Raw genomic sequence first — 57,344 nt, 5'->3', positions numbered from 1 at the left:
TCCAGCAGCTGCTGGCGCGGCAGTCCGGCGACGACCGACCGCTGGCCCGGCTGACGCCCCGGGAGCGGGAGGTGCTGGAGCTGATGGCGCAGGGCCGGTCCAACGCGGCGATCGCGGGCAGGCTGGTCGTGACGGAACGGGCGATCGCCAAGCACACCGCGAACATCTTCGCCAAACTGGGACTGGAGGTCTCGGACGACGACAACCGGCGCGTGCTGGCGGTTCTCGCGTATCTCGACCACGGCCGGTGATATCGGACCGGCTTTTCACCCACGGTCGGGGATCAACAACTCCCGGTGTGACAGGGGCTGTTGAGAACACAGCTCCCTCACGAATCTCGCATCAATTTCCGAGACATCTGAACACCCCTGGGACGGCCTCCGTATGGAAGGGAGCCGCTTCACTCCTGTCGGGCGCCTCGATGCCCCCGAAAAAGGAAGTCAGAGGAGTTCCATGGGACGCAACACAAGAAAACGCCGGACGCCGCTGGCCACCAAGGCCATAGCCGCATCGGCGGCCCTAGCGCTCGGTGGGGGCGGGCTGATCTGGGCAAACTTCTATGCCTCGGCGCATGAGGAGAACTCGGCGAACCAGACGAAGTCCGCGGGCGCGCAGATCGCCACGATCCAGTGCCCGGACGTCGGACAGCAACTGACCGATGTGCCGGACGGTGCCCGCCAGGGGGTGGACAAGGAGCTGGCGAACCTCGACAAGCAGATCAGCGAGGCCTACACCCGGCTCGCCTCCACGCGCCAGGCTCAGGCCGGTGACCCGGGCTTCGTCAACAACGCCATCCTCGGCCCGCTGAAGTCGAAGCGGACCGCGGCCATCGACCGGATCGGCATCAACATCCGGCGGGTGGGCGGACAGGCCCCGGACAACCTCGCCCAGATGGCCGAGTGCAAGGGCATGGCCGCCGACGCGAACACCAACGACGGCAACGCCGGGGGCGGCCAGAACAACGACGGCCAGAACAACGACGGTCAGGACCAGGGCCAGAACAACGGCGGTCAGGACCAGGGCGGTGACAACGGCCAGGACCAGGGTCAGGGCGGCAACGGCGGTCAGGCCGGCAACGGCCCGGTGGCCGACGACTTCATCAACATCGAGGATGTCCAGCCGAACTCCCGCAACCTGCCGAACGGCCTCGCCGCGAACGGCGACGGTGGTTCCACGGGCTCGTTCACCACGAACTGCGGCACCAACGAGAACGAGAACCGCAACTCGGACAACGTGATCGTGGCGCCCGGCGTCTCCAACGGCGCGCAGCACCAGCACGACTACGTCGGCAACCAGAGCAACAACGCCTTCGCGAGCGACGAGGACCTGGCGAACGCCGAGACGTCCTGCCAGAACCAGGGCGACAAGTCGTCGTACTTCTGGCCGGTCATCCGTATCCAGGACGGTACTCAGGACATCGACCAGGGCCAGCCCGGTGGCGGTCAGGACGGCAACGTCGGCAAGATCGTCGAGCCCGCCGAGGCCCAGCTGAAGTTCGTCGGCAACCGGACGAGCGACGTCGTCGCGATGCCGAAGGCCCTGCGCATCATCACCGGTGACGCCAAGTCCTTCACCAACGGCCTGAACAACGCCAACACCTCCTGGAGCTGCACCGGCTTCGAGGACCGGCAGGTGACGGACAAGTACCCGATCTGCCCCGAGGGCAGCTCCGTGGTGCGGACGTCCAACTTCCAGAGCTGCTGGGACGGCCAGAACATCGACAGCGCCAACCACCGCACCCACGTGGACTTCGTGGAGGCGGACGGCAGCTGCTCGAACGGCTTCAAGGCGATCCCCCAGCTCCAGGTCCGCCTGGTCTACGACGTCCCGGCGCCGCAGATCAACAACGGGCAGATCCAGAACGCGTTCGCGGTGGACTCCTTCCCGGAGCAGCTGCACAAGGCGATCACCGACCACAACGACTTCATCAACTTCTTCGACGAGAACGTGATGAACGAGATGGTCCAGTGCATCAACAACGGCGAGGACTGCCAGTAGTCCTCACTCGGTAAAGCAGCGGAAAGCCGGCGGTGGGATTTCCCACCGCCGGCTTTCGCTCGCCCCGGCCCGCGCGGTCAGCCGTGATGGCTGCCGCCGTCGTGACCGCCCTTGTTGTGGCTGCCGCCGGGGTTCATGTGCTCGGAGCCCTCCTCCATGGTTCCGCCGAGGGTGCCCTGGAGCGCCGTGACCGTCTTCTCCTGGCCGATGGCGACCCACTTGCGGCCGACGAGGTAGTAGCCGCCGTAGTCCTTGGCGCTGTTCAGCCATTCGCGCTGACCGCGGTCGGTGGCGAAGGTCGCGAGGACGTATTTCTCCTTGCCCTTCTTGCAGAGGGCCTGGCGGATCTCGTCCGCGTCGGTCTGCATGTCGGGCTTGCACTTGGCCTCTGCCGCGATGTGCTCCAGGCTGCCGGTCACCGCCTCCGGCACGGCCGCCTCGTCCTTGCCGCCGGATCCGCAGCCGGCCAGCGCCAGTATCGCCACCGCGCCGCTCAGCGCGAGCATCGGTCGGGTCACCCTCATCTGTTCCTCCGGTCCTTGTCACGGCACAATCCGGACGCATGCCGCACGGAGCCCCGGCTAAGGCTCTCTCGCCTTCGATACGGCTGCGGAGCCCGTGGTGCTCAAAACCCGGTGTCCGGCGTGGGCACTCCTGTGCGAGTGTGTCCCGGTGAACCAGGACTGGGAAGATCGCACGGCCGCCCTGTGGGACCGGTTCGACGGCTACGCCGAGACCGAGGAGGACGAGGCCCGCTTCCGTGCCGACGTCGACGCCCTCGTCGCCGAACTGCCGGAGGGCAGCCCGCTCGGGCCGTTCGAGCAGGCCTGCGCCTGGGACTCCACGGGCCACTCGGACAAGGCGGTCCCGCTCTACCGGGAGGCGCTGGCCCGCGGTCTCGCCGAGGTCAGCCCCTACAGGACCCGCCGGACGAAGATCCAGCTGGCCAGCTCGCTGCGGAACATCGGGCAGGCGGAGGAGGGTGTCGCGCTGCTGACACCCGAGCTGGACGCTCCCTCCGACGAGCTGGACGACCCCGTACGCGCGACGCTCGCGCTGTGCCTGTCCAGCCTGGGCCGCGATCGCGAGGCGTTGTCCCTGGCCCTCGGCGCCCTGGCCCCGCATCTGCCGCGCTACCAACGCTCGATGGCGAACTACGCCCGGCTGCTCGTGGAGCCCGGGGAGTCGCCTGGGGCATGACGCTCCGCTGTCAGGTGACCATCCACCGATTCGCTCGTTCTGCTGAACGTGCAGTCACAGGATGTCGCCCAGCGCCCCGCGCCCCCTTCCCCCGCCGGCCAGGTCGTCGATGTCGAGCAGGCCGAGGCCGCGCTCGTCGAGCACTACCCGAGGCTCGTGCGGCTCGCCTATCTGGTGCTGCCAGCCGGGCTGGGCCGCAGCCGCCGCGTCCTCACCGCGCACGCCCTCACCCAGCGGGCCCTCCCCCGCAACCGCACCCCGGCCCCGGTGATCCCGGCGCAGTCCACCGGCCGGGACGGCGACCCGGGCTACGCCCTGGTCCGTCTCCAGGTGCTGCGTACGGCTCTGGAGGCGGGGCTGCCCTTGAAGCGCAAGGCATGGCCCAAGAGGTCCCAGCTGCCGCCGCTGCTGCCGCAGGTGTGGGGCTTGAAGCTGTTCCCGCGCTCCGGCGGCGCCGACGAACTCGCCCTGGACCAGCGGCTGTCCACCCTGTCCGGCCCGGCCCGGGCCGCCTACGCCCTGCGCGGCCTGGAGCGGCTGACGGACGACGGCGTACGCAAGGTGCTCACGGCTGCGAGCGTCGCCGACGCGGACGGTGCGCTGCTGGAGGCCGACGGGATCCCCGCGCAGTACGGGCTGCTCGACTCCCCCGAGTTCGACCCCTGCTCGCTGCAGGCCCGCCCCACCGACCTGATGCGGCGCCGCCAGCACCTGAAGGCCGCGCTGGCCGCCGGGGCGGCCCTGCTGGTGTGCGGGGCGCTGCTGGGTCTGCCCGGCGAGGGCTGGGGCCCCGACGGCGCCGCCGCGCCGCCGTACGCGCGCAATCCGGCCGCCCAGGCCGCCCTGGACCCCGCGAAGCTGACCCGGGTCTCCCCCACCGCGTGGCGCGGCTCGGCGCGCACCGACTTCTCGGTGTGGCCGGCCCGCGGCGACCTCACCGGCGACTCGGCCCTGCTGCGCCGCGCCCTGGCCGTCTGGGCCCGCCCCGGCGAGACGGTCCGGGTCTCCGCGACGCCCGGCACCGCGTCCGGCGGCCCGGCCGGACCGCCCCAGCTGCTGTACGCGGGGACGGTCGACGCGGCGCGCGTGGTGATCCTCTACGACGGTCTGCGCATCGCCCGGTACGCCGAGCCGAAGGAGGGCACGCAGGGCGCCGCCCTCGACTTCGCCCGGGTCGACGGCGCGGGCCGGGCCGAGGCGGGCGCGGTGGTCCTGGGCCGGGCCGACGGCAACGTCCGTTATCTGACCGCCCCTTGGGTGGAGAAGGCGGGCGAGCGGGACCTGATGAAGCCGGGCTCCGGCGCGATGGACCTGTCCCTCACCGACGGTGTGACCGCGCCGCTGGCCAGCCCGGTCCTGCGGTCGGACGCGTGCACGTCGTGGAACGTGCTGCAGCTGACCGACGGCACGCGGACGCGGTTGCTGACCGACCTCGGCGAACTGGTTCCGGCCCGGCTCACGGCCGGCCGGCCCGGGTCCCCGCGCGAGGCGGCCGGCGCCGCGGCGCTGCGCACCTGGGCGCCGTTCGCCTGCTCGCTGGGCACGGTGCGCTCCGCGGGCGTGCGGAGCGTCAACGCCTGGGCGTTCAACGAGCAGCCGCTGCCGGACGCGAGCGGTTCGGCGGCGTGGGTGTGCACCCGGGCCGAGACCTGGCGGGGCGGCGGGGCGCGGGTGCTCGCCCAGTTCCACACGCCGGGCGGGCGGTACGGGGCGGTGGCGGCGAAGGCCGAGAACGTTCCGGCGTGCGGGGCGCGCGACCCGCACGTACTGGCCGGAGTGCTGTGGAAGTCGAAGGCGGGCGACTGGTATCTGCTGGCCGCCGGCAGCCGGGAGACCGCGTCGATCCGGGCGACGGGCGGGGTCGGCGGGTCGTCGCGGACCAGTCTGCTGACCGTGCCGGCCGAGCAGGGGGCGCGGGCCGAGCTGAAGGGCACGCTGCGGGACGGGCGTTCGCTCGGCGGCCTGCGCTGACCGACGGCCCCGGGCGCCCGCCCCGGCCCATCCGGGTGAACATCCCTGATCGATCCGATCCGTTCAAGGCCGGAATCGATCGGTAAGGTGTTCGCATGACTACCGGGGTTCGCCGCAGAATGGGAGTCGAGGAGCGGCGGCAGCAGTTGATCGGCGTCGCCCTCGAACTGTTCAGCCGCCGCTCGCCCGACGAGGTCTCCATCGACGAGATAGCGTCGGCCGCGGGCATTTCACGCCCGTTGGTCTACCACTACTTCCCCGGCAAACTCAGCCTGTACGAGGCCGCGTTGAAGCGGGCCTCGGACGATCTCGCGGCCCGTTTCGTGGAACCGCACGAGGGGCCGCTGGGGGCGCGGCTGCTGCGGGTGATGCGCCGCTTCTTCGACTTCGTGGACGAGCACGGCCCGGGTTTCTCCGCCCTCATGCGCGGCGGCCCGGCGGTCGGCTCCTCGACGACCAACGCGCTCATCGACTCCGTACGGCAGGCCGCGTATGTCCAGATCCTTTCGCATCTGGGCGTGACCGATCCGCCCGCGCGGCTGGAGCTGGTCGTGCGTTCCTGGATCTCGCTCGCCGAGTCGACGGCGCTGATCTGGCTGGACGGCCGGCGCATCCCGCGGGCCGAGCTGGAGGTCCAGCTCGTCCACGACTTCGCCGCGCTCACCGCAGTCAGCGCCGCCCAGGACGCCGAGATGGGCGCCCTGATGCGCCGCATCGCCCAGGAGGAGCCGGCCGACGGACCGTTCGCCCGGCTGGCCGGCCGTCTGCCGGCGCTGGCGACCTGAGACCGCTCAGCATTCGAACTTCCGGTACGACGCGTCCAGTTCCCGCACCTCGGCGGAGGCGTGCAGCACGCGTCCCTCGGCGGCCTTCACATGGGTGCGCAGCAACTCCAGGGTGGCCTCGGTGAGCCGGGCCTTCGTCTCCTCGGTGCGGCCGGGGAGCAGCGCGATGTGGACGTGCACATGGGCGTGTCCCCCGGTCTCGGGGCCGACCACGACGTCCTCGGTCCGGCGGAACCGGGTCTTGCACGCCGGCGGCTTGGCGGCCGCGATCTCGACGGTCGCCTCGTGCAGCGCCCTCGCGAACCCGGGCCGGTCGAAGCCGTCGGCGAGGTCGGCGGAATAGTCGACGGTGATCTGCGGCATGAGCACTCCAGTTCTGGGCGGTCAACGGGCTCACCTTAGACAGACCCCAACCGCAGGGCCAGCATCGCGATGTCGTCCTCCCGGTCCCGGCCGAAGCAGCCGAGCAGCACGTCGCAGAGGGTGTCGAGGCCGGCCGGGGCGTCGGCGGCGGCCGTGCGGAGCTGTTCCAGGGAGGTCTCCAGGGGGGTGCCCCGGGTTTCGATGAGGCCGTCGGTGACCATCAGGAGGCGGTCGGTGGGCTCCAGGTGCCGCTCGGTGGGCGCGGGCCGTTCCAGGCCCAGCCCGAGCAGCGGACCGCAAGCGTCGACGTACTCGGCGCCGCCTCCCTCACGCAGGATCAGCGGCGGGATGTGCCCGGCGTTGGAGATCCGCACCCGCCCGCTGCCCGGGTCGACCAGGGCCAGGCACACGGTGGCCGTGATGTCGGGGTGGTACTGCTGGAGCATCCGGTCGAGCTGCTCGGCCAGGACCACCGGGTCGCTCTCGGTCACGCAGTAGGCGCGCAGCGCGTGCCGGATCTCGACCATGACGGTGGCCGCGTCCAGCGAGTGACCGACGACGTCCCCGACGGCGATGAGCACGCCCTCGCCGGTGCGCAGGGCGGCGTAGAAGTCGCCGCCGATCTCGGTCTGCCGGGAGGCGGGCACGTAGCGGACGACGATGTCGACGCCGGGCAGGTGCGGCAGCTTGTGCGGCTGGGGCAGGAAGCTGTGCTGGAGGGTGAGCGCGACGTGCCGCTCCACCCGGTACAGCAGCAGCGGCTCGGCGGCCAGCGCGCAGGCCTGGGCGAGGCGGGCGAGCAGCCCGTCGGCCGCGGGGTCGGTGATCGCGGTCCGTCGTACGGGGGTGGCGAGACAGACCGCCGTCCGGCCGTCCTGGGCGGTCGCCACGGTCAGGCGGGCGTCCTCCTCGACGCCCGGACGGAACATCCCGGCCGGCCACAGCGGCGCGGGGACGACGGTGCCGTGGACGCCCGTGCGGCCCTCCGCGAGCCGGGTGACCAGCCGTGCCGCCGCCTGGTGGGTGCCGCTGTCCGCGGGCGCGGGACGGCAGCGGGCCGTGCCCCGGTACGGCTCGCCGTCCGGGCCGATCACGAACACCACGGCGGGCGAGGCGGTGAGGCGGGCGGCGCCGTCGGCGGCCGCGGCGGCGAGTTCCCGCGGACAGCGGGCGGTCTGCACGGTGACGATGGCCTCGGACAGCAGCGTCAGACGGTGGACGGCGGTCTCGGCCCCCGTGCTGCGGCGGGCCCCGCGCACGGCGGCCCGAACGACGGCCTGGATCTCCTGCGGCTCGGCGGGCACGGTCAGATAGGCGTCGCCGCCCGCGTCCAGTCCCCGGCACCGGTCGCCGGGCGCGGTCGCGGCGGCGGAGAAGTGCACGACGGGCAGGGCGCCCATGGGCGGCCGGGCCCGGACCCGGCGGCACAGTTCGAAGCCGCTCATGTCCGGCAGGCCCACGTCGACGAGGGCCACGTCGGGCAGGGTGCCGTCCCGCAGCCGGACGTCGAGTTCGACGAGCGCCTCGCCGCCGCTGGCGACCGGCACGACCTGGTGGCCGGCCCGGGTCAGCACCGCGCCCATGGCGTACCGGCTGGCCGCGACGTCGTCGACGACCAGCACGGTGGTGCCGGGGGTGTGCTGTGTGCCGTTGCCGTCCATCTCGACTGCCCCTCGGGGCGTACGTGGGTGGGGCAGACCGTCGGTCGCGGTCTGCCCCACCCAACGTAGTGCGGTTATCCGGCGGCCCGGGTGAAGACGGCGACCGTGCGCCCCGGAACGGCGAACGTGCCCGATTCCGCCGCGTAGGAGGACGACTTGACGGTAGAGTCCGCCCCCGCCGCCTGCACGGGGTGCAGCCGGTAGCCGGTCCCGGCGAGTGCGGGGACGCGCTGTTCCTGCCGCTCGGGCGTGGCGTTGAAGACCACGACGAGGTCACCGAGCCGCATGGTGATCACGCCGGGTGTCTCGTCCTGGCCGGACAGCGGGAAGGAGAGCCGGGACTGCACCCGCTCGGCCGTGCCGAGGGAGAAGTCCTGCTCGGTGGTGCGGATCCGCAGCAGGTCGCGGTAGGCCGCCGAGGCGCTGTCGATCTGCTCGCAGCCCACCCTGACCTTGCTCAACAGGGGCTTGGCGTACGGCCACTTGGCGGCGTTGTCGGCCGCCATGGGCAGTCCGCGGCCGAAGCCGTTGCCGTCGGCGCAGTTCCAGTGGACGGCGTTGAACCAGTCGCCGCTGTCGTAGGAGTTGCGGTCCAGGGACTTGGAACGGAGCAGGTCGGTGCCGGCCTGGGAGAGGGCCGGGCCCTGGGACAGGGTGGCCGTCGCCATGGCGAGGACCTGCATCCGGGCCCGGTCGGACGCACTCGTCGTGGCGGGCAGCTTGAAGGCGAGCGCGTCGAAGAGGGACTCGTTGTCGTGCGCGTCGGCGTAGGCGAGGGCGTCGCCGGGGGCGTCCGCGTAGCCGGCGGGTGAGCCGTTGTAGTCGACCTCGGCGCCCTTGACCTCCTTGCCGCCGGTGTCGGTGAACCGGTAGGAGGCGAGGTTGCCGGACAGCCCGACCTTGATCAGGTCCTGGTAGTGCAGCAGGCGGGCCTTCTGCTCGGCCGGAGTGCCGTTGTGCTCCGAGGAGTTGGGGTCGGTGTAGAGGCCGGACGCGAAGCCCTGCACGCCGGGGTCCTCGTCGAAGGGGCCACCGCCGCGCACGGCGTCACGGGCCCGGTCGGAGAAGGTGGCGATGCCGGTTCCGGCCATGTTCTTCTGCGTGGCCTGGACGAACCGGGCGTCGTCGGCGACCTCACCGAAGTTCCAGCCCTCCCCGTACAGGATGATCTTCTTGCCGTCGACGCCGTCCTTCTCCGGGGTGAGCGCGTCGAGGGCCTCGCGGACCGCGAGGATGTTGGCCTTCGGGTGGTGGCCCATGAGGTCGAAGCGGAAGCCGTCGACCTTGTACTCCTTGGCCCAGGTGACGATCGAGTCGACGACCAGCTTGCCCATCATGGCGTTCTCGGGGGCTGTGTTGGCGCAGCAGGTGCTGTTCGCCACCGAGCCGTCGGCGAGGAGCCGCTGGTAGTAGCCGGGCACGATCCGGTCGAGGACGCTGGTCCGCTCCTGGCCGGCGGCCGCGGTGTGGTTGTAGACGATGTCCATCACGACCCGCAGGCCGTCGTCGTTCAGCGCCTTGACCATCCTGCGGAACTCGACCGTGCGGGCCGTGCCGTCCGGGTCGGTGGCGTAGGAGCCCTCGGGGACCGTGTAGTGGTACGGGTCGTAGCCCCAGTTGTAGGCGTCCTTCGCGGCGATCTTCCCGACGCACTCCTGCTGCTTGTCCGAGTCGGCCGGGTAGGAGGCCAGGTCACAGTCGACGCCCGCCTGGTCGGCCTTGCGCTCCGGGATCGTGGCGATGTCGAAGGCGGGCAGGAGGTGGACGTACGAGGTGCCCGCCTTCGCCAGCTCGCGCAGGTGCTTGGAGCCGTCGCTCGCCTTGTCGGTGAAGGCGAGGTAGGTGCCCGGGTGCTTCGCCGTCCGGTCCTCGACGGAGAAGTCCCGGACGTGCAGCTCCTGGATCTGGGCGTCCCTCAGCGGTACGGCCCTGGGCTTGGTGTACGTCGACCAGCCGCTCGGCGCCAGGGACTTGTCGCCGAGGTCGACGACCAGGCTGCGCTCGGAGTCCGCGGTGAGGGCGACCGAGTAGGGGTCGGTGACCTTGTTGGTGACGACCTTGCCGGCGCTGGGCGCCCAGACCTTCACGGCGTACCGGTACGGCTTGCCCTTCCAGGACTTCGGGCCGGTGACGGACCAGACGCCGGTGGCGCTGTCGCGGCGCATGGCGACGGTCCTGCCGTCGAGTTCCAGGGCGACGGACTGCGCGGTCGGCGCCCACACCGACAGGGTGGGGCGGCCCTTGGCGAACGTCGGTCCGAGGTCCGCCCTTGTGGCGCCGGAGTACAGGTCGTCGAGGACACCGGCGGTCTGGACGCCGGTGGCCGCGAGCACGGCTCCGTTCGCCGCGTGCCGGGTGGCGACGACCTGGCCGCGCAGGGCCTCGCGGACCCGGTCCCGGTCGCGCGGGTCGACGGTCCAGGCGGCGTGGTCCTTCAGGTGCGGGAACCTGGCCTTCTGGGCGTCGGTGAGCTCGCTCTTCGACAGGCGCAGCCACTTGGCGTCCCCGGTCAGCGTGCCGTCCTTCACCGCGATCGAGCCGTCCAGGCTGTACAGCAGCTGCGTGGAGGCGGCGGCCTCGGAGCTGTTCCAGGCGAGGGTGTTCCGGTCGATCCAGACCGCCTTGGAGGTGGTCAGGTCGAGGGCGGCGGAACTGCCCGCGGGCTGCGGGAGCAGGTACTTCTCCTGGCCGTTCACCAGCCACACCTCGTGGCCGTCGGCCTTGAGGTCGAGCGACTGGTCGGTGGGCAGGTCCTTCTCGTCGCCCTTGTGGATGATGTAGCTGAGACTGGTGGCACCCTCGGTGAGCGGCACCTCGAAGACAGCGCCATAGGAGTCAGTCTTCACCGGCTTCAGGGGGTTCGACCAGTCGGTGGGGTTCGCGGCGCCGGTCCAGACGTGCAGTCCCCAGCCGTCGTAGTTCCCGTCGGCCCGGTGGTAGTGCAGGACGGCCTTGCCCTGGTCGGGCGCCGGGTACTCGGGCCGCTCGGTGGTGACGGTGTCCTTGCCCTGCTCGATCCAGACTTCACCGGTCTTGGTGACGTCGATCGTGCGGTCGGTGGAGACGTCCTTGTCGCCGTCCTTGTCGATGACGAGGAAGCCGACGTTCGAGGCGCCGGGCTTGAGCTTGACCCAGGCGAAGGCGCCGTAGGCGTCCCGGCCGGTGAAGGGGTGGCTCTCGGGCCACTCGGTGGCCTCGCCCTCGGCGAGGTCGCCCCAGGCGTACAGGCCCCAGTCGGCGTAGTCGCCGTCCGCACGCTTGTAGTGGACGATCGCGTAGTCGCGGGCGGAGGCGGTGGGCGGCTGAGGGGCGGGCGGGGTGCCGGTGGTGGAGCCGGCCAGGGCGCTCGCGGTGCGGCCGGCCGAGTCGACCACGACGGCCTTGTAGCGCAGGGCCGTACCCGGTGCCACGTCCTTGCCGATGGTGTGGGTGACCTTGTAGGGGGCGTGGTCGGCGGAGCCGAGGACCTGCCACTTTCCGTTGCCGGTCTGCGCGGCGAAGACGACCCGGTTGAGCTGCCCGCCTCCCCCGCTCTCGGCTTCGCTCGAGCGGGAGGTGCCCCCATCGTCCGCGGTGACCTCGACCGTGCCGGTGGCGCCGGCCGCCGGGGCCTGCAGGCTGATCGTCGGCCCGGTGGCGGGCGCGGCGAGCCTGCCGGCCGCCTTGAGGACGATCGCCGAGCCGGGCGGGACGGTGACGGTGAGCTTCCTGTCGCCGTCGCTCTTCGGGGCGGCGTCGGTGCCGTGGATGCCCTTGAAGACCATGCCGGCCGAACCGGTCGCGAAGGTCGCCGTCCTCGCCTCGTCCGCGTTGTTGAAGGCGACGACGTACTCGATGCCGCTCTTGGCGTCCGTGCGGGAGAAGGCGTACACACCAGGGCCGTCGGCCGCGTACCGCTGCTGCTGGACGCCGTCGGCCAGGGCGGGGTGGGCCTTGCGGAGCGCCGCGAGAGCACTGATCTGGCGGTAGAGCGGTGCTCTCGTGTCGTAGGCGTCGTCGGCGTGGGTGCGGTCGGTGCCGATCCGGTCGTCGTCGAGGTAGTCGGCGGTGCGGGAGGCGAACATGCTCTGCCGGGCGTCCTTGTCGCCGCCCGCGCCGGTGAAGCCCTGCTCGTCGCCGTAGTAGACGACGGGGTTGCCGCGGCTGAGGAACATCAGCTCGTTGGCGAGCTTGTCCTTCTTGAGCAGCTCGGCGTCGGTGGCCTTCGGGTCGTCCTGCTTCAGGAAGTGGCCGATCCGGCCCATGTCGTGGTTGCCGAGGAAGGTGACCTGCTCGTACGCGTTGGCCTTGTCGGTCGTGTACTTGTAGTCGTCGCCGAAGACGCTCGCGAGCTTCTGCGCGCTGCCGCCCTGGGAGGCGTACTGGCGGGCCGCCTCCTGGAAGGGGAAGTCGAGCGTGGCGTCGAGGCGGCCCCGGGTGACGTACGGGGAGGTGACGTCCGTGTCGGCCGAGTACACCTCGCCGAACATGAAGAAGTCGTCCCGGCCCTTCTTGGCCGCGTAGGCGTCGAGGGCCGTGGCCCACTGCGTCCAGAACTCCATGTTGACGTGCTTCACGGTGTCGATCCGGAAGCCGTCGACGCCGAAGTCCCGCACCCAGCGCTGGTAGATCCGCTCCATGCCCCGCACGACCTCGGGCCGCTCGGTCCACAGGTCGTCGAGGCCGCTGAAGTCGCCGTGGGTGGAGCTCTCACCGGCGAAGGTGGAGTCGCCGCGGTTGTGGTACATCGTCGGGTCGTTGAGCCAGGACGGGACCTTGACGTTCTTCTTCGCCGCAGGGACGGTCGGAGTGCGCGGGAAGGAGCCGCTGTCGACCTCCGGGAAGTCCCGTCGCCCGTCCGCGTAGTCCGCGTCGTCGAAGGGCTTGCCGTCCTTCGTCAGGTACGGGAACGCCCCCTTGGACAGGTAGTCGTAGGACTTCTCCTCGTAGTCGACGACGTCCGCCGTGTGGTTGGTGATGACGTCGAAGAAGACCTTCATGCCCTTGGCGTGGGCCTTGTCGATGAGGGTTTCGAGGTCCTCGTTGGTGCCGAAGTGCGGGTCGACCTGAGTGAAGTCGGTGATCCAGTAGCCGTGGTAGCCGGCGGACGCGTTGGCCCCGGTGCCCTGCACGGGCTGGTTCTTGAAGATCGGGGCCATCCAGAGGGCGGTGGTGCCGAGGCCCTTGATGTAGTCGAGCTTCTTGGTCAGGCCCTTGAGGTCGCCGCCCTGGTAGAAGCCCTTGTCGGTGGGGTCGTAGCCGGTGGCGAGGCGGGAGCCGGTCAGGCCGCCCTTGTCGTTGCGCGGGTCGCCGTTGGCGTAGCGGTCCGGCAGGACGAAGTAGAACTGCTCGCGGGTGGCGTCGTGGCGGGCGGGCTCGGCGGCGAGCTTCGCGTCGGACGGGGGCGCCGGTGGGGTGGCCGCCCCGGCGGCGAGCGGCTGGACGAGTGCTGCGGCCAGCGCGGTGGCAGTGACCGCGGCGATCCGTCCGGCACGGGAGGTTCGGCGCCTTGAGGGCGCACGCCATCTCGGTATCACTGACGTGGACTCCTTGCGATTGCGGCTCTCTCGGGTCCGACCCCGCGCGACCGTATCGCCGCCGAAACACTTACAGCAAGAGTCTTGAAACCGCTGGAAAGAAATTTCAACCACCTCGTCAGCCCCCGGGGAACGCAGGCCGGCACTCGATGAGCGTCGGTCCCACGTTCCCCGCTGGTGCGCTTAGCAGCTGGACTTGCCGGCGTAGATCGCCAGGGCGGTGTCGGAGCCGAGGGTGGCGGTGAACTGACCGCTGGAGTTCACCGTCACGGTGGTGTTGTTCTGCACGTTGCAGTACGTCCCCGCGGGCAGCGACGTCTGGTACGTACGGCTCAGCGATCCCGACTCGTGGTTGATGGCCACGAAGCCCTTGCCGCCCCGCCCGAACGCGATGGCGTCGTTGCCGTTGTCCCACCAGTTGGTCACGGCCTCACCGCGCGTGGCGTTGCGGAAGGCGACCATCGACCTGATCTCCGGCCAGTTGTGCTGGCACTTCCAGCCGTCCTGCCAGCACGCGTTCACCTGACCGCCGTTCGGTGGGCCGGCGTCGTGGTCGGTGAACTCGTAGCCGGAGTTGATGTCGGGCGCGCCGTAGGGCCAGGCCAGCATGAAGACGTTGGCGAGGGTGTAGTTGGCGCCGTCCTTGTAGCTGAGGGTGGAGCCGTTGCGCTCGGTGTCGTGGTTGTCGACGAAGACACCGGAGACGCCGCTGCTCATATAGCCCCAGCCCTCGCCGTAGTTCTTCAGGTAGGCGAGGTTCTCGTTGTTGAAGACCCGCTTGAGGTCGTAGGCGTAGCGGAACTCCTGGACGTCGCCGTTTCCGGTGTACTCGGTGGGCTGGACGGCCTCGCCGGCGCCGTAGATGACCTCCTGCTTCCAGTACGCCGACGGATTGCTCAGCCGGGACTTGATGTTCGCCAGGTCGGCGGCGTCCATGTGCTTGGCCGCGTCGATGCGGAAGCCGTCCACGCCGAGGGAGAGCAGGTCGTTCATGTACCCGGCGACGGCCCCGCGGACGTAGTTCTCGCCGGTGTCGAGGTCGGCGAGGTTCACCAGTTCGCAGTGCTGGACGTTCCAGCGGTCCTGGTAGTTGCCGATCTGGCTCGTGCAGTCGTCGAAGTCGGGCGCGGAGTAGAGGCCGGGGTAGTTGTACTTGGTGTACGACGAGCCGCCGGTGCCGGTGCCGCTGCCCGCGGACATGTGGTTGACGACCGTGTCGACGACGACCTTCACACCGGCCGCGTGGCAGGTGTTCACCATGCTCTGGAAGGCCGCGCGGTCACCGAGCCGGCCGGCGATCTTGTAGCTGACCGGCTGGTACGACGTCCACCACTGCGGGCCCTGTATGTGCTCGGCGGGCGGGGAGACCTGGACGTAGCCGTATCCGGCGGGGCCGAGGGTGCCGGTGCACTCGCGGGCGACGGAAGCGTACTTCCACTCGAAGAGGACGGCGGTGACGTCCTTGGTGCCAGGTGGGGAGGCCTGTGCACTGGACGGGTTCATGACAACCGCAGCCGCGGCGAGCGCGACGGCGGCGGAGAGGTGTCTGCGTGCCATGTGGGGTTTCCTTCTTCGTTGAAGGTTCTTGCTGCAAGGTTCAGAAACCTTGCGGTGACGCAGATGTTAAAGGCCCGCCGCCCGAAAGGGCAGCGGGCCGTGCGAAATTCAACGGAAAATCAGGGAGCGATCAGGCGGTGGTCCACCACACCGTCGTGTCGGCCGGCAGCTTCGCCTCGTCGTCGACCTGGACGATCTCCCGACTCGCGACCAGCACCCGGCCGTACGCCGGCATCGCCACCGACTCGCCGGTGGTGTTCGCGACGCACACGAACTCCCCGCGCCGGAAGGCGAGCACCCCCTCGGGCGCCCGCAGCCACTCCACGCAGGAGCCGGCGCCGAGGTCGGGCTGCTCGCGGCGCACGGCGAGCGCGGCCCGGTACAGCTCCAGGGTGGAGCCGGGCTCGCCGGTCTGCGCCTCGACGCTCAGCTCGCCCCAGCCGTCCGGCTGAGGCAGCCAGCTGCCCCCGTCCCCGAAGCCGTACGACGACCCGGTCCGGGTCCACGGGATCGGCACCCGGCAGCCGTCACGGAAGCCGTCCTGGCCCGCGCCCCGGAAGTACGCCGGGTCCTGGCGCACCTCGTCCGGCAGGTCCACGACGTCCGGAAGACCCAGCTCCTCGCCCTGGTAGATGTAGGCGGAGCCGGGCAGCGCGAGCATCAGCAGGGTCGCGGCCCGGGCCCTGCGCAGGCCCAGTTCCCGGTCGCCGGCCAGGCGGATCTGGGTGCCGAGGCCGGGCGGGTTGGCGAAGCGGGTGGCGTGCCGGGTCACGTCGTGGTTGGACAGCACCCAGGTGGCGGGGGCGCCGACCGGACGCATGGCGTCCAGGGTGCGGTCGATGACCTCGCGCATCTGCGCCGCGTCCCAGTGGGTGCTGAGGTACTGGAAGTTGAAGGCCTGGTGCAGCTCGTCCGGGCGGACGTAGTTCGCGGTCCGCTCGATGGTCGGGGTCCACGCCTCTGCGACGAAGATCCGCTCCCCCGCGTACTCGTCGAGGATCAGGCGCCACTGCCGGTAGATCTCGTGCACCCCGTCCTGGTCGAAGAACGGCATGACATCGTTGCCCAGCAGCTTCACCTGGTCGTGGGATCCAAGGTCGGGAAGCCCCTCCGCCTTCACCAGACCATGGGCGACATCGATCCGGAAGCCGTCGACGCCCATGTCCAGCCAGAAGCGCAGGATGGAACGGAACTCGTCGCCGACCGCGGGGTGCTCCCAGTTGAAGTCGGGCTGCTCGGGGGCGAAGAGGTGCAGGTACCACTCACCGTCCGGGACCCGTGTCCACGCCGGGCCGCCGAAGATCGACTCCCAGTCGTTGGGCGGGAGTTCGCCGTTCTTCCCCTTGCCGGGGCGGAAGTGGTAGCGGTCCCGCAGGGGGGAGCCCGGGCCCTCAGCGACGGCCCGCTTGAACCACTCGTGCTGGTCGGAGGAGTGGTTGGGCACGAGGTCGACGATGATCCTCAGGCCCAGCTCGTGGGCGTCGCGGATCAGCGCGTCGGCGTCCAGCAGGTTGCCGAACATCGGGTCGACGGCCCGGTAGTCGGCGACGTCGTAGCCGGCGTCGGCCTGCGGCGAGGCGTAGAAGGGGCTGAGCCACACGGCGTCCACGCCGAGGTCGCGCAGGTACGGCAGACGGGTGCGGACACCTTCCAGGTCGCCCATGCCGTCGCCGTTGCTGTCGGCGAAGCTGCGCGGGTACACCTGGTAGATCACCGCGTCCCGCCACCAGTCGCGACGCTTGGCGACGGCCACGGCGGACGTGGGGGTGGGGGCAGGTGCAGCTGAGTGCTGGCTCATGTCGTCCTTGATGCGTAACAGAGGTGTGGTCATGTGAGGCGTCGGGGTGGGTGACGAGGCGGCCGCGGCACAGCGGGGTCGGATGGGCGCCGCGGCCGCCTCGGGCTTGTGAAGTGCGGTTCGGCAGTGCCCCGAGGGGCGCTGGGTCACCCCTTCGTGCCGCCTGCGGTGAGCCCGGTCACCAGGTTCTTCTGCACGAGGTAGAAGAACGCGGCGGCCGGTATGGCGATCAGAACCGCGGTCGCGGCCATCAGGTTCCGCTGCGCGTCGTGCTCGCTCACGAACGTCTGGAGACCGACGGCGAACGTGTACTTGTCGTCGCTCAGCAGGAACGTCGAAGCGAACGCCACCTCACCGAAGGCCGTGAGGAAGCTGTAGAACGCCGCGACCGCGAGGCCCGGCTTGGCCAGCGGCAGGATCAGCCGCGCGAACGTGCCGAAGGGGGTCAGCCCGTCGACGCGGCCGGCCTCGTCGATCTCGAACGGGATGGTGTCGAAGTAGCCCTTCATCAGCCAGGCGCAGTACGGAACGATCGTGGTGCAGTTGACAAGGATGAGACCAAGGTAGCTGTCGATGAGCTGCAGATCCGAGAGGATCTGGTACATCGGCACGATCAGTACCGCGATCGGGAACATCTGGGTGACGAGCAGCACCCACATCAGCTTCCGGTAGCCGGGGAACCGCATGCGGGAGACCGCGTACCCGGTGGACGCGGCGACGACGACGCCGATCAGCGTCGTGCCGAGCCCCACGATCAGCGTGCTCTTCAGCCAGTGGAAGAAATTGGTGTCCTGGAGGACGAACGCGTAGTTGTCGAGCGCCATCTTGCCCCAGATGCGCCCGGGGTGGAGGTAGTCGTCCTTGTCCGGGCCGAGGGACAGGAAGACCAGCCAGGCGATCGGGAAGAGCGCGGTCAGGCTCGCGCCGATCAGGACGGCGTGCGAGACGAGGGAGGCCGCCCGGCTGCGCTCGTCGCGGCGGCGGACCTTGCGGGGTGCGCCGACGGGTCGCCGCCCGGTGTCCGCGGCGGAGGTCTCGGCGGTGGTCGTACTCATTTCGGACTCCTGCCTCAGATCGCGAGCTGCTGCTCGTTGCGGTTCAGCCAGCGGCGGTAGAAGGACGTGAAGACGATCAGGAGGGACAGGAGCAGGATTCCGTAGGCGGCGGACTGGGCGTAGTCGCGCGGCTGCTGCCCGAAGCCCAGCTGGTAGGCCCAGGTCACGAGGATCTGGGCGTCCGGGGCGGTGTTGCCGAACAGCAGGAAGATGATGGCGAACTGGTTGAAGGTCCAGATCACGCCGAGGAGCACGACCGTGGTGCTGACGGACCGCAGGCCGGGCAGGGTGACGTACCGGAACCGCTGCCAGGCGTTCGCGCCGTCCATCTCGGACGCCTCGTACAGGCTCGCGTCGATCGACTGGAGTCCGCCGAGCAGCGAGACCATCATGAACGGCACACCGCACCAGGTGTTGACCATGATCGCGGCGAACCGCTGCCAGAAGGTGTCCTCCAGCCACAGCGGCGTCGGCAGGTGCAGGAAGTCCAGGCCGGAGTTGATGATGCCGCCGTCGGCGAGCATGAACCGCCAGCCGAACACGGTGACGAAGGTCGGCACGGCCCAGGGCAGCACCAGGATCAGCCGGTAGAGGGTGCGCCCGCGCAGCTTCTGGTTCAGCAGCAGCGCCAGCCCGAGGCCGATGCCGTAGTGCAGGGCGACGCAGGCCGCCGTCCAGAAGACCGTCCACAGGACGTGCGACCAGAAGCGGTCGTACGACGTCGGGCCCCACAGGATGTCGGCGTAGTTGTCCAGGCCGATGAACTGGTAGGTGGCGTCGATGTGGTTGACGCCGATCGTACGGGCGGTGTTGAGGCTGGTGGCGTCGGTGAGGGTGAGGTACAGGCCGTACGCCAGCGGGTACAGCACGAGGACGCCGAGGACGATCGCCACCGGGGCGATCATCGCGTAGGCGTACCAGTGCTTGTGGAAGCCGTTCTTCAGCCGCCTGCCCGGCCCGGGCCGCGGTTCCCGCTCACCGCGCCGCTTGCCGGTCGCTCGGTCGATGACGACGGTCATGGTTCGACACCTTCTGGAGGTTCAAGGAGTTCAAGGGGAGCTGCCCAGACACAGGCGCGGGCCGGTGGCCGCCGGACCCCCTCCCCCATGACCGGGGGATCCGGCGGCCACGCGGCGGTCACTTGGAGAAGTCCGGCACCAGCTTGGTGATGGCGGTCTCGGCGTCACCGAGGCCCTTGTCCAGGGACTCCTTGCCGCCCGCGATCTCGATCAGCTCGTCGTCGAGCGGACCCCACAGGGAGCTGTACTCGGGCAGCGCCGGGCGCGGCTGGGCGGAGGACAGCACGCCCTGGTAGCCGGCGATGCCGGGGTCGGCCTTGACCTTCGCGGTGTAGGCGTCCTCGCGGGTGGGGAGCGTGGAGTTCTTCAGCGCGATGGTCTCCTGCGCCTTCGCCGAGGTCATGAACTTCACGAACTTCAGCGAGGCCTCCTGGTGGGCCTTGTCCGAGCCCGCGTACACGGAGAGGTTGTGGCCGCCGGTCGGGGCGCCCGCCTTGCCGGTGGAGCCGGCCGGGACGGTGGCGATGCCGAGGTTGTCCTTGTCCTTGAAGGCGGAGCCCTTGTAGAAGTTGGTGATCTCCCACGGGCCCTGGATGATCGAGGCGACCTTGCCGCTGACGAACGCCTCCTGGATGTGGGCGTAGGCGTCGGCGGTGGTGTCGGCCTTGTGCAGGCCCTTGCCGGAGAAGAGGCTCCGCCAGGTGCCGTAGGCCTTCTTGGCCGCGGGCGAGGTGACGGTGATCTTCTTGGCGTCGACGTCGACGGTGTCGGTGCCCTCGCCGTAGAGGAAGGACTGGGCGTAGTAGGCCTGGGTGGAGCCCCAGTAGCCGTCGACGCCGGTCTTGTCCTTGATGGTGGCGGCGGCCTTCTTCAGGTCGTCCCAGGTCTTGGGGGCCTCGACGCCGGCCTTCTCGAACAGGGCCTTGTTGTAGACGAGGGCGAGGGTGTCCGTGGTGAAGGGGACGCCGTAGGTCTTGCCCTCGTACTTGGCCTGCTCGATCAGGCTGGGCTGGAACTTGTCCTGCTCGGCGAGGGCCTCGGTGCCGTCCAGCGGCGCGAAGAAGCCCTTCTTGGCGAAGGCGGGGGTCCAGCCGACCTCGGAGCGCAGCACGTCGGGGGCGCCCTTGGAACCGGCGGCGGTGTCGAACTTGTTCTGCGCCTGGTCGAAGGGGACGTTGACGTAGTTGACCTTGATGTCCTTGTTGGCGGCCTCGAACTCCTTGACCAGGGCCTGGTAGGTCGGCGCCTCGTTGGTGGCGTTGGAGGTGTCCCACCAGGTGATGGTGACCGGGCCGTCGGCCTCGTCGCCGCTGTCGCTTCCGCCGCACGCCGTCGCCGCCAGGGCGAGGGACGCCACCAGCGCGGTGGCCGCTATGCCACGCCGCATGAGTTCTCCTTGAGGGTGAAAGCCCGTTCGTGCTGCCGACTGCGCCGTTGGCGGCCGGGCGTCGGTGAGATTAGCCGCGCTGCAACGAGTTGCGAAAGACCTTGCAGCAAAAAGTTGCAAGCGGTGCGGATGGTTATCCCGCCGTGACCTCGCTCCGGCCCCTGCGGAGCCGGGATTTCCGGCTGTTCGGCGGGGAGTCGGACAGTTGTGCAAGACTCTGCAAGCACTTGCCATCCGTTGCCGGCGGGGGAATCATCCGTTGCGGATCGGACGCCGACCACGACTTCGAGGGACCGCGATGACCAAGCAACCCGCAGCGGGCCGTGCGCCGGCCCGCACCAGGCGTCCCGTCGGTGTGCAAGCAGAACCCCGGCCGCTACAGTCCGGTGCTGTGACCACACGGCTTGCCGACATCGCTGCTCAGGCGGGGGTGAGCGAAGCGACCGTCAGCCGCGTCCTCAACGGGAAGCCGGGCGTCGCCGCCACCACCCGCCAGTCCGTGCTGGCCGCCCTCGACGTGCTGGGCTACGAACGCCCGGTGCGGCTGCGCCAGCGCAGCGAGGGCCTGGTGGGCCTGATCACCCCGGAGCTGGAGAACCCGATCTTCCCGGCCCTGGCCCAGGTCATCGGCCAGGCCCTGACCCGGCAGGGCTACACGCCGGTGCTGGCCACCCAGACGCCGGGCGGCTCGACCGAGGACGAGCTGACCGAGATGCTCGTGGACCGCGGGGTCGCCGGCATCATCTACGTCTCCGGGCTGCACGCGGACACCACCGCCGACATGCAGCGCTACGACCGGCTGCGCGCGCAGGGCGTGCCGTATGTGCTGGTCGACGGCTTCTCGCCGAAGGTGCAGGCGCCGTTCATCTCCCCCGACGACCGCGCGGCGATGAACCTCGCGGTGACGCACCTGGTGTCCCTGGGGCACACGCGGATCGGTCTGGCCCTGGGGCCCAAGCGGTTCGTGCCCGTGCAGCGCAAGATCGAGGGGTTCGTGCGCACCATGCAGGACCAGTTGGGCCTGGGCGCCGAGACCGTCGAGAGGGAGCTGGTCCAGCACTCCCTCTACACCCTGGAGGGCGGGCAGGCCGCGGCCACGGCGCTGATCGAGCAGAACTGCACGGCCGTGGTGTGCGCCAGCGACATGATGGCGCTGGGCGCGATCAGGGCGGCGCGGCAGCGTGGCCTGGAGGTGCCGAAGGACATCTCCGTGGTCGGCTTCGACGACTCGCCGCTGATCGCCTTCACCGACCCGCCGCTGACCACGATCCGCAAGCCGGTCCCGGCGATGGGCCAGGCGGCGGTCCGCACGCTGCTGGAGGAGATCGGCGGGACGCCCGCGCCCCACAGCGAGTTCGTGTTCATGCCGGAACTGGTGGTGCGCGGCTCGACCGCTTCGGCCCCCGGGGACCGTGCTCGCCCCTGAGGCGGTCGGCTGGATTTCGCCCTAGAACATGCGGTCCGCACCACAGCGGAGGATGATCGGGGGGACAGGGCTTTTCTGGCAGACTTTGTGCCTATGGGTGACACCACCGTGACGACGCTGGACGGCCGGGAAGCGGCCGTTCCGGATCCCGTCGCGGCCGATCCGGGGCAGGGTCTCCTCCCCCGGCTGCGCACCCCTCGCCGGCCCCGGTTCTGGTTCGAGATCCTGCTGATCGCGGTGAGTTACTGGGTGTACTCACTCGTCCGCAACGCCGTGCCCGAGCAGAGGACCGAGGCGCTGCGCAACGCCGACTGGATCTGGCAGGCCGAGCAGCAGCTCGGCATCGCGGTCGAGGAGTCGGTCAACCACGCCGTGAACTCGGTGACTTGGCTGATCATCGGCATGAACTACTACTACGCGACGCTGCACTTCGTGGTGACGCTGGGTGTGCTCGTGTGGCTGTACCGTCGCCATCCCGGCCGGTACGCGGCGACCCGCCTGGTGCTGTTCGGGACGACCGCCGTCGCCCTGGTCGGTTACTACCTGTATCCGCTGGCGCCGCCGCGGTTGATGAACGGCGGCGATTTCATCGACACCGTCATGGTCCACCAGACCTGGGGATCGATGGCGTCCGGCGACCTGAAGCACATGTCCAACCAGTACGCCGCGATGCCGTCGATGCACATCGGCTGGTCCATGTGGTGCGGCCTGACGATCTTCGCCCTGGCGACGATCCCCTGGGTGCGGGTGCTGGGCCTGCTGTACCCGGCGCTGACCCTGGTCGTCATCGTCGCCACGGCGAACCACTTCTGGCTGGATGCGGTCGGTGGCGTGCTCTGCCTGGCCTTCGGGTTCACGGTGGCGGGGGTCTGGTACGGGAGGCATCCGTACGCACTGCCGAGGGACGTGCCGAGGCAGCGCCCCGGTACGTCACGGCCGCCGCGCGAACCGGTGACGCCCGCCAAGGCCTGACCCACTTCCACGGCGGCGGTCCCCCCACGGCTGCACCGCCACCGGACGCGCCGCGCCCGAGGCCGCGGCCGTTCGCGCGGCCGACACCGGCGGCACCCGGCCACGTCGACGGCGGCCTGCCCGGCGGCGGGACAGCCACGCCGGCGGGCGGCCCGGGGAGCCGCCGTGCTTCACGAACCGGGTGGCCTCCACCAAGGACTGACCCACTCCCGCAGCGGTGGTGCCCACCGACCCCACCGCCACCCGACACGCGGGCCCGAGCGCACCACCGTCCGCACGGCCGGCACCGGCGGCACGCCCATCCGCGCCGACGGCGGCCTGCCCCGGCGGCGGGACCCCCAGCGCCGACGGGCGGCCCGCCCGGCTGCCCGGGGAGCCCGTCCTCGCGCGGGCCCGAGGGCGCCGCCGCCCGGCCGCTTCCGCGGCGGCCCGCACGGCCGTGGGACCGCCGCCGACGAAAGGCGGCCCAGCCCGGCTGTTGCGGGAGCCGCCCGTGCCTCACGAACCCGGTGGCCTCCACCAAGGACCGACCGACCCCCGCAGCGGTGGTGCCCACCGACCCCAGCGCCACCCGACACGCGAGCCCGAGCACACCACCGTGGCGCCGCCGACACCGGCGGCACGCCCGGCCACGTCGACGGCGGACTGCGCGGCGGTGGGACCCCGCGCCGACGGGCGGCCCGGCGCGGCTGCTCGGGAGCCGTGCCCGAGGGCGCCGCCGTCCGGCCGCTTCCGCGGCGGCCTGCACGGCCGTGGGGCCTCCGCAGGCGACGGGCGGCCCGGCTGCTCCGGAGCCGCCTGTCTCACTCCTCCCGGTGCACCACGTGCCCCCCGGTCACCGTCAGTCGCACCGGCGCCTGCGCCACCTCGTCCGGTGGAGCGGTCACCGGGTCCAGCCCCAGCGCAGTCAGGTCGGCCCGGAGGCCGGGAGCGATGCGTCCGGTCGCGTCGGACTCCCCCGCCGCCAGCGCCGCATGGCTCGTGCAGCCCTCCAGTGCCTCAAGGCCGGTGAGCCCGGCGCGTGCCGAGGCCGCGCCCCTCGGTGCGCGGGCCGTGGCGAGCACGGCGCGGGCGTCGTAGTGGGCGATCGGCCAGTCCGAACCGAGGGCCACCACCGCGCCGGCGTCCCGCAGGTCCCGCAGCCGCCAGGCCCGGCCGGCCCGCCCGGGGCCCAGCCGCCGGGACCACTCGTCGGTGCCGTCGGCCCGGGTGTACGCGGTGTGCGGCGGCTGCATGGACGCCGCCACTCCCAGCCTCGCGAACCGCGGCAGCAGCTCGTCCGGCACGGTCTCGATGTGCTCGACGCGGTGCGCCCCCCGCCCGCCCGGCCCCAGCCCTTCCACCACGTCCAGCACGTGCCGTACCGCCGCGTCCCCGATGGCGTGCGTGGCCGTGCGCACACCGGCCGCGTGCAGGTGCCGTACGGCGGCGGCGTACGCCTGAGGGTCGGGCCAGAACGCGTCCGTGCCCTGGCCGTGGCAGTCGGCGTGCTCAAGCCAGGCCGTGCCGCCCTCGACGGTGCCGTCCATGAAGAACTTGACCCCGCCGGTCCGCCAGTGCCGGCCGCCCCGGCCCTGCACGGCGACCAGCTCGTCCAGGGCGGTCCGGTCCGCGCCCGGCATGCACCAGGGCGCGAACCGCAGCCGCACCGGCAGCACCATCTCCGCGGCCACGGAGCCGATCAGCTCCGGGTCGCCGGCGTCCATGACGTGCGCCCCGGTCAGCCCGGTCGCGGCCATGGCGGACAGCAGCTCCACCAGGCGCGCCCGGCGAGCGGCGTACGACGGCCGGGGAGCGACCTCGGCCACCAGGCCCATCGCCGCGTGCTCGACGAGATGCCCGGTGGGCCGGGCCGAGGCGTCGCAGACGACCTCCGAGCGCTGGGCGAAGCCCCGGGGGCCGTGCACGCCGGCCGCGACGAGGGCCGGGCCGGTCGCGAGGGCGGAGTGGCCGTCGTAGAGGCGCAGGAAGGCGGGTGTGCCGTCCAGGACGTCCTCGATCAGGTCCCGGTGGACGGGGCGGCCCTCGAAGGCGTTGTGGTCGAGGCCGAAGCCGGTCACCCACCCGTCGGTGCGCGCCGCGTCCGCGAGGGCGGCCCGCAGCCCCGCCAGGTCCGTCACGCCCGACAGGTCCGTCCCGGTCGCCATGTCCAGCCCCCACACGGGGTGGCTGTGCGCGTCGACGAGTCCGGGCACCAGGTGCGCCCCGCCCAGGTGGACGACCTCGGTGCCCGGGCCGCACCAGTCGCGTACGTCCGTCTCGTCGCCCACCGCCGCGATCAGCCCGTCGCGCACGGCGACGGACGTGGCGTACGGGCGGTCCGGGTCGAGGGTGCGGACCTTGGCGCCGGCGAGGACCAGATCGGCGGTCGGCATGTGAGGAACTCCCTTGCAGAGCTGAACTATTCGGCGGGCTCGGCTGCGAACTCGGCGTAGACCCGAGGGCGCTTCCTGCGCAGGCACCAGGCGAGGGCGAGGCCCGCGGCGAACACGGCGGGGGCCGTGACGACGAGGACGGTGTTCACGGTCGGGGACGCCCCGGTGAACAGGTCGATGTGGTTCACCACCAGCACGATGGCCGTCGCGAGCAGTACGGCGGCGGCCACGGGCGCCACGACCGTGCGCAGCACGCCCTCCTGGTGGCGCACCCGGCGGAAGTAGCAGGGCACGGCGATCGCGGCGAGCAGCTGGAGCAGGAACAGGCCGATCATCCCCGGGGTGTTGACCCACAGCAGCAGCTGCCCGTACGGGTCGGCGCCGGCCGCCGCGAAGGCCAGGACGACGACCGTGCCGAGGACCGTCTGGGCGAGGCCGGCCACGTACGGGGAGCCGTGCCGCGGGTGGATGCGGCCCAGCGCCTTGGGCAGCACGCCCTCCTCGGCGAGGGCGAGGGCGTACCGGTTGATGGCGTTGTGGAAGGCGAGCAGCGAGGCGAGGACGCTGGTGACGATGAAGACGTGCATCAGGTCGGCCGCCCAGCCGCCCACGTAGGTGGTGATGGCGGTGAAGAACAGCTCGCCGGGGTTCTTGCCGGCGGCTCCGGCGATCTCTGCGTCGCCGAAGGCCTGGATGACGGTCCAGACGATGAACGCGTAGAACAGCCCGAGGAATCCGACGGCCAGGTAGGTCGCGCGCGGCACGGTGCGCTGCGGGTCGCGGGCCTCGCGGCGGTAGATGACGGTCGACTCGAAGCCGGTGAACGCGGCGAAGGCGAACGCGAGGACGGCGGCCGTGCCGGGGACCAGGACGTTGCCGGGCTCGAAGGAGGCGAGGGACAGCCCGTGCGCGCCGCCCTTGATCAGGACTCCGCCCGCGAGGAGGACGAGGATGCCGGTCTCGGCGACGAGCAGGACGCCGAGCACCTTGGCGCCGAAGTCGATGGAGCGGTAGCCGCCGTAGCCGATGAGCAGCAGGCCCGCGAGGGAGATCGGCAGCCAGGGGAGGTCGGCGCCGAACAGGGCGTGTGCGGTGTCCTGGGTGGCGGAGCCGAGGAGGCCGTAGACGCCGATCTCCATGCCGTTGTAGCCGACCAGGGCCAGCAGGGCGGCCCCGATGCCGACGGGGCGGCCCAGTCCGCGGGTGATGTACGCGTAGAAGGCGCCGCCGCTCCTGACGTGGCGGCTCATGGTGGTGAAGCCGACGGCGAAGACGGCGAGCGTGAGACCGGCCAGGAGATAGCCGACGGGGGCGCCGACGCCGCCCAGCAGGATCGCGAGGGGGGCGACTCCGGCCATGACGGTGAGCGGGGCGGCGGCGGAGACGACGAAGAAGGCGATGTCGGCGGTGCCGAGGGAGCCGGAGCGCAGGGTCGCCGTGGCGGGCGGGGTGCGCTCCCCTGAGGTGGTGACGGACATGGGGCAAGCCCTTCGAGCGGCGGACGGGAGGGAATCCGGGCGTGGAGGGAATCGGGGCGTGGGGGGAGTCCGTGCGTGCGGGATCGCCGCGGTAAATCTAAAGGCTTTCGGTTTTGGCAATGTAGCCTCTACCTCGGCATCCGGGAAGACCTCAGGGGGACCACCGACCATGGGACGGCCGCGCACACCGCTCCTCGACCGCGAGCGCATCGCGACGACGGCGCTCGAAATCGTCGACGAGCGCGGCGACTTCAGCGTGCCGCAGGTGGCCAAGCGGCTGGGCGCGCAGACCGGCTCGGTGTACCACCACGTGGACGGCCGGGACGGCATCGTGGAGTTGCTGCGCGAGCGGGTGGCGGCGGCGATCGACCCGGCGACCCTGGATCTGCGTCCCTGGGACACGGCCCTGGAGGCCTGGGCCCGCTCCTACCGCGCCGCGTTCGCCGCGCATCCCAAGGCGATCCCGCTGCTGATGACGTCCCCCGTGCGGGCCCCGCGCGTGCTGGAGCAGTACGAGCGGGCGGTGACGCTGCTGCTCGACGCGGGCTTCGCCCCGGCCGATGTGATGCCCCTGATCACCGCCCTGGAGAACCTGGTCCTCGGCTCGGCCCTGGACCTCGCGGCCCCCGAGACGATGTGGGAACTGACCGCCTCGGCACCGACCCCACGGCTGGCCGAGGCACTGTCGGCGGCGACCGAGGGCCGGGCGGACCGGGCGTTCGAGGTGGGGCTGACGGGCCTCATGAACCACGCGAGGGAGGTGCGGGCCGGTACGGGCCGGGGCCAGGGGGCGGGGGGCGGGCCCGTAGCCCCCTAGCGCTCCGCCGACCCGTAGAACAGCTCGTCCACCACGGCCCGGGCCCTGCGGGCCGTCCGCCGGTACGCGTCGAGCATGTCGCCGGCATGGCCGGGTCCGTAGCCCAGGTAGCGGCCGACGGCGGCGAGTTCACGGGGCTCCGTGGGGAACGTGTCGCCCGCCCGGCCGCGCACCAGCATGACCGCGTTGCGCACGCGGGTCGCGAGGACCCAGGCCTCGTCCAGGATCGCCGCGTCCTCGTCCGTGATGAGACCGGCCGTACGGGCGGCGGCCAGGGCCTGACGCGTCCGGGTCGTGCGCAGGCCCGGCTCGGCCGCGCCGTGCCGCAGTTGCAGCAGCTGCACCGTCCACTCCACGTCGGACAGACCGCCCGGCCCGAGCTTGGCGTGCAGCTTGGGATCGGCACCCCGCGGCAGCCGCTCGGACTCCATACGGGCCTTCAGCCGCCGGATCTCGCGCACGGCCTCGTCGGCGAGTCCGTCCGCCGGGTAGCGCAGCGGGTCGATCAGCTCGATGAACCGGCGGCCCAGGTCCTCGTCCCCGGCGACGGGTTCGGCCCGCAGCAGCGCGTGCGACTCCCAGGTCAGGGCCCACCGGCGGTAATACGCCTCGTACGACGTGAGGGTCCGCACGAGCGGGCCCGACTTGCCCTCCGGGCGCAGGTCCGCATCGATGAGCAGGGGCGGGTCGGCGCTGGGGATCTGGAGCAGCCGGCGCATCTCGGAGACGACCTTGTTGGCGGCCTGGGAGGCCTCCCGCTCGTCGACGCCGTCGCGCGGCTCGTGCACGAACAGCACGTCCGCGTCGGAGCCGTAGCCCAGTTCGTGTCCGCCGAAGCGTCCCATCCCTATGATCGCGAACCGGGTGGGCAGGCTGTCCCCCCACCCGTCGCGCACGACCGCGCGGAGCGTGCCGGCGAGGGTCGCGGCCGTCAGGTCCGACACCGCGCCGCCGACCCGGTCCACCAGGGCGCCCGGGTCGGCCTCGGCGGCCTGCTCCTCGGTGCCGTAGGAGCCGACGATGTCGGCGGCGGCCGTCCGGAACAGCTCGCGGCGGCGCACCCCGCGGGCGGCCGTGACCGCCTGGGCGGCGCCGTCGGCCCGGTTCACGGCGGCGAGTATCTCCTGCTCCAGATGGGCCCGGGAGCGCGGTTCGAGGCCGCCGCCGTCCCCGTCGCCGAGGAGCGCCACCGCCTCCGGAGCGCGCATCAGCAGGTCGGGCGCGAGCCGGCCGGCGGACAGTACGCGGGCGAGGTTCTGCGCGGCGGCGCCCTCGTCCCGCAGCAGCCGCAGGTACCAGGGCGTCTTGCCGAGCGCGTCCGACACCTTGCGGAAGTTGAGCAGACCCGCGTCCGGGTCGGCCGAGTCGGCGAACCAGCCCAGCAGGACGGGCAGCAGGGTGCGCTGGATGGCGGCCTTGCGGGTGACGCCCGACGCCAGTGCCTCCAGGTGGCGCAGGGCGGAGGCCGGGTCGGCGTAACCGAGGGCGACCATGCGCTCCCGGGCCGCCTCGGCGCTCAACCGGGCCTCGCCGGTGGCGAGTTGGGCGACCGCGTCGAGCAGCGGCCGGTAGAACAGCTTCTCGTGCAGCCGGCGTACGACGCCTGCGTGCCGCTTCCACTCGCGAAGCAGCTCGGCGACCGGGTCGGTGCGCAGGCCGAGGGAGCGGCCGATGCGGCGCAGCTCGGCCTCGTCCTCGGGCACGAGGTGGGTGCGCCGTAGCCGGAACAGCTGGATCCGGTGCTCCATGGAGCGCAGGAAGCGGTAGGCCTCGTCGAGCTGGGCGGCGTCGGCCCGGCCGACGTACCCGCCGGCGGCGAGGGCCTTCAGCGCGTCGAGGGTGGTGCCGCTGCGCAGCGAGGTGTCGGTCCGGCCGTGCACCAGCTGGAGCAGCTGCACGGCGAACTCGACGTCCCTGAGGCCGCCCGGGCCCAGCTTCAGCTGGCGGTCGACCTCGGCGACGGGGATGTTCTCCACGACCCGGCGGCGCATCTTCTGCACGTCGGGGACGAAGTTCTCGCGCTCGGCGGCCTTCCACACCAGGGGCTGGACGGCGGCGACGTACTCCTCGCCGAGGTCGAGGTCGCCGGCCACCGGCCGGGCCTTGAGCAGGGCCTGGAACTCCCAGGTCTTGGCCCAGCGCTGGTAGTAGGCGAGGTGGCTGGAGAGGGTCCGCACGAGCGGACCGTTCCTGCCCTCGGGCCGGAGGTTGGCGTCCACGGGCCAGATGGACCCCTCGACCGTCGTCTCCGAGCAGATCCGCATCATGTGCGAGGCGAGCCGGGTCGCGGCGCGGACGGCCTTGGTCTCGTCGGCTCCCTCGACGGCCTCGCCGACGAAGATGACGTCCACGTCGGAGACGTAGTTCAGCTCGTGGCCGCCGCACTTGCCCATCGCGATGACGGCGAGCCGGCACAGGGCGACGTCCTCGGGCGCGGCCTCCCCGGCGAGACGGAGGGCGGCCCGCAGCGTGGCGGTGGCCAGGTCGGCGAGCTCGGCGGCGGACTCGGCGACACCGGTGGTGCCGCACACGTCCCGTGCGGCGATGGACAGCAGGCAGCGCCGGTAGGCGACGCGCAGCGAGACGGGGTCGGTCGCCTCCGCGAGACCGGCCTCGAACTCCTCCACCCCGGGGTGCAGGTCGTGCGCCTCGTACATGACGAGCGCCTGCCAGTCGTCCGGGTGCCGGGTGAGGTGGTCGGCGAGGGCGGTGGAGGCGCCGAGCACACCGAGCAGGCGGTCGCGCAGCGGCTTGGACGAGATCAGCGTGTCGAGCAGCTCCCGGCGGGCGCCGGGCTCCGGCTGGGCCTCCAGCAGCCGGACCAGTCCGAGCAGCGCGAGATCGGGGTCGGCGGTCGCGCCCAGGGCGTCCAGCAGCACCGGGTCGTCGCGCAGGGGCGCGAGCTCGGCGCTGTCCAGGAGCCGCTCGGCGGCGGAGGCGTCGGTGAAGCCGTGCCGCAGCAGCCGCGTGAAGGTACTGCTCCTGCGCCCCGGCGCCGCCGTCATCCGGGCCTCCCTCACACTCTTCCTCGGACCTGCATCGGATCAAGGTCGTACGGCTTGAGCCTAACCGCAGAGCCCGGGGGAAGCTCCGATGAGTTCGGTGGGCGGACGGGGTCTGCACCTGTGAAGCCACAAGGCCGGGAGGACGCTCATGACCACCACGCACCCCGAGGAAACCCGTCTGGACCGCCGCTACAGCGACGAGAGGGCCACCGCGACCGACTGGCCGGAGGCCGAGGCGCGGCTCACGGCCGCCGAACTGTTCTGGATCACGACGGTGCGCCCCGACGGCCGCCCGCACGTCACCCCGCTGCCGGCGGTCTGGTCGGACGGCGCCCTGCACTTCTGCACGGGCCCGGAGGAACGCAAGGCCAGGAACCTCGCCGGGAATCCGCACGTCGTGCTGACCACCGGCACGAACACCTGGAACGAGGGCTACGACCTGGTGGTCGAGGGCGAGGCGACGCGCGTGACCGACGACGGGCGGCTACGCGAACTGGCCGCCGCGTGGGAGGCGAAGTACGGCAGTTTCTGGCACTACGAGGTACGGGAGGGCTATTTCCACCACGGCGCGGGACACGCGGCCGTCTACTCGGTGGCGCCACGGACGGTTTTCGGCTTCGGTAAGGGAGAGCCGTTCAGCCAGACGAGGTGGCGGTTCGCCTGATGCCTGACGAAGGAGTCACGCCATGGACTTCACGCTCGAAGTCATCCCGCTGCCCGTGACCGACATCGACCGCGCCCGGGACTTCTACCGGGACAAGGTCGGCTTCCACGTGGACATCGACCAGGAGGTCATGCCCGGGATGCGGATCGTCCAGCTGACGCCTCCAGGCTCCGGCTGTTCGATCGCCCTGGGCGACTCGATCTGGGAGATGACCCCCGGCCCCACCCCGGCCCCCGGCTCCTACCAGGGCCTGCAGCTGTGCGTCGCCGACATCAAGGCGGCCCACGCGGAACTCGTCGAACGCGGCCTCGACGTCTCGGAACCGGTCCAGTACGCCCCCGACGACGGCGCCACGTTCATGCACTTCCAGGACCCGGACGGCAACGGCTGGGCGGTCCAGGAGTACCGGCGGCGGGCGACGGAGCCGCTGCACGAGCTGCTGGCGAAGCTGAAGCGGCAGCAGGAGGGCTGATCCCCGGGAGGGGTCCCGGCCGGTCCCCCTACGCTCGCCGGCATGGTCTACGTCGACTTGCCCGAGATCGGGCTGGAGGGCGAGTGGTCGGTGAGCGACGGGGAACGGACCCTGGCCGCACGCCTGCTGCCGATGCTCCCGGCCGCGCCCCCACCCGGAGCCGACGGGCCCGTCCGGTGGGGCGTCGTCGACACCGCCCTGCGGACGGTGCTGGAGGTGATCCGTGACAACGGCGACCTGCTGTTCGCGGACGCGGCAGCGGTGACGAGCCGGCCGGGCGGCGTGAAGATGATCGACATGCCGTTCGCCATCGGCAGGCTGTTCAACGAGATCGACACCTACCACCGGTTGTGGCTGTCCCGAGGCACGGCGGCCGGCAACGAGTACCTGGACTCGTGCGTCGAGCGACTGGAACCGGAGGTGGCGGAGCTGCGGCGGGTGCTGGCGGAGGCCGCGCAAGCGTAGGGGCGCGGTGTACCGAGGCCGACGGTCCACGACCGCCGGCCTCGGCCCCGCCCCAGCGGGAAACCCGACAGGGCTTACAGCGCCGGCAGGTTCTTCCGCAGCTCGAACGCCGTGACCTCCGAGCGGTACTCCTCCCACTCCTGCCGCTTGTTGCGCAGGAAGAAGTCGAAGACGTGCTCGCCGAGGGTCTCGGCGACCAGGTCGCTGCGCTCCATCAGGGTCAGGGCCTCGCCGAGGTTCTGGGGGAGCGGCTCGATGCCCATCGCGCGGCGCTCCGCGTCGGAGAGGGCCCAGACGTCGTCCTCGGCGCCCGGCGGGAGCTCGTAGCCCTCCTCGATGCCCTTCAGGCCGGCGGCCAGGAGGACGGCGTAGGACAGGTAGGGGTTGGCGCCGGAGTCCAGGGAGCGGACCTCGACGCGGGCCGAGCCCGTCTTGCCGGGCTTGTACATCGGGACGCGGACCAGCGCCGAGCGGTTGTTGTGGCCCCAGCAGATGTACGACGGGGCCTCGCCGCCCGCGCCCGCCGTGCGCTCCGCGCCGCCCCAGATGCGCTTGTAGGAGTTCACCCACTGGTTGGTGACCGCGGAGATCTCCGCCGCGTGCCGCAGCAGGCCGGCGATGAAGGAGCGGCCCACCTTCGAGAGCTGGTACTCCGAGCCCGACTCGTAGAAGGCGTTGCGGTCGCCCTCGAAGAGGGAGAGGTGCGTGTGCATGCCGCTGCCGGGGTGCTCGGAGAACGGCTTCGGCATGAACGTGGCCTGCACGCCCTGCTCCAGCGCCACCTGCTTCATGACCAGGCGGAACGTCATGACGTTGTCGGCCGTGGAGAGCGCGTCGGCGTAGCGCAGGTCGATCTCCTGCTGGCCCGGCGCGCCCTCGTGGTGCGAGAACTCGACGGAGATGCCCATCGACTCCAGCATGGTGATCGCCTGGCGGCGGAAGTCCATGCCGACGTTGGTCGGGGTGTGGTCGAAGTAGCCGGAGTTGTCGGCGGGCGTCGGACGGCTGCCGTCCAGCGGCCGGTCCTTCAGCAGGAAGAACTCGATCTCCGGGTGCGTGTAGAACGTGAAGCCCAGGTCGGAGGCGCGGGCCAGGGCGCGCTTGAGCACGTAGCGCGGGTCGGCGAAGGACGGGGAGCCGTCCGGCATGAGGATGTCGCAGAACATCCGGGCCGTGCCCGGGGCCTCCGCGCGCCAGGGCAGGATCTGGAAGGTCGACGGGTCCGGCTTGGCGATCATGTCGGACTCGTAGACCCGGGCGAAGCCCTCGATGGCGGAGCCGTCGAAGCCGATGCCCTCGTCGAAGGCCTGTTCCAGTTCGGCCGGGGCCACGGCGACGGACTTGAGGAAGCCCAGCACGTCCGTGAACCACAGGCGTACGAACCGGATGTCGCGCTCCTCCAACGTCCGGAGCACGAACTCCTGCTGCTTGTCCATCTTCCGCTTCCCCATCCTTGCTGGTCAGGCCGCCTTCTCTTCCGTACCACGGGAGGCGGTCGGGCACCTGAGCATCCCACCACACCACCATTTCGTACGCGTTGCGCACCATGATCGCCCGGCCGGCCCGGGACCGAACGCCTCACGTACGGCGGGTGAACTGCTCTTCCGCCCATAGTGCCTGCTCGCACCGACATCCGTAACGGCCGGTCCCCACCGGCACCCCACCCTCTTAATTTGCATTTCAGATGCAACTTTAAATACCGTGCGCGGCAGTCGAGTCCCGAGGAGTCCCGATGCTGTCCGAGCAGTCCGCCGCCACCGTCCGCGCCACCCTCCCTGCCGTCGGCGCGGCCCTCGGCACGATCACCGAGCGCTTCTACGCCGGGCTGTTCACGGCCCACCCCGAGCTGCTGAACGACCTGTTCAACCGGGGCAACCAGGCCGCCGGCACGCAGCGCCAGGCGCTCGCCGGATCCGTCGCCGCCTTCGCGACGCACCTGCTGGACCACCCGGAACAGCGGCCGGACGCGATGCTGCACCGCATCGCCCACAAGCACGCCTCCCTCGGCATCACGCCCGAGCAGTACGACATCGTCCACGAGCACCTGTTCACCGCCATCGCCGGCGTGCTCGGCGACGCCGTCACGCCCGAGGTCGCCGCCGCCTGGGACGAGGTCTACTGGCTGATGGCGAACGCCCTCATCGCCGTCGAGAAGCGGCTCCGGGAAGAGCGGGGCGGACACGCCTGGCGGGCCTGGGAGGTCGTCGAGCGCGTCGCCGAGACCGACGACGTCGCCACGTTCCGGCTGCGGCCCGCGGGCGGCGGTCCGGTGCGGGACTTCCTCGCGGGCCAGTACGTCTCCGTCCGCGTGGCCCTCCCGGACGGCGCCCGCCAGATACGGCAGTACAGCCTCTCCGGGGCGCCCGCCCCGGACCTGAGGCAGATCAGCGTGAAGCGCGTGCACGGCGAGGGCGCCCCCGACGGCGAGGTCTCGAACCACCTCCACGCGCGCGTGGAGGTGGGTGACGTCCTGGAGCTGTCCGAGCCCTACGGCGACCTCGTCCTGGACGCCGGCCCCGACACCCCGCTGCTGCTGGCCTCGGCGGGCATCGGCGTGACCCCCATGACCGCGATGCTGGCCCACCTGGCGGGCTCGGGGCACCGCGCCCCGGTCACCGTCGTGCACGGCGACCGCTCACCCGCCACCCACGCCCTGCGCACCGACCACGAGGCCTACGCCGCCAAGCTGCCCGCGGCGGCCGTCCACTTCTGGTACGAGCGGGACGCCCCGGCGGGCACCCGCTCCGGCCTGGTCGACCTCGCCGAGGTTCCGGTCGAGCGGGGCACGCGCGCGTACCTGTGCGGACCGCTGCCCTTCATGCGGGCGGTACGGGCCCAGCTGATCGGCAAGGGCGTGGCACCGGCCGACATCCACTACGAGGTGTTCGGGCCGGACCTGTGGCTGGCGGGGCAGGCTTAGGGGGCTTCTGATGGATCTCCGTGGAAGAAGGCGAAGATCCATCAGAAGCCCCCTAAGGGCCGGGAGTACCGGCCGCCCGCGAGATCCCCAGCAGCAGCGCCCCGGTCGGTTCCGCCGCGATGTCCGTCACCGTGATCGGGTCCAGGGAGGCGAAGAACGCCTCCTGGGCCCGGCGCAGCGCGCCGCGCAGGCGGCAGGCGGAGTTCAGGGGGCAGGGCGTGGGGCCCTCGCAGTCGACGACGTCGCCGTCGCCCTCGAAGGCGCGCACCACGGCGCCCACCGACGCCGTGCGGCCCTGCTCGGTGAGGTTGAGGCCGCCGCCGCGCCCGCGACGGGCGGTCAGCAGGCCCATGTGCTGGAGCTCGGCGACGACCTTCGCCAGGTGGGTGTACGGCACGTCCATGCCGGCGGCGACGTCCCGGGTCGTCGGAGTCGACTCGCCGGCGACGGCGAGCCGCATCAGGACCCGCAGGGCCAGGTCGGTGGAGCGCAGCAGCCGCATACCCGCAGCGTAGGTAATCGGTATCTGCGGTTCAAATAATCCCGGGCTCGGGTTCGAAGAGTCGGGAGCCCGGGTTCACATCGTCCCGGGGAAGCTGTCGGGCACCTGTCGGTGCCGTATCGATTCAGCCCATTCCTGCGGCCGCCCTACGAGGGGCCCGCTCTCCCCCATTACGATCAGCCCACCCGATCGTCCCACCTTTCCCACGAAGGACACCCCATGGGCTCCGCCAAGAAGAGCAGCACGGCACGCAAGGCGCGGATAGAGGAGATGCGGCGCGCCGAGCAGGCCCGTGAGCGCCGCAACCGGATCCTCACCATCGCGGCCAGCGTCGTGATCGTCTGCGGTCTGGTCGCCGGCGGCGTCGTGCTCGTGCGGTCCCAGTCCGACGGCGGCAGCGACACCGCCGCGAGCGACACCTCGGGCAAGGGCAGGTTCGTCACGGGCAAGGACGGCGTGAAGACCTGGGAAGGCAAGCTGTCCCGCAACCACGTCACCAAGGCCGTGAAGTACGCCTCCGAGCCCCCCGTCGGCGGCGACCACAACCAGGTCTGGATGAACTGCAACGGCGACGTCTACACCAAGGAGATCGACAACACCAACGCCGTGCACTCGCTGGAGCACGGCGCGGTGTGGGTGACGTACAACGCCGACGCGAAGAAGGCCGACGTCGACGCGCTCGCGGCGAAGGTGAAGAAGACGCCGTACACGCTGATGAGCCCGATGGACGACCAGAAGGACCCGATCATGCTCTCGGCGTGGGGGCACCAGCGCACGGTGACGGGCGCGAGCGACCCGAACGTCGACAAGTTCTTCGAGAAGTTCGTCCAGGGCGAGCAGACCCCCGAGCCGGGCGCCGCCTGCACGAACGGGCTGTCGCAGTGAGGCAGGTCGGTCTGATCGCGGGGGCCGCGGCGACGGCGCTCGTCGCGGCCGGCGCGATCACCTACGCCGTCGCCGGGGACGACGGCAGCGGCAAGACGCCCTCCGCCGAGTCCGCGGACGCCGGGTTCGCGCGGGACATGGCGGTGCACCACCAGCAGGCCGTGGAGATGTCGTACATCGTGCGCGACCGCACCAAGGACGAGGAGGTGCGGCGCCTCGCGTACGACATCGCGCAGACGCAGGCCAACCAGCGCGGCATGATGCTCGGCTGGCTCGACCTGTGGGGCCTTCCCAAGGTGTCCTCCGAGCCGCCGATGACCTGGATGGACATGGGCGGCATGGCCTCCGGCAAGGACGGCGCGCTGATGCCGGGCATGGCGACCAACACCGAGATGAAGAGGCTCGGCGAACTCAGCGGGAAGCAGGCGGAGATCTTCTACCTCCAGCTGATGACGGACCATCACAAGGGCGGCATCCACATGGCCGAGGGCTGTGTGGAGAAGTGCACGGTCGGCGTGGAGAAGCGGCTCGCGCAGGGCATGGTGGACGCGCAGCAGTCGGAGATCGGCCTGATGGCGGACCTGCTGAAGGAGCGGGGCGCCGCGCCGCGCTCGTAGGGCGTAAGCCTCAAATCGCCCTGGCTTGCTGCTTCTTGGGCTCTTCTTGGCCTCCGTAGAGCGCTTCTTGGGGTGCGCATTCCCCTGGCATGAACGGTTCGTCGCGAGAGTGGCGACCGTCGAGTGATCCACTCGCGACGAACCGCACAGGGGGTTCCATGAGATCCAACCGCGCCAAGGCGCGCGCCGGGCTGAGCATGGCAGCGACACTGCCGATGCTCGCCGGTGCGCTGGCGCTCGGCATACCCGCGGCGCACGCCGCCGACCACCCGCTCCGTGACCTGCTCGCCGGGACCAAGCCGGCGTGGGCCACGCCCAGGGCCGACAAGGGCGCCGCTCCCGACGGCGCCGCGATGTCGGCCCGCGTCTATCTCCGGGGGCGCGACGCGGCGGGCCTCGCGGCGTACGCCAAGGCCGTCTCCGACCCGACGTCGGCCTCGTACGGCAAGTACCTGACCGCCAAGCAGGCCCAGGCCCGCTTCGGCGCGACCAAGGCCCAGGTGGCGGCCGTGAAGGCCTGGCTGACGGCGGCCGGCCTGAAGGCCACCGGCGTCACGGCGCACTACGTCTCCGTCACCGGTGACGTGGCCGCCGCCGAGAAGGCGTTCGGTGCCCAGCTGCACAACTTCGCCAAGGGCTCGAAGACCTATCGCGCCCCGGCGAGCACCGCCTCCGTGCCGGCGAGCGTGGCCGACGCCGTGCTGACCGTCACCGGCCTGGACAACGCGCCGCACATGGTCACGCACGACGACCAACTGCCGCCGCCGGACACCGTGTTCCGCAACGCCGGGCCGTTCTCCTCGTACTACGGCTCGAAGACCGCGACCACACTCCCGGACGCGTACGGCACGAAGATCCCGTACGCGGTCAAGGGCTACACCGGCAAGCAGCTGCGGGCCGCCTACGGCGCGGGCACGCGCACCGGCAAGGGCGTCCGGGTCGCCATCACGGACGCGTACGCCTCGCCGACGATCGCCTACGACGCGGCCACCTACGCCGGCAAGCACGGCGACGCGGCCTGGAAGTCCGGCCAGCTGCACCAGGTGCTGCCCAAGAAGTACACGAACACCAAGGACTGCTCGGCCGCCGGCTGGTACGGCGAGGAGACCCTGGACGTCGAGGCCGTGCACGCGGTCGCACCGGCCGCGGACGTCACCTACGTGGGCGCGGCGTCCTGCACCGACGCCGATCTGCTCGACGCGCTCGGCAAGGTCGTCGACCACCACCTGGCCGACATCGTCTCCAACTCCTGGGGCGAGGTCGAGGCCGCGCAGACGCCCGACCTCGCGGCCGCCTACGACCAGGTCTTCCAGCTGGGCGCGGTCGAGGGCATCGGCTTCTACTTCTCCTCCGGCGACGACGGCGACGAAGTCGCCGGCTCGGGAACGAAGCAGGTCGACTCCCCGGCCAACTCGGCGTGGGTGACCGCCGTCGGCGGCACCTCGCTGGCCGTCGGCAAGAACGACACGTACCTGTGGGAGACCGGCTGGGGCACCGAGAAGGCGAACCTGTCGGCCGACGGCAAGAGCTGGACGGACTTCCCCGGCGCGTTCACCTCCGGCGCGGGCGGCGGCACCAGCAGGACGGTCGCCGAACCCTCGTACCAGAAGGGCGTCGTGCCGGACGCGCTGGCGAAGGCCAACAGCGCGGGCGGCAACCGCGTCGTCCCGGACATCGCGGCGATCGCCGACCCGAACACCGGCTTCCTGGTCGGCCAGACGCAGACCCTGCCCGACGGCAAGACGCAGGCGTACAGCGAGTACCGCATCGGCGGCACCTCACTCGCCGCGCCGACCATCGCGGCCATCCAGGCCCTCGCCCAGGAGGCCCGCGGCGGCAAGCCGATCGGCTTCGCCAACCCGGCGATCTACGCGAAGGCCGGCACGAAGGCCTACCACGACGTCACCGACAACCCGACGGGCTCCGGCCTGGCCGTGGCCCGCGTCGACTTCGTGAACGGCTACGACGCCACGGGCGGCCTGGCCACGTCCGTGCGCAGTCTGGGCAAGGACAGCTCGCTCTCCGCCGTGAAGGGCTACGACGACGTCACCGGCGTGGGCACGCCCGCGAACGGTTACGTCGAGTCGTACCGGCGCCGCTGACCTCCGCAAGGGGACATGGGGTGGTGTGGGGTGACCCACACCACCCCATTGCGTCGCTCTGACGATTACACTGGGCCCGTGCCTCAACTACGTCTCGCCCTGAACCAGATCGACTCGAGCGTCGGCGACCTCGCCGGGAACACCGAGTCGATCGTCCGCTGGACCCGGCACTCCGCCGAGCAGGGAGCGCATCTCGTGGCGTTCCCCGAGATGGCGCTGACCGGGTATCCCGTCGAGGACCTGGCCCTCAGGTCGTCCTTCGTGGAGGCCTCCCGGGCGGCGCTGCGGAGCCTCGCCGTCCGCCTGGCCGACGAGGGCTTCGGTGAGCTGCCGGTGATCGTCGGCTACCTCGACCGCTGCGCGACCGCCCAGCCGAAGTACGGCCAGCCGGCCGGCGCGCCGCAGAACGCGGGAGCGGTGCTGTACGGCGGCGAGGTGGTCCTGAACTTCGCCAAGCACCACCTGCCGAACTACGGCGTCTTCGACGAGTTCCGCTACTTCGTGCCCGGCGACAGCATGCCGGTCCTGCGCGTCCACGGCGTGGATGTCGCCCTGGCCATCTGCGAGGACCTCTGGCAGGACGGCGGCCGTGTCCCCGCGGCGCGCTCGGCGCAGGCGGGCCTGCTGGTCTCGATCAACGCCTCGCCCTACGAGCGCAACAAGGACGACACGCGCCTGGAGCTGGTCCGCAAGCGGGCCCAGGAGGCCGGCTGCACCACGGCGTACCTCGCCATGATCGGCGGCCAGGACGAGCTGGTGTTCGACGGCGACTCGATCGTCGTGGACAAGGACGGCGAGGTCGTGGCGCGGGCGCCGCAGTTCGCCGAGGGCTGCGTGGTCCTGGACCTGGACCTGCCGGCGGCGTCGGAGGACGCGCCGACGGGCGTGGTGGACGACGGCCTGCGCATCGACCGGGTGGTGCTCTCCAAGGACCCGCTGCCCCGCTACGAGCCGGAGCTCACGGGCGGCTACGCGGAACGCCTGGACGACGACGAGGAGGTCTACTCGGCGCTGGTCGTGGGCCTGCGGGCATACGTCGCGAAGAACGGCTTCAAGTCCGTCCTGATCGGTCTGTCGGGCGGCATCGACTCGTCGCTGGTCGCGGCGATCGCGTGCGACGCGGTGGGCGCGCAGAACGTGTACGGCGTGTCGATGCCGTCGAAGTACTCGTCGGACCACTCGAAGGACGACGCGGCGGAGATGGCCCGGCGCACGGGCCTGAACTACCGCACGGTCGCGATCGAGCCGATGTTCGACGCGTACATGGGCTCGCTGGGCCTGACCGGCCTGGCGGAGGAGAACCTCCAGTCGCGCCTGCGCGGCACGCTGCTCATGGCGATCTCCAACCAGGAGGGCCACATCGTGCTGGCCCCCGGCAACAAGTCGGAACTGGCGGTCGGCTACTCCACGCTCTACGGCGACTCGGTGGGCGCCTACGGCCCCATCAAGGACGTCTACAAGACGTCGATCTTCCGCCTGGCCGAGTGGCGCAACCGGGCCGCCCGGGAACGCGGCCAGACCCCGCCGATCCCGGAGAACTCCATCACCAAGCCGCCGAGCGCGGAACTCCGCCCGGGCCAGGTCGACACCGACTCGCTGCCCGACTACCCGGTGCTGGACGCGATCCTCGACCTGTACGTCGACCAGGACCGGGGCGCCGACGAGATCGTCGCGGCCGGTTTCGACCGGGAGCTGGTCACGAAGACCCTGCGCATGGTCGACACGGCGGAGTACAAGCGGCGCCAGTACCCGCCGGGGACGAAGATCTCGGTGAAGGGCTTCGGGAAGGACCGCCGCCTGCCGATCACGAACGGGTGGCGGGAGTCGGTCTGACATCCTCCCCGCTCACGAACCCGACGCCCCCGTCACCATCTTGACCGGTGACGGGGGCGGTGGCAGCATCGTCACCTCCTCAGGTAGTGACGGCTGCGACACGAAGGCGGGAAGACGCGTGACCGGGATCCGCGACATCGAGGTCGTCGTCTTCGACGTCCTCGGCACACTCGTCGACGAGCCCGGAGGGCTTCGAACGGCGATCCACGAAGCCCTGCCCGCGTCCGACGAGGCGGCTGTCGACCACCTGCTCGCCTTGTGGCAGCAGCACGGCGAGGCCGAACAGCGACGCATCCTGCAAGGCCTCCGCGCCTACGCCAGCACCGAGACCCTCGACGCGGAGGCCGCGCGGCTCGTGGCCGGGCGCGCCGGGCTCTCCGATCCCGCGGCCGTCGCCCGGCTGGCCACAGCGGGTCAGCGACTGCCGCCCTGGCCCGACTCGGCCGCCGGTCTCGAACGGCTCGCCCGGTGGTTCCCCCTGGTCGGGCTCTCCAACGCCTCCCGTACGGCGCTGCTGCGCCTCAACGCGCACGCCGGGCTGCGCTGGCACCAGGCCCTGTCCGCCGAAGCCGCACGGGCGTACAAGCCGGCGCCGGAGGTCTACCGGCTCGCTCTCGACGCCGCCGGTTGCCCACCGGAACGCGTACTCATGGTGGCCGCCCACGCCTGGGACCTCCGCGCGGCGCAGGCGGTCGGCATGCGGACCGCCCATGTGCGGCGGCCGGTCGGGGACCCTCCGGCGAGCGACGACGCCTTCGACTGGCGGTTCGACGAACTGGACCAACTGGTCGGCTCCCTGATCAGGGGTCAGGTAGCGTCGGGCTGACACCGACAGGGGGCTGATCATGGCAGAGCGTGTGGTTCCTGACCGCGTGGTGACCGCCGAGCGGATCGCCGCCGAGGCCGGGTTCGAGAAGAGCTGCATCCCCGAAGTGGGCAGGCTGCTCAGGCTGGCCGCCGCCGCCAAGCCCGGTGGGGTCGTCGCCGAGAGCGGCACCGGCTCGGGTGTGGGCACCGCCTGGCTGCACAGCGGCCTGGGGGCCGGTGCGCGTCTCGTCACCGTGGAGCGTGACGAGGAGCTGGCCCGGCGGGCGGCCGGTGTCTTCGCGGACGACGACCGCGTCAGCGTGCTGACCGGCGACTGGCGGCTGCTCGAGCGACACGCCCCGTTCGACGTCTTCTTCTGCGACGGCGGCGGCAAGCGGGACGCCCCCCAGCGGGTCGTCGAGTTGCTCGCTCCCGGCGGGATTCTCGTCCTCGACGACTTCACACCGTCGACCACGTGGCCGCCGGTGTTCGAGGGCAGGGTGGACGAGCTGCGCCTGTTCTACCTGACCCATTCGGACCTGGACGCCACCGAAGTCCTCACGACGCCGTCCAGTTCGGCGGTCGTCGCGGCCCGCCGGGCCTGACGGACGCACGCCGACCGGACGCGCGGAGCGGCAGCACGCAGGTGCGTCACCTGCGAACTGCCGCTCCTGGTGCGGGTCGGCTCAGTAGTGCACCGCTTCCGCCTCCTGCGGGACATGGCTCGCCACGACCCGCTCGCGCCCGCCGGCCGGCGCACTGCGCCGGTCCACCGCGTACGCCAGCGACGCCACGCCGAGGCCGAGCACGGCCAGGGCCGCGCCGGCCAGGGCCGGGGAGGTGACCCCGAAGCCCGCGGCCAGGGCCAGGCCGCCGATCCAGGCGCCGCCGGCGTTGGCCAGGTTGAAGGCCGCCTGGTTGGCGGAGGAGGCCAGGGACGGGGCCGACGCGGCCTTGTCCATGACCATCAGCTGGAGCGGGGAGCCGGTGGCGAAGGCCGCCATGCCGAGCAGGATCACGGCGACGGCGGCGGTGAACTCCGTGCGCATCAGCAGCGGGAACAGCGCCAGCACCGCCACCAGGGAGCCCAGGCCGCCGAACAGGGTGCCCCGCAGGGAGTGGTCGGCCAGGCGGCCGCCCAGCAGGTTGCCGGCGGTCGCGCCGACGCCGAACAGGGCCAGCAGCAGGGTCACGCTGGCGTCGGCGTAGCCGGCGGCGTCCGTGAGCATGGGCGTGATGTAGCTGTAGGCCGCGAAGAGGGCGCCGAAGCCCGCGACCGTCGTGCCGAGCGACAGCCAGACCGGGACGGAGCGCAGGGCGGCCAGTTCACCGCGCAGGCCCTTCGCGGTGGCGTGCTCGTGGTCGTGCGGGATCAGGAACGCGAGCGCGGCGATCGCCGCCAGGCCGATGGCGCTGACGCCGAGGAAGGTCGCCCGCCAGCCGAGCTGCTGGCCCATGAGGGTCGCGACGGGCACACCCACGACGTTCGCGACCGTCAGGCCGAGGAACATCAGGGAGACCGAGCGCGCCTTGCGTTCGGGAGCGACCATGTTCGTCGCGACGACGGCGCCCACGCCGAAGAAGGCGCCGTGCGGCAGACCGCTCAGGAAGCGGGCCGCCAGCAGCCAGCCGTTGTCGGGAGCGAGGGCCGACAGCGCGTTGCCCGCGACGAACAGCCCCATCAGCGCGATCAGGACCGTGCGGCGGGACATCCGGGCGGTGACGGCGGCCAGCAGCGGGGCGCCGATGACGACGCCCAGCGCGTACGCCGACACCAGATGACCGGCGCTGGGTATCGAGATGTGCAGGTCGTTCGCGACGTCGGGCAGCAGCCCCATCATCACGAACTCGGTGGTACCGATGCCGAAGGCGCCCACGGCGAGGGCGAGCAGGGCCAGGGGCATGAGGGAGCCTTTCGAGACTTACGGGGGTTCGTACTTCGTGACTTCGTATGTTCAAGTACGGAACAAAGTCTCGCAGGCCCACTATTCCGCGAGGTCGCCGAGAGGTGAAGGCTCGGTTGCCGACTCCTGCCGAATACGCTCTGAGCTGCAGTTTTCCTCAGTCGCCTGTGGTGACACTCACACGGGCCGCGATGGGCAGATGGTCGCTGCCCGTCTGCGGGAGGGTCCACGAGCTCTCCGGCTTCAGGCCCCTGACCATGATCTGGTCGATGCGCGCCATCGGGAACGACGCCGGCCAGCTGAACCCGAAGCCGTTGCCCGCGGCGCCCTGCGTGGAGCGCATCTGGGAGGTGACGGCGTTGAGCGCGCGGTCGTTCATGGTGCCGTTCAGGTCGCCGAGCAGTACGACGTCATGCAGCGGTTCATGGGCGATGGCCTCGCCCAGGAAGTCGGCGCTGCGGTCGCGCTGCCGGGCCGTGAACCCGGCCTCCATCTTCACGCGCACCGACGGCAGATGGGCGACGTAGACCGCGACCTGCCCGGCCGGGGCGGTCACGGTGGCGCGCATCGCCCGCGTCCAGCCCAAGTCGATGTCGACGGCCCGCACGCCCGTCAGCGGGTACTTGCTCCACACCCCGACCGTGCCCTGCACCGAGTGGTACGGGTACGCCGAGTCCAGCGCCCGCTCGTACGTCGGGACCGCGGACGCCGTCAGCTCCTCCAGGGCCAGCACGTCCGCGCCGGAGGCGGCCACGTCACGGGCGGTACCGGCCGGGTCGGGGTTGTCCGCGTTGACGTTGTGCGTGGCCACGGTGAGGTCGCCCCCGGTGGCGGTCTTGTCGGTGAGCTGGCCGCCGAAGAGGTTCAGCCAGACCAGCGCGGGCAGCAGCACCGCGATCAGGGCGGTCGCGGACTTGCGGACCACGGCCAGCAGGAGCAGCACCGGGATGAGGAGACCGAGCCAGGGCAGGAAGGTCTCGATGAGGCTGCCCAGGTTGCCGATCGTGTTCGGGATGCGCGAGTGCAGCAGCATGACCACGGCCAGCAGCACCGCGCAGCCGGCCAGGACGACGCCGCGCCGCCAGACCCGCCGGTCGCCCAGCCGGCCGCCGAGCAGCCGGTCCAACAGGCGCCGAAGCCGGTGTCCCCGGGGCTCGTGCCCCGAGCCGCCGTTGTCCGTCTCCGTCATGTACGCCTGCTGCGCCATACCGTCGCCTCACTGCCTGCCGTGCACACCATCGCCCCCGTGTCTACGACCCTAGGGGATGATCCGTTCCGTTCCCGCCGTCCCTCGACGGCCGTACGGGGGCGATGACGTTCGAGCCCGCGCGGAGAGTTCCGATCAGGCCCGGAGTAAGCGCCGTCTGTGACGAAACGCGCACACTAGCGCTGGTGAGCTGCGGAACTGACGGGGCGTAGGCCTTCGAGGAGCGTGTCGACGACCTGGGCGGCGAGGTCGTCGGGGAGGTCGGCGTCCGGGCGCAGGACGGAGCGCACGAGCACGGGGGCGACGAACATGTCGCCCAGCAGCTCGATGTCGACGTCCGTGCGCAGTTCGCCGTTCTCCTGCCCCCGGCGCAGGATCTCCAGGCCGAGCCGGCGGCGCGGTGCCAGGACGGTGGCCTCGTACGCCGCCCAGATCTTCGGGCTGCTCTTCATCTGGGCGTGCACATTGGTCAGGATCGCCGACGAGCGATTGGCCAGGCCGCGCCGGCGCGCCTGTTCCAGCAGGGCCACGAGGTCGTCTCGCATGGAGGTGCCGGGGAGCGGGGGTTCGGGGGGTTCGGCGGCGCGCAGGACGTCGACGAAGAGTTCCTCCTTGCCGCTCCAGCGGCGGTAGATGGTGGCCTTGCCGACGCCGGCGGTCCGGGCGACGCGCTCGATGGACAGCTCCGCGAGGGACACGCCCTCCTCCAGGAGCTTCATCAGGCCCTCGATGATGGCGCGCTCGACGGCCTCGCTTCTCGGACGGCCCCTCGGGGGGCCGTCGTGCCGGGGTTGCCTTTCGGCGAGGCTCACGTCGCTCCGTCCTTTCCTGAGCAGGTCGAGGCTGAATTCTCGCGCAGGTCTACGACCGGGCGTCCGACAGCTCCCTCTTCTCCCCCTGCCGGGGCGCCGGCTGCCTGCCGGGCAGGAACAGCGCCACGACGACGGCGCCGATCAGTGCGACGCCCGCTCCCCACAGGGCGGTGATGTGCATCGCGTGCAGGAACGCGTCGTAGGCCGGGGTGACCAGGGCCTTGCCCTGCGGGCCCAGCTTCGCGGCGACGCCGAGGGTGGCCTCGATGGACTCCCCCGCGGTGTGCCGGGCGCCCGGCGGCATCCGGCCGAGCTTGTCCTCGATGCCCGTGCGGTACGCCGTGGACAGCACCGAGCCGAGGACGGCGATGCCGAGGGCGCCGCCGACCTGCCGGAAGGTGTTGCTGAGGGCGGAGGCCGAGCCGGCCTTCTCGCGGGGCAGGGCCTGCATGATGACGACGCTGACCGGCGTCATGATGTGCGCCATGCCGGTGCCCATCAGGAAGAAGATCACTTCCAGGATCCAGATGGGGGTGTCGGCGTCGAGCGTGGCGAAGGCGGCCAGCATCGCGGCGATGACCAGCATTCCGGCGGTCGTGGTGGCCTTGTTGCCGAAGCGGTCGACCAGCAGCCGGGCGCGTGGCGCGAAGATCATCTGGGCGGCGGCCAGCGGCAGCATGAGCAGACCGGTCTGGAGCGGCGAGTAGCCGCGCACGCTCTGCGTGTAGAAGACCGAGAAGAAGGTCACGCCCATCAGCGCGAAGAAGACCAGCGCGATGGCGGCGATGGCGGCCGAGAAGACCTTGTTCTTGAAGTACGTGACGTCGATGGACGGGTGGTCGCTGCGCTTCTCGAACACCACGAAGGCGACGAGGACCGCGAGTCCGGCGGCGATCGTCGACAGCACGGTGGCGTCGGTGAAGTCGGCGAGCTGGCCGCCCTTGATGATGCCGTAGACGAGCAGCACCAGGCCGACGACCGACAGCGCGACGCCGACGGGGTCGAGGCGGCCGGGGTTCGGGTCGCGGGAGTCGGGCACCAGCCACAGCATCAGCGCGAGCGCGAGCAGCACGATCGGCACGTTGATGAGGAAGACCGAGCCCCACCAGAAGTGGTCGAGGAGCACCCCGCCGGTGATCGGGCCGATGGCGATGGCGAGGCCGACGCCACCCGCCCAGATGCCGATGGCCTTCGGCTGTTCCTCGCGCTCGAAGACGTTCATGAGGACGGCGAGGGTGGCCGGCATGACGAACGCGGCGCCCAGGCCCATCACGGCGCGGAAGGCGATCAGCTCCCCCGGCGAGCCGGAGAAGGCGGCGAGCGCGGAGCCGGCCCCGAACACGGCCAGACCGCCGAGCAGTACCTTCTTGCGGCCCAGCCGGTCACCGAGCAGACCGGCGCTGAACAGCAGGCCCGCGAAGACGAGGGTGTAGGCGTTGATCGCCCACTCCAGCTCGCTCTGCGTGGCCCCCAGGCCGGTCGGGGCGGGGGTGGAGATCGTCTTGATGGCGACGTTCAGGATCGAGTTGTCGAGGACGACGATCAGCAGGCTGAGCATCAGCACGCCGAGGATCGCCCAGCGGCGCCGGTGCACCGCTTCCGGTATGCGCGGGCCGGTGGGGGCGGCACGGTCGGCAGGAGTAGTCATGCCGGCGAGCGTAGGCGCATTGCGATACGAGACCGTCTCGTATTGGAAGGCCTTTACCGAGACCTTACGTGCGCCATGCCAAAGGCCTCCGGGGGAACTCACAGGGGCTCCCCTAGCCCTGGATGGCACGAGGTGCCACCATGGACGTGGTCCGGGGACGCCGTCAGGGCGCCTCGAGATGACGTGTTAGGAGCCGTGCAATGACGCAGCTTCCGGCTGCCCAGACTGCTCAGACGAAGTCCTCCGACGGCGGCAAGACGCTGTACGGGGGCAAGGGCACCCGCCGCATCACCGTGCGGGACATCGCCGCCGCCAAGGAGCGCGGCGAGAAGTGGCCCATGCTCACCGCGTACGACGCCATGACCGCGTCCGTCTTCGACGAGGCCGGGATCCCGGTCATGCTCGTCGGCGACTCGGCGGGCAACTGCCACCTCGGGTACGAGACGACCGTACCCGTCACCCTCGACGAGATGACCATGCTGTCGGCGGCGGTCGTACGGGGCACCTCGCGCGCCCTGATCGTCGGCGACCTGCCCTTCGGCTCCTACCAGGAAGGTCCGGTGCAGGCGCTGCGCTCGGCGACCCGGCTGGTGAAGGAGGCGGGCGTGCAGGCCGTGAAGCTGGAGGGGGGCGAGCGGTCGCACGAGCAGATCCGGCTGCTCGTCGAGTCCGGCATCCCGGTCATGGCGCACATCGGCCTGACCCCGCAGTCCGTCAACGCGATGGGCTACCGCGTGCAGGGGCGGGGCGAGGAGGCGGCCCAGCAGTTGCTGCGGGACGCGAAGGCCGTGCAGGACGCGGGTGCGTTCGCCGTGGTGCTGGAGCTGGTTCCGGCGGAGCTGGCGGCCGAGGTGACGCGGGTGCTGCACATTCCGACGGTGGGGATCGGGGCCGGCCCGGAGACCGACGCGCAGGTGCTGGTGTGGACCGACATGCTCGGGCTGACCGGCGGGCGCGTGCCGAAGTTCGTGAAGCAGTACGCGAACCTGCGTGAGGTCATGGGGAACGCGGTGAGGGCGTTCGCCGAGGACGTGGTCGGCGGAACGTTCCCGCTGGAGGAGCACTCCGTCCACTAGAGCCATAGCGGTACCACGGACAGCCCGTCGATCTTCCCCCGTCGACGGGCTGTCCCCCTTGTCGGGACCACCTTGTCGGGACCACCCACAAGGGCTGCCGACGGGCTGTCGGCGGTCTGTCGGTGGTTTGTCGGTGGGAGCTGACACCGTCAGGGGCATGACGCGAATCGACAAGAACACCGGCGGCGCCGCTGTGACCGTGCGGGGGCTGGTGAAGCACTACGGCGAGACCAAGGCGCTGGACGGGGTCGACCTGGATGTGCGGGAGGGCACCGTCATGGGGGTCCTCGGGCCGAACGGGGCCGGGAAGACGACCCTCGTGCGGATCCTGTCCACCCTGCTCGCTCCCGACACGGGCCGGGCCACCGTGGCCGGCTACGACGTCGTCCGGCAGCCCCGGCAGCTGCGGCGGGTGATCGGGCTCACGGGGCAGTACGCCTCCGTGGACGAGAAGCTCTCCGGCTGGGAGAACCTGTACATGATCGGGCGCCTGCTCGACCTGCCCCGCAAGGACGCCCGCAACCGGTCCGACGAGTTGCTGGAGCGCTTCTCGCTGACCGAGGCGGCCAAGCGGCCGGCGGCGACGTACTCCGGGGGCATGCGGCGGCGGCTGGACCTGGCCGCGTCCATGATCGGACGGCCGGCCGTGCTCTTCCTGGACGAGCCGACCACCGGCCTCGACCCGCGCACCCGCAACGAGGTGTGGGACGAGGTGAAGCGCATGGTCGGCGACGGCGTCACCGTGCTGCTCACCACCCAGTACATGGAGGAGGCCGAGCAGCTCGCCTCCGAGCTGACGGTCGTCGACCGCGGCCAGGTCATCGCCGGCGGCGCCATCGAGGAGCTGAAGGCGAAGGTCGGCGGCCGGGCGCTGCGGATCCGCCCGGCCGATCCGGCGCGGCTGCGGCCCCTCGCCGCCGCGCTGGACGACCTGGGGATCACCGGGCTGGCCACCACGACCGTGGACACCGACCGGGGTGACGTCCTCGTGCCGATCCTCAGTGACGAGCAGCTGACCGCCGTGGTCGGCGCGGTCACCGCGCGCGGCATCACGCTCTCCTCCATCACCACCGAACTGCCCAGCCTGGACGAGGTGTTCCTGTCCCTCACCGGCCACCGCGCCAGTGCCCCGCAGGACGCCATGCCCACCGAAGACCTTCAGGAGGCCGCCGTATGAGCGCCGTCACCCTCAACGACGCCGACGCGGACGCCCGTATCCCGCTGCGCGGCCACCTGCGTCACACCGGGGCCCTGATCCGCCGCAACCTGCTGTGGATCCGCAAGGACCCGGAGTCGATGGCCGACGCACTGCTGATGCCGGTCATCTTCACCCTGCTGTTCGTGTTCGTCTTCGGCGGCTCGATCGGGCAGGCACTGGGCGGCGGGCAGGACCGTTACGTGCAGTACGTGATCCCCGGCATGATCGCGATGATGAGCATGACGCTGTCCCAGGGCGTCGGCACCGGCTTCAGCCAGGACTTCAACTCCGGTGTCATGGACCGCTTCCGGTCCCTGCCGATCGGGCGGGGCTCGGTGCTGTTCGCGAAGATCTCGGTGGAGCTGCTGCGGATGCTGTTCGCGACCGCCGTGCTGATGATCGTCGCCGTCGCGGTCGGGTTCGACATCACGAACTGGCCAGGGCTGTTCGCGACCGTGGCCCTGTCCACGGCGTTCGCCTCGTCGATCATGTGGGTGTTCCTCACCCTGGGCGTGATCCTGAAGAACGCGCAGTCCGTGCAGGCGATGGGCTTTTTGGTGCTGTTCCCGCTCCAGTTCGGCTCGTCGATCTTCGCGCCGACGACGTCGATGCCCGGCTGGTTGCAGGCGTTCACCGACTACAACCCGCTGTCGACGCTGGCGGACGCCGCACGCGGCCTGATGGTGGGCGGGCCGGTCGCGCACGACCTGTGGGTGACGCTCGGCTGGTCGGTGGCGATCACCGCGGTGATGGCGCCCGTCGCGATCCACAAGTTCCGGACGAAGAACTGACCGAAACGCAAGGATTCGCCTCACAGCAGGGCGGCGGCCTCCTCCAGGGAGAGGCCGCCGCCCTCCGCGTACGCGGCCTCGAACACCGTGTCGCCGAGCATCGCGCGGGCCCGCCGCTCCGCCTGCCCGCGCGCCTCGCGCTCCTGCCGCTGGGCGACGTGGCCGGGGGGCAGCAGGGCGTCGACGGCGCCCAGACAGCGGGCCGCGTCCAGGGCGCGCCGCCCGCCGTCGAGGTCGGCCAGGGCCCGGGCGCCGATGATCAGATACCCCGAGCGCATATGGGGCGTGATGGCCTCGGACAGCGGGTCGGCGGCCCGCTCCAGCCCCTTGCGAATGCGGCCGAGGCACTCCTCGTACCGCCCCTCCGTGGCGTCCAGCCACGCCTCCGCGCCGAGGATGAACGCGTCGAAGACGATGAAGTAGGCGATACGGAAGTCCTGGCGCAGCCGCCGCAGGTGCTCGCGCGCCTCGGGGACACGGCCCGTCATGCCGAGCCAGCCCGCCAGGAACAGGCGGGCGGCGGGCATGGCCTCGCTGTGCGAGTCCTCGTGCTGGGCGATCACCTCGCGCAGCAGCCGCTCGCCGCGTTCGTCCTCACCCGCCTCCAGCAGGGCGCTGCCCAGCCGGGCACTGAGGACAGCGGCCTGGGCCCGGGCGCCGAGGTGCTCGGCGTGGCCGATGGCGGCCTCGTAGTCGGCGGCGGCCCGGGCGTAGTCACCTTTGCGTTCGTGGGCCTCGGCGCGTGCGGAGAGGGCCTCGGCGGTGCCCCAGTCGTCGCCGAGGCGCCGGTAGATGTCCAGCGACTCGTCGGCGTCTCGCGCGGCGTCGCCCGCCCAGTCGGTGCGGTTGGCGAGGAAGTTGGCCCGCATCTGCAGGCCGGAGGCCAGCTCCCAGTCGAAGCCGGGCGTCTCGCGGCAGGTGCGGATGGACTCGTCGATGATGACGCGCAGCCGTTCCATGTCGCCGGTCAGCATCACGGCGAAGAACCAGAGCAGGCCGGGCAGCCGGCAGTTCTGCGGGAGCCCGGGTTCATACGTCGCGGCGATGGTCCGCAGCTTCTGCTGGGACCGGGAGTTCTGCCAGGCGTCCAGCTCGGTGTCCATGCAGGCGAGATGGGCGAGGTGGATACCGCGCCGGGCCTCCCACAGGATCTCGCCGGTCATCGGGGGCGGGGCGTCGGTGCAGCGCTCCCACACCGGGGCGGCGGGGCGGACGGGCTCGGTGAAGGGGTCGGGGCCGAGGGCCATGACCTCGCGGCACCAGTTGCGGGCCTCGATGCGCAGGTCACGCATCTGCCAGTACCAGACGAGGGACAGCGCCAGGCACAGCGCCTCCTGCTCGTCGCGCAGGGCGACGGCGTGACGCAGGGCGGTGCGCAGGTTCTCGTACTCCCGCTCCAGCCGGTGGATGGCGGCGAGCTGGCCGGAGCCGCGCAGTAACGGGTCGGTCACGCGGGCGAGTTCGCGGAAGTACGTCAGGTGGGCGCGCTCGGCGTCGGCGCGCTGCCCGGACTCGTCCAGCCGCTCGGCGGCGTACTCGGCGACGGTCTCCAGCAGCCGGTAGCGCATCTCCTCGCCAGCGGACTCGCCGGGCGGTGTGGCGACGACCAGGGAGCGGTCGACGAGCGAGCCGAGTGTCTCCAGGGCGGACGGCCCGCACACGGCCTCGGCGGCGGGCAGGTCGCAGCCGCCCGCGAACACCGACAGCCGCCGCAGGACGTCCCGTTCGTCCTCGTCGAGCAGGTCCCAGGACCAGTCGACGACGGCTCTGAGGGTCTGCTGGCGGGGCAGGACGGTACGGCTTCCGGAGGTGAGGAGACGGAAGCGGTCGTCGAGCCGGTCGGCGATCTGGCGTGGGGTGAGCATCCGCAGCCGGGCGGCGGCGAGTTCGATGGCCAGGGGGAGGCCGTCCAGGCGGCGGCAGATCTCGGCGCACGCCTCGGGATCGTCCTCGATCCGGAAGCCGGGCCGGGCCGCCGCGCCCCGGTCGGCGAGCAGCCGCAGCGCGACCGGCTCGGGCAGCGGCTCCACGGGCCGCAGCAACTCCCCCGGGACACCGAGGGGTTCGCGGCTGGTGGCGAGGACGGTCAGGCCGGGGCAGCGCTCCAGCAGTTCCTCGGTGAGCCGGGCGGCGGCGTCGGCGACGTGCTCGCAGTTGTCGAGGATGAGCAGCATGCGGGGGCGGGAGCAGTGCTCGGCGAGCCGCGCGACGGGGTCGTCGAGCCGGTCGGCCACGGCGGCCCGGATGCCCTCGGCGCCGGCGCCGTACAGCACGGTCTCGCGGGCGCCGAGGGCGGTGAGCACGGCCTCCGGTACGGCGGCGGGGTCGTCGACCGGGGCGAGCTCGGCCAGCCAGACGCCGCCCGGCATGGCGTGCCGCAGGGTCGCGGCGGCCTCCTGCGACAGCCGGGTCTTGCCGGCCCCGCCGGGTCCGAGCAGCGTGACCAGGCGGCCGGTGGTGAGATCGCCCCGGATGGTCTCGATGTCGGTCTCGCGGCCGATGAAGGAGGTGAGCCGGGCGCGCAGGTTGCCGACGGGCGGGGCGTCCGCCACGGGCGCGGGGCCGGTGCTGTCGTCGCCCGGCTTCAGCAACTCCGCGTGCAGCGAGCGCAGTTCCGTCCCCGGGTCGGTCCCGAGCCGGTCGGCGAGCAGCCGCCGCACGTGCTCGTACGCGTCCAGCGCCTCCGCCGTACGGCCGGCGTCGTGCAGGGCGCGCAGGCGCAGGGTCTGGAGGGGCTCGTCCAGGGGGTGGCTGTCGCACAGGGCGGTCAGTTCGGGCAGGGACTGCTCGGCCTGGCCGAGGGCGAGGGCGGCGCTGTGGCGGGCGCGCAGCACGTCCAGGCGGCGGGTGTCCCGGCGGGCCGCCTCGGCCGCGCGGTCGGGGAGGTCGGCGAGGGCCGGGCCGCGCCACAGGGCGAGGGCGTCGTCCAGGAGCACGGCCGCCTTGGCGGGGTCGCCGTCGGCCAGGGCCCGCAGCCCCTCACCGGCCAGCCGCTCGAACCGGTGCAGGTCGACGTCGTCGGGCGCGGCCGTGAGCCGGTACCCGCCCTCGGCGGAGGCGACCGCGTCCGCCCCGAGCGCCCGCCGCAGCCGCCCGACCAGCGCCTGGAGCGCCCCCGCGGCGTCGGCGGGCGGCTCACCGCCCCACACCTCGTCGACCAGCAGCCCCACGGGCACGGTACGGCCGGCCCGCAGGGCCAGCACGGTCAGCAGCGCACGCAGCCGCGCCCCGCCCACCGGAACGACCGTGCCGTCGGTGCGGAGCGCCTGCGTGGTGCCGAGGATGCGGTAGCGCACGGGGTCCATTGTCTCCGGTGGTACGAGGGCGGGTCACGGCGTTCGGCGGCGCGGCGGGCGCCGGGGCAGGTGCGGCCACGGATGGCCATGGGTACCAGCTCATGGTCATGAGGGTCGGCCGCCGTGGTGCCCTCCGTCTCCGCACGGGCCCGGCACCCCGCCGGGGGACGCCCCGGGTCCCGGCAGGCGCCGGCGGGCACGGTCCTTTGCCCCTGCGGTCCGGCGGGACCGTGCTCAGGCATGTCGACGGGGCCCGGTACCGGACCGGCCGTAACGCCGCGGCGGAGCCGCGACCGTGCTCAGCGTCTCCAGCAGATCCGTCAGGGCAGCCGCCGTGATGCCTTCCGTCTCCGCACCGGGCTCGGCGACCCGCTGCGGGATGCCCCGGGCCTCACGGACGGCGTACGAGAGCCACGAGTCCGTGCCCGGGACCTCCAGGGTCACCACCACCCCCGACTCCCTGCGCCGCAGTGCCCGGCCATCGGACCCCTGCTCCACCTCGCCGTCGGAGAACCACTTGGGGCACCGCTCCACCCTCCGCAGCCGCCGCTTCCCCGCGACCGGCTCCCAGGAACGCGAGCCGGGCGCGCTCTCGGCGTACGCCTGGATCAGCACCTGCACGGCCCGCACCCGCCCGCTGACCTGGGGCCACCTCGCACCGTGCCGCTCGACGGACAGCAGCCCGACCGAGCGGGCCCGGTCCCCCGGTGCGGGCCGCCGGTCCTCGTCGTCGTCGGGGTCCCCGGCCAGGGCGACCGTGAGGCCCGTCTCCTCGCGCATGATCCGGACGCCGCCCACGTCCTCGACCGGTCCCGCGGCCTTCGTGAGCTGGTCGTGCCAGCCGCCTCCGAACACGGTGTCCGCGTCCAGGAGCAGCAGCGGCCAGCTCACCTCGTCCCCCACGGAGAACGGCGTGCCGCAGCACTCCATCTGCCAGTCCTCGTAGATCACGTGCCAGAGCCCCATGCCCCCACCCTCCCGGAACCGACCGCCCCGCGCGAGACGTTTTCCCCCTGCGCCCGGTACCGTCGGGCGTCCCATCGCGTGTTCGAGAGTGCAGGGAGTCCCATGACCACCGCCACCAGCCGCCACAGTGAGCGGCGGATCAGTCCCGTCTTCGTCGGGATTCTGGCCGTGACGGCGGTCACGGGATGGGCGACCTGGACCGGGTTCGCGCAGCAGCCCGGGGTCGCCGTGTTCCTCTTCGTGACGGCGGCCTGGATCGTCTCGCTCTGCCTGCACGAGTACGCGCACGCGCGCACCGCCCTGCACAGCGGCGACATCTCGGTCGGTGCGAAGGGGTACCTCACCCTGAACCCGCTGAAGTACACGCACGCGCTGCTCAGCATCGTCCTCCCGGTGATCTTCGTGATCATGGGCGGGATCGGTCTGCCCGGCGGCGCGGTGTTCATCGAGCACGGGCGGATCCGGGGGCGCTGGAAGCACAGCCTGATCTCGGCGGCGGGCCCGCTGACGAACGTGCTGTTCGCGGTCGTCTGCACGGCCCCGTTCTGGCTGGACGCGCTGGACGGCGTGCCGGCCGACTTCCGGTTCGCCCTGGCCTTCCTCGCGCTGCTCCAGGTGACGGCCGCGCTGCTGAACTTCCTGCCGGTGCCGGGCCTGGACGGCTACGGCGTCATCGAGCCCTGGCTGTCGTACGACATCCGGCGGCAGGTGGAGCCGTTCGCGCCGTTCGGCCTGCTCTTCGTGTTCGCGCTGCTGTGGCTGCCGGCGGTGAACGGCGTGTTCTTCGACGTGGTCGACTCGGTGCTGAAGTCGCTCGGGATCAGTGACGTCGAGACGTACTGCGGTCAGGAGCTGTACCGCTTCTGGCAGGGCTCGAACGAGTTCTGCTCGGCCGCTCCCTGACGGGTCAGCCCGTGACGGATTCCCGCCGGGCGTCCCGGCCGCGCTTCACGTAGTACCAGCACATGTTGGACGACAGACCCGCCAGCAGCACCCAGACGATCCCCAGCCAGCTGCCCCGCGTGAAGGAGACGACGGCCGCGGCCACGGCGAGGACGCAGACGATCAGGGCGTAGAGGGCGAGTCGCCGGGCCGGGTCGGGTGGGAGCAAGAGGGGCATGTCGGTCGGCTCCTGTCGGGGGACACTGCGGGCACTGCTGGTGCCGTCCAGTGTCCCCCATGGGCTCATACGTCCGTGACCCGGAGCCCCGCGTGCGCCTTGTACCGGCGGTTCACGGAGATCAGGTTCGCCACCAGCGACTCCACCTGGTGGGCGTTGCGCAGCCGCCCGGCGAAGATGCCGCGCATGCCGGGGATGCGCCCGGCGAGGGCCTGCACGATCTCGACGTCGGCGCGGACCTCGCCGAGCACCATCACGTCGGTGTCGATCTCGTCGATCTCCGGGTCCTGGAGCAGCACGGCCGACAGGTGGTGGAAGGCGGCCGTGACCCGGGAGTCCGGCAGCAGGGCGGCGGCCTGCTCGGCGGCGCTGCCCTCCTCGGGCTTGAGCGCGTAGGCGCCCTTCTTGTCGAAGCCGAGCGGGTTGACGCAGTCGACGACGAGCTTGCCGGCCAGTTCCTCGCGCAGGGACTCCAGCGTCTTGCCGTGGCCGTCCCACGGCACGGCGACGATCACGATGTCGCTGCGGCGCGCGGTCTCGGCGTTGTCGGCGCCCTCGACGCCGTGGCCGAGTTCCTCCGCGGCGGCCCGGGCGCGCTCGGCCGCCCGCGAGCCGATGATCACCTTCTGTCCGGCCCGGGCGAGCCGGTAGGCGAGGCCCTTGCCCTGCGGCCCGGTCCCGCCGAGCACCCCGACGACGAGTCCGGAGACGTCGGGCAGGTCCCAGGGGTCCTTGGCGGGGGCCTTCTGGGCGTTGTCGGTGGCAGCACTGTCGGTAGAGGTCATGGCCCCGACTCTACGTCCGCCGCCGTCACCGGCTCAGGGCAGCTCCGTCACGGGCACCCGGCGGAAGGTGATGGTCTCGTAGGCGCTGAAGTCGCCGGTCTCGTACAGCAGTCCCACGGTGTCCGCGTCGACGCGCACCAGGTCGGAGTACGCGGCGGGCAGCCCGTCCACGGTGTGGGCCGGGCGCCAGGTGGTGCCGCCGTCGGTGGAGGCGCGGATCGTCATCAGGGCGCGGAAACCGGGGTCGGCGGGGCCGGAGTAGAGCAGCACGTCCGGGTCGCGGAGTTGGAGGACGCTCGCCTGGCACACGGGGGCGGACAGGCCCGCCTGCGGGCGGAAGGGCTTCACCAGGGTCTGGCCGCCGTCGGCCGAGTGGGCGTCGGCGCGGGTGCCGGGCGACGGGGAGTCGTTGCGCGTGTTGACGTACACGCGGCCGTCGGGGAGTTCGGCGGCGGTGGTCTCGTTGGCGTTGATGTAGCCGTCGGTGTTGTCGTCGACGTAGCCGATCCGCCAGGTCGCGCCCCGGTCGTCGCTGAGCAGGCAGTGGCCGCCGTTGTACCTGCCCTCGGTGCCGTTGTCCGTGCCGGTGGGCGGCAGGGAGTGGTTGGCGGGGACGACGATCCGGCCGGTGCTCAACTGGAGGGCGTGGCCGGGGGTGGTGGCGTACCAGCGCCAGTGCGGCTCCTTGGTCTCCTGGGTGATCTCCCGCGGCGCGGACCAGGTGAGGCCGTCGTCGTCGCTGTGCTGCACCCAGACCCGGCGCCCGTCGGCCGCGCTCACCTTGCCGCACCGGATGGCGTCCTCGGTGGCGAGCGCGGCGTTGCGTACGTGCACCAGGAGGACACGGCCGGTGTCCAGGACGACGGGCGCCGGGTTGCCGGCGAGGGCGTC

General features: G+C 71.6%; 45 protein-coding genes (2 of these 45 only partly in view). 22 read left to right on the top strand and 23 right to left on the bottom strand.

The genetic code is table 11. The features are described 5' to 3' along the window. Both GTY47_RS08105 and GTY47_RS08100 read left to right on the top strand, forming a co-directional pair. On the top strand, nt 1-251 hold the end of the coding sequence (locus GTY47_RS08105; protein ID WP_010037073.1) for a response regulator transcription factor. 403 nt of this gene lie to the left of the window's left edge; only the last 251 of its 654 coding nucleotides appear in the window; the start codon falls outside the window, past its left edge; its stop codon occupies nt 249-251. Between the two features lie 202 nt (nt 252-453). Continuing rightward, complete coding sequence (locus GTY47_RS08100) at nt 454-1,998, top strand: DUF1996 domain-containing protein (RefSeq protein ID WP_010037071.1); 1,545 nt, start codon at nt 454-456, stop codon at nt 1,996-1,998. 77 nt (nt 1,999-2,075) lie between these two features. On the opposite strand, the gene GTY47_RS08095 is transcribed toward GTY47_RS08100, so the two are convergent. Then, the gene (locus tag GTY47_RS08095; RefSeq protein ID WP_010037069.1) at nt 2,076-2,522 is read right to left on the bottom strand and encodes a hypothetical protein; all 447 of its coding nucleotides are present in this window, start codon (nt 2,520-2,522) and stop codon (nt 2,076-2,078) included. Nucleotides 2,523-2,670: 148 nt separating this feature from the next. Here GTY47_RS08095 and GTY47_RS08090 point away from each other — a divergent pair, with 148 nt between their 5' ends. From GTY47_RS08090 to GTY47_RS08080, 3 genes are all read left to right on the top strand, one after another. Continuing rightward, nucleotides 2,671-3,198, top strand: a complete 528-nt coding sequence (locus GTY47_RS08090; RefSeq protein WP_010037067.1) for a tetratricopeptide repeat protein — start codon at nt 2,671-2,673, stop codon at nt 3,196-3,198. Nucleotides 3,199-3,246: 48 nt separating this feature from the next. Then, nucleotides 3,247-5,169: a hypothetical protein gene (locus GTY47_RS08085; RefSeq protein WP_010037065.1), complete on the top strand. Its 1,923-nt coding sequence runs from the start codon at nt 3,247-3,249 to the stop codon at nt 5,167-5,169. A gap of 95 nt (nt 5,170-5,264) precedes the next feature. Beyond that, complete coding sequence (locus GTY47_RS08080) at nt 5,265-5,954, top strand: TetR/AcrR family transcriptional regulator (protein WP_086012483.1); 690 nt, start codon at nt 5,265-5,267, stop codon at nt 5,952-5,954. Between the two features lie 6 nt (nt 5,955-5,960). Here GTY47_RS08080 and GTY47_RS08075 read toward each other — a convergent pair whose 3' ends face one another. The 8 genes from GTY47_RS08075 to GTY47_RS08040 all read right to left on the bottom strand — a co-directional run bounded on the left by GTY47_RS08075 (nt 5,961) and on the right by GTY47_RS08040 (nt 20,310). Further along, nucleotides 5,961-6,317 carry a 5-carboxymethyl-2-hydroxymuconate Delta-isomerase gene (locus tag GTY47_RS08075; RefSeq protein ID WP_029180972.1) on the bottom strand — a complete coding sequence of 119 codons (357 nt, stop codon included), beginning with the start codon at nt 6,315-6,317 and terminating at the stop codon, nt 5,961-5,963. A 35-nt stretch (nt 6,318-6,352) separates the two neighbouring features. Then, the gene (locus GTY47_RS08070; protein ID WP_010037054.1) at nt 6,353-7,978 is read right to left on the bottom strand and encodes a fused response regulator/phosphatase; all 1,626 of its coding nucleotides are present in this window, start codon (nt 7,976-7,978) and stop codon (nt 6,353-6,355) included. 74 nt (nt 7,979-8,052) lie between these two features. Then, nucleotides 8,053-13,494: a pullulanase-type alpha-1,6-glucosidase gene (gene pulA, locus GTY47_RS08065; RefSeq protein WP_010037051.1), complete on the bottom strand. Its 5,442-nt coding sequence runs from the start codon at nt 13,492-13,494 to the stop codon at nt 8,053-8,055. A gap of 183 nt (nt 13,495-13,677) precedes the next feature. Further along, a complete protein-coding gene (locus GTY47_RS08060) occupies nt 13,678-15,051 on the bottom strand; it encodes an alpha-amylase family protein (protein WP_010037049.1) in 1,374 nt (457 codons plus the stop codon). A 130-nt stretch (nt 15,052-15,181) separates the two neighbouring features. Beyond that, nucleotides 15,182-16,849, bottom strand: coding sequence for a glycoside hydrolase family 13 protein (locus GTY47_RS08055; RefSeq protein ID WP_029180971.1), 1,668 nt, complete (start codon nt 16,847-16,849; stop codon nt 15,182-15,184). Nucleotides 16,850-16,995: 146 nt separating this feature from the next. Then, nucleotides 16,996-17,904, bottom strand: a complete 909-nt coding sequence (locus GTY47_RS08050) for an ABC transporter permease subunit (protein WP_010037038.1) — start codon at nt 17,902-17,904, stop codon at nt 16,996-16,998. Between the two features lie 14 nt (nt 17,905-17,918). Beyond that, nucleotides 17,919-18,923, bottom strand: coding sequence for a sugar ABC transporter permease (locus GTY47_RS08045; protein ID WP_010037036.1), 1,005 nt, complete (start codon nt 18,921-18,923; stop codon nt 17,919-17,921). Between the two features lie 118 nt (nt 18,924-19,041). Further along, nucleotides 19,042-20,310, bottom strand: coding sequence for an extracellular solute-binding protein (locus GTY47_RS08040; protein ID WP_010037035.1), 1,269 nt, complete (start codon nt 20,308-20,310; stop codon nt 19,042-19,044). Between the two features lie 391 nt (nt 20,311-20,701). Between GTY47_RS08040 and GTY47_RS08035 the strand changes: the two genes are divergently transcribed. Both GTY47_RS08035 and GTY47_RS08030 read left to right on the top strand, forming a co-directional pair. Continuing rightward, complete coding sequence (locus GTY47_RS08035; protein ID WP_029180970.1) at nt 20,702-21,736, top strand: LacI family DNA-binding transcriptional regulator; 1,035 nt, start codon at nt 20,702-20,704, stop codon at nt 21,734-21,736. A gap of 93 nt (nt 21,737-21,829) precedes the next feature. Then, complete coding sequence (locus GTY47_RS08030) at nt 21,830-22,708, top strand: phosphatase PAP2 family protein (protein WP_010037030.1); 879 nt, start codon at nt 21,830-21,832, stop codon at nt 22,706-22,708. A gap of 803 nt (nt 22,709-23,511) precedes the next feature. Here GTY47_RS08030 and GTY47_RS08025 read toward each other — a convergent pair. Beyond that, nucleotides 23,512-25,083, bottom strand: coding sequence for an amidohydrolase (locus tag GTY47_RS08025; RefSeq protein WP_010037029.1), 1,572 nt, complete (start codon nt 25,081-25,083; stop codon nt 23,512-23,514). Nucleotides 25,084-25,109: 26 nt separating this feature from the next. Next, complete coding sequence (locus tag GTY47_RS08020) at nt 25,110-26,561, bottom strand: APC family permease (protein ID WP_010037027.1); 1,452 nt, start codon at nt 26,559-26,561, stop codon at nt 25,110-25,112. A 169-nt stretch (nt 26,562-26,730) separates the two neighbouring features. Here GTY47_RS08020 and GTY47_RS08015 point away from each other — a divergent pair, with 169 nt between their 5' ends. Next, nucleotides 26,731-27,378, top strand: a complete 648-nt coding sequence (locus GTY47_RS08015) for a TetR/AcrR family transcriptional regulator C-terminal domain-containing protein (RefSeq protein ID WP_010037026.1) — start codon at nt 26,731-26,733, stop codon at nt 27,376-27,378. Here GTY47_RS08015 and GTY47_RS08010 read toward each other — a convergent pair. Then, nucleotides 27,375-30,383 carry a bifunctional [glutamine synthetase] adenylyltransferase/[glutamine synthetase]-adenylyl-L-tyrosine phosphorylase gene (locus GTY47_RS08010; RefSeq protein WP_010037023.1) on the bottom strand — a complete coding sequence of 1,003 codons (3,009 nt, stop codon included), beginning with the start codon at nt 30,381-30,383 and terminating at the stop codon, nt 27,375-27,377. The genes GTY47_RS08015 and GTY47_RS08010 overlap by 4 nt on opposite strands. 148 nt (nt 30,384-30,531) lie before the next feature. Here GTY47_RS08010 and GTY47_RS08005 point away from each other — a divergent pair, with 148 nt between their 5' ends. The 3 genes from GTY47_RS08005 to GTY47_RS07995 are packed head-to-tail and all read left to right on the top strand — an operon-like array spanning nt 30,532 to nt 31,984. After that, nucleotides 30,532-31,047 carry a pyridoxamine 5'-phosphate oxidase family protein gene (locus GTY47_RS08005; RefSeq protein WP_010037020.1) on the top strand — a complete coding sequence of 172 codons (516 nt, stop codon included), beginning with the start codon at nt 30,532-30,534 and terminating at the stop codon, nt 31,045-31,047. A gap of 22 nt (nt 31,048-31,069) precedes the next feature. Continuing rightward, complete coding sequence (locus tag GTY47_RS08000) at nt 31,070-31,519, top strand: VOC family protein (RefSeq protein ID WP_010037018.1); 450 nt, start codon at nt 31,070-31,072, stop codon at nt 31,517-31,519. Nucleotides 31,520-31,561: 42 nt separating this feature from the next. After that, a complete protein-coding gene (locus GTY47_RS07995; RefSeq protein ID WP_010037014.1) occupies nt 31,562-31,984 on the top strand; it encodes a hypothetical protein in 423 nt (140 codons plus the stop codon). Between the two features lie 74 nt (nt 31,985-32,058). On the opposite strand, the gene glnA is transcribed toward GTY47_RS07995, so the two are convergent. After that, entirely contained in the window at nt 32,059-33,420 is a 1,362-nt protein-coding gene (gene glnA / locus GTY47_RS07990) for a type I glutamate--ammonia ligase (protein ID WP_010037011.1), read from the bottom strand. A gap of 296 nt (nt 33,421-33,716) precedes the next feature. Between glnA and GTY47_RS07985 the strand changes: the two genes are divergently transcribed. Beyond that, complete coding sequence (locus tag GTY47_RS07985) at nt 33,717-34,904, top strand: globin domain-containing protein (protein WP_010037010.1); 1,188 nt, start codon at nt 33,717-33,719, stop codon at nt 34,902-34,904. Between the two features lie 52 nt (nt 34,905-34,956). Here the strand turns inward: GTY47_RS07985 and GTY47_RS07980 are convergent, their stop codons facing one another. Beyond that, entirely contained in the window at nt 34,957-35,406 is a 450-nt protein-coding gene (locus tag GTY47_RS07980; RefSeq protein WP_010037007.1) for an Rrf2 family transcriptional regulator, read from the bottom strand. Nucleotides 35,407-35,625: 219 nt separating this feature from the next. Between GTY47_RS07980 and GTY47_RS07975 the strand changes: the two genes are divergently transcribed. The 6 genes from GTY47_RS07975 to GTY47_RS07950 all read left to right on the top strand — a co-directional run bounded on the left by GTY47_RS07975 (nt 35,626) and on the right by GTY47_RS07950 (nt 42,255). Continuing rightward, on the top strand, nt 35,626-36,291 hold the full coding sequence (locus tag GTY47_RS07975; RefSeq protein WP_010037005.1) for a DUF3105 domain-containing protein: 666 nt from the start codon (nt 35,626-35,628) through the stop codon (nt 36,289-36,291). Further along, a complete protein-coding gene (locus GTY47_RS07970) occupies nt 36,288-36,908 on the top strand; it encodes a DUF305 domain-containing protein (protein ID WP_010037003.1) in 621 nt (206 codons plus the stop codon). The genes GTY47_RS07975 and GTY47_RS07970 overlap by 4 nt, the downstream gene beginning before the upstream one ends. 158 nt (nt 36,909-37,066) lie before the next feature. Then, nucleotides 37,067-39,010, top strand: coding sequence for a S53 family peptidase (locus GTY47_RS07965; RefSeq protein ID WP_010036999.1), 1,944 nt, complete (start codon nt 37,067-37,069; stop codon nt 39,008-39,010). A gap of 78 nt (nt 39,011-39,088) precedes the next feature. Further along, the gene (locus GTY47_RS07960; protein WP_010036997.1) at nt 39,089-40,843 is read left to right on the top strand and encodes an NAD+ synthase; all 1,755 of its coding nucleotides are present in this window, start codon (nt 39,089-39,091) and stop codon (nt 40,841-40,843) included. Between the two features lie 118 nt (nt 40,844-40,961). Continuing rightward, the gene (locus tag GTY47_RS07955) at nt 40,962-41,669 is read left to right on the top strand and encodes a haloacid dehalogenase type II (protein WP_010036995.1); all 708 of its coding nucleotides are present in this window, start codon (nt 40,962-40,964) and stop codon (nt 41,667-41,669) included. Nucleotides 41,670-41,682: 13 nt separating this feature from the next. Further along, a complete protein-coding gene (locus GTY47_RS07950; protein ID WP_029180969.1) occupies nt 41,683-42,255 on the top strand; it encodes a class I SAM-dependent methyltransferase in 573 nt (190 codons plus the stop codon). 81 nt (nt 42,256-42,336) lie between these two features. Here the strand turns inward: GTY47_RS07950 and GTY47_RS07945 are convergent, their stop codons facing one another. The 4 genes from GTY47_RS07945 to GTY47_RS07930 form a co-directional block, all read right to left on the bottom strand. Next, nucleotides 42,337-43,554, bottom strand: coding sequence for an MFS transporter (locus GTY47_RS07945; protein WP_010036987.1), 1,218 nt, complete (start codon nt 43,552-43,554; stop codon nt 42,337-42,339). 157 nt (nt 43,555-43,711) lie between these two features. After that, on the bottom strand, nt 43,712-44,761 hold the full coding sequence (locus tag GTY47_RS07940; RefSeq protein WP_010036984.1) for an endonuclease/exonuclease/phosphatase family protein: 1,050 nt from the start codon (nt 44,759-44,761) through the stop codon (nt 43,712-43,714). Nucleotides 44,762-44,937: 176 nt separating this feature from the next. Next, nucleotides 44,938-45,573: a TetR/AcrR family transcriptional regulator gene (locus GTY47_RS07935; protein ID WP_010036980.1), complete on the bottom strand. Its 636-nt coding sequence runs from the start codon at nt 45,571-45,573 to the stop codon at nt 44,938-44,940. Nucleotides 45,574-45,622: 49 nt separating this feature from the next. Next, nucleotides 45,623-47,221: an MFS transporter gene (locus tag GTY47_RS07930; protein ID WP_029180968.1), complete on the bottom strand. Its 1,599-nt coding sequence runs from the start codon at nt 47,219-47,221 to the stop codon at nt 45,623-45,625. Between the two features lie 200 nt (nt 47,222-47,421). On the opposite strand from GTY47_RS07930, the gene panB reads away from it, so the two are divergent. The 3 genes from panB (at nt 47,422) to GTY47_RS07915 (ending at nt 50,286) form a co-directional block, all read left to right on the top strand. After that, nucleotides 47,422-48,297 (top strand): 3-methyl-2-oxobutanoate hydroxymethyltransferase, encoded by an 876-nt coding sequence (panB, locus tag GTY47_RS07925; protein ID WP_010036972.1) that lies wholly within the window; start codon nt 47,422-47,424, stop codon nt 48,295-48,297. Between the two features lie 157 nt (nt 48,298-48,454). After that, entirely contained in the window at nt 48,455-49,474 is a 1,020-nt protein-coding gene (locus GTY47_RS07920) for an ATP-binding cassette domain-containing protein (RefSeq protein WP_010036968.1), read from the top strand. Then, complete coding sequence (locus GTY47_RS07915) at nt 49,471-50,286, top strand: ABC transporter permease (RefSeq protein ID WP_010036966.1); 816 nt, start codon at nt 49,471-49,473, stop codon at nt 50,284-50,286. The genes GTY47_RS07920 and GTY47_RS07915 overlap by 4 nt, the downstream gene beginning before the upstream one ends. 20 nt (nt 50,287-50,306) lie before the next feature. On the opposite strand, the gene GTY47_RS07910 is transcribed toward GTY47_RS07915, so the two are convergent. Together GTY47_RS07910 and GTY47_RS07905 are read right to left on the bottom strand one after the other, a co-directional pair. After that, nucleotides 50,307-53,591: a BTAD domain-containing putative transcriptional regulator gene (locus tag GTY47_RS07910; protein ID WP_010036964.1), complete on the bottom strand. Its 3,285-nt coding sequence runs from the start codon at nt 53,589-53,591 to the stop codon at nt 50,307-50,309. A gap of 225 nt (nt 53,592-53,816) precedes the next feature. Then, nucleotides 53,817-54,548, bottom strand: a complete 732-nt coding sequence (locus tag GTY47_RS07905; protein WP_010036961.1) for a DUF6578 domain-containing protein — start codon at nt 54,546-54,548, stop codon at nt 53,817-53,819. A gap of 102 nt (nt 54,549-54,650) precedes the next feature. On the opposite strand from GTY47_RS07905, the gene GTY47_RS07900 reads away from it, so the two are divergent. Continuing rightward, nucleotides 54,651-55,451, top strand: a complete 801-nt coding sequence (locus tag GTY47_RS07900) for a site-2 protease family protein (protein ID WP_010036959.1) — start codon at nt 54,651-54,653, stop codon at nt 55,449-55,451. 4 nt (nt 55,452-55,455) lie between these two features. Here GTY47_RS07900 and GTY47_RS07895 read toward each other — a convergent pair whose 3' ends face one another. The 3 genes from GTY47_RS07895 to GTY47_RS07885 all read right to left on the bottom strand — a co-directional run. Continuing rightward, complete coding sequence (locus GTY47_RS07895; RefSeq protein WP_010036957.1) at nt 55,456-55,668, bottom strand: hypothetical protein; 213 nt, start codon at nt 55,666-55,668, stop codon at nt 55,456-55,458. Nucleotides 55,669-55,733: 65 nt separating this feature from the next. After that, nucleotides 55,734-56,453, bottom strand: coding sequence for an NADPH-dependent F420 reductase (gene npdG / locus GTY47_RS07890; protein ID WP_010036956.1), 720 nt, complete (start codon nt 56,451-56,453; stop codon nt 55,734-55,736). Nucleotides 56,454-56,486: 33 nt separating this feature from the next. Further along, nucleotides 56,487-57,344 carry the 3' portion of a sialidase family protein gene (locus GTY47_RS07885; protein WP_010036949.1) on the bottom strand. Its footprint extends 216 nt past the window's final position, so 858 of the gene's 1,074 nt are visible here — the last part of the coding sequence; the start codon falls outside the window, past its right edge; it ends in the stop codon at nt 56,487-56,489.

It is taken from the genome of Streptomyces sp. SID5464 (assembly GCF_009862985.1).
Lineage (GTDB): Bacteria > Actinomycetota > Actinomycetes > Streptomycetales > Streptomycetaceae > Streptomyces > Streptomyces chartreusis_D.
This window is presented reverse-complemented; position numbering and strand designations above follow the sequence as displayed.

What these genes read in the sequence shown, in the direction of transcription:
- GTY47_RS08100 (WP_010037071.1), top strand. Translation starts at nt 454, where the DNA reads ATGGGACGCAACACAAGAAAACGCCGGACGCCGCTGGCCACCAAGGCC.
- GTY47_RS08095 (WP_010037069.1), bottom strand. Translation starts at nt 2,522, where the DNA reads ATGAGGGTGACCCGACCGATGCTCGCGCTGAGCGGCGCGGTGGCGATA.
- GTY47_RS08080 (WP_086012483.1), top strand. Translation starts at nt 5,265, where the DNA reads ATGACTACCGGGGTTCGCCGCAGAATGGGAGTCGAGGAGCGGCGGCAG.
- GTY47_RS08075 (WP_029180972.1), bottom strand. Translation starts at nt 6,317, where the DNA reads ATGCCGCAGATCACCGTCGACTATTCCGCCGACCTCGCCGACGGCTTC.
- GTY47_RS08070 (WP_010037054.1), bottom strand. Translation starts at nt 7,978, where the DNA reads ATGGACGGCAACGGCACACAGCACACCCCCGGCACCACCGTGCTGGTC.
- GTY47_RS08060 (WP_010037049.1), bottom strand. Translation starts at nt 15,051, where the DNA reads ATGGCACGCAGACACCTCTCCGCCGCCGTCGCGCTCGCCGCGGCTGCG.
- GTY47_RS08055 (WP_029180971.1), bottom strand. Translation starts at nt 16,849, where the DNA reads ATGAGCCAGCACTCAGCTGCACCTGCCCCCACCCCCACGTCCGCCGTG.
- GTY47_RS08050 (WP_010037038.1), bottom strand. Translation starts at nt 17,904, where the DNA reads ATGAGTACGACCACCGCCGAGACCTCCGCCGCGGACACCGGGCGGCGA.
- GTY47_RS08045 (WP_010037036.1), bottom strand. Translation starts at nt 18,923, where the DNA reads ATGACCGTCGTCATCGACCGAGCGACCGGCAAGCGGCGCGGTGAGCGG.
- GTY47_RS08040 (WP_010037035.1), bottom strand. Translation starts at nt 20,310, where the DNA reads ATGCGGCGTGGCATAGCGGCCACCGCGCTGGTGGCGTCCCTCGCCCTG.
- GTY47_RS08030 (WP_010037030.1), top strand. Translation starts at nt 21,830, where the DNA reads ATGGGTGACACCACCGTGACGACGCTGGACGGCCGGGAAGCGGCCGTT.
- GTY47_RS08025 (WP_010037029.1), bottom strand. Translation starts at nt 25,083, where the DNA reads ATGCCGACCGCCGATCTGGTCCTCGCCGGCGCCAAGGTCCGCACCCTC.
- GTY47_RS08020 (WP_010037027.1), bottom strand. Translation starts at nt 26,561, where the DNA reads ATGTCCGTCACCACCTCAGGGGAGCGCACCCCGCCCGCCACGGCGACC.
- GTY47_RS08015 (WP_010037026.1), top strand. Translation starts at nt 26,731, where the DNA reads ATGGGACGGCCGCGCACACCGCTCCTCGACCGCGAGCGCATCGCGACG.
- GTY47_RS08010 (WP_010037023.1), bottom strand. Translation starts at nt 30,383, where the DNA reads ATGACGGCGGCGCCGGGGCGCAGGAGCAGTACCTTCACGCGGCTGCTG.
- GTY47_RS08005 (WP_010037020.1), top strand. Translation starts at nt 30,532, where the DNA reads ATGACCACCACGCACCCCGAGGAAACCCGTCTGGACCGCCGCTACAGC.
- GTY47_RS08000 (WP_010037018.1), top strand. Translation starts at nt 31,070, where the DNA reads ATGGACTTCACGCTCGAAGTCATCCCGCTGCCCGTGACCGACATCGAC.
- GTY47_RS07995 (WP_010037014.1), top strand. Translation starts at nt 31,562, where the DNA reads ATGGTCTACGTCGACTTGCCCGAGATCGGGCTGGAGGGCGAGTGGTCG.
- glnA (WP_010037011.1), bottom strand. Translation starts at nt 33,420, where the DNA reads ATGGACAAGCAGCAGGAGTTCGTGCTCCGGACGTTGGAGGAGCGCGAC.
- GTY47_RS07985 (WP_010037010.1), top strand. Translation starts at nt 33,717, where the DNA reads ATGCTGTCCGAGCAGTCCGCCGCCACCGTCCGCGCCACCCTCCCTGCC.
- GTY47_RS07980 (WP_010037007.1), bottom strand. Translation starts at nt 35,406, where the DNA reads ATGCGGCTGCTGCGCTCCACCGACCTGGCCCTGCGGGTCCTGATGCGG.
- GTY47_RS07975 (WP_010037005.1), top strand. Translation starts at nt 35,626, where the DNA reads ATGGGCTCCGCCAAGAAGAGCAGCACGGCACGCAAGGCGCGGATAGAG.
- GTY47_RS07965 (WP_010036999.1), top strand. Translation starts at nt 37,067, where the DNA reads ATGAGATCCAACCGCGCCAAGGCGCGCGCCGGGCTGAGCATGGCAGCG.
- GTY47_RS07945 (WP_010036987.1), bottom strand. Translation starts at nt 43,554, where the DNA reads ATGCCCCTGGCCCTGCTCGCCCTCGCCGTGGGCGCCTTCGGCATCGGT.
- GTY47_RS07940 (WP_010036984.1), bottom strand. Translation starts at nt 44,761, where the DNA reads ATGGCGCAGCAGGCGTACATGACGGAGACGGACAACGGCGGCTCGGGG.
- GTY47_RS07930 (WP_029180968.1), bottom strand. Translation starts at nt 47,221, where the DNA reads ATGACTACTCCTGCCGACCGTGCCGCCCCCACCGGCCCGCGCATACCG.
- panB (WP_010036972.1), top strand. Translation starts at nt 47,422, where the DNA reads ATGACGCAGCTTCCGGCTGCCCAGACTGCTCAGACGAAGTCCTCCGAC.
- GTY47_RS07920 (WP_010036968.1), top strand. Translation starts at nt 48,455, where the DNA reads ATGACGCGAATCGACAAGAACACCGGCGGCGCCGCTGTGACCGTGCGG.
- GTY47_RS07915 (WP_010036966.1), top strand. Translation starts at nt 49,471, where the DNA reads ATGAGCGCCGTCACCCTCAACGACGCCGACGCGGACGCCCGTATCCCG.
- GTY47_RS07910 (WP_010036964.1), bottom strand. Translation starts at nt 53,591, where the DNA reads ATGGACCCCGTGCGCTACCGCATCCTCGGCACCACGCAGGCGCTCCGC.
- GTY47_RS07905 (WP_010036961.1), bottom strand. Translation starts at nt 54,548, where the DNA reads ATGGGGCTCTGGCACGTGATCTACGAGGACTGGCAGATGGAGTGCTGC.
- GTY47_RS07900 (WP_010036959.1), top strand. Translation starts at nt 54,651, where the DNA reads ATGACCACCGCCACCAGCCGCCACAGTGAGCGGCGGATCAGTCCCGTC.
- GTY47_RS07895 (WP_010036957.1), bottom strand. Translation starts at nt 55,668, where the DNA reads ATGCCCCTCTTGCTCCCACCCGACCCGGCCCGGCGACTCGCCCTCTAC.
- npdG (WP_010036956.1), bottom strand. Translation starts at nt 56,453, where the DNA reads ATGACCTCTACCGACAGTGCTGCCACCGACAACGCCCAGAAGGCCCCC.